Source organism: Amycolatopsis dongchuanensis (genome assembly GCF_039542405.1).
Classification (GTDB): Bacteria; Actinomycetota; Actinomycetes; order Mycobacteriales; family Pseudonocardiaceae; genus Amycolatopsis_E; species Amycolatopsis_E sacchari.
The window spans coordinates 115,344-159,899 of the sequence record NZ_BAABIB010000017.1; the positions used below are offsets into that span (position 1 = coordinate 115,344).

Here is a 44,556-nt window from a genome sequence, read left to right on the forward strand (position 1 = left end):
CGAGGGTCTGCGGTTCGCCATCCGTGAGGGTGGCCGGACCGTCGGCGCGGGCCAGGTCACCAAGATCATCAAGTGATTCCCTCCCGGCCCCGGGGCGCTTATAGCACCCCGGGGCCGGGTTGCGAAATCACGTGTGCGACACTATTCGGGTTGCTCGTCGCAGGGCGGCCGATTCTCGTTGAGGATCCGGCCGCCCTTGCGTGAGCGGCCTGGGGCCGGCTAGCCCGGCGAAGACTCAGACCAACCGGCACGACAACTCTTCCTACGGGATCAGTCTGCGTTCGGCAGGGCGACACGCCCGACCGCGTGGACCGGGCGAAAGCCAGTTGACGTGCGGAAATAGCGGCACAAGACGGTAAGGACGAGCTGCAACCATGGCGGGACAGAAGATCCGCATCAGGCTCAAGGCCTATGACCACGAGGCGATCGACGCCAGCGCGCGCAAGATCGTGGAGACGGTGACGCGCACCGGAGCCTCGGTCGTCGGACCTGTGCCGCTGCCCACCGAGAAGAACGTTTACTGCGTCATCCGCTCGCCGCACAAGTACAAGGACTCGCGCGAGCACTTCGAGATGCGCACGCACAAGCGTCTGATCGACATCCTCGACCCGACGCCGAAGACGGTCGACGCGCTCATGCGCATCGACCTGCCGGCGAGCGTCGACGTCAACATCCAGTAAGCGTTGGGCGAGCGGCGGAGATAAGAGACTCATGTCTGACAGGGAAGTGAAGGGCATCCTGGGCACCAAGCTCGGCATGACCCAGGTCTTCGGCGAGGACAACCGGATCATCCCGGTGACCGTCGTGCAGGCCGGGCCGAATGTCGTCACCCAGGTGCGCACCAAGGACAACGACGGCTACGAGGCCGTGCAGCTGGCGTTCGGCGCCATCGACCCGCGCAAGGTCAACAAGCCGCGCACCGGGCACTTCGACAAGGCCGGCGTGACCCCGCGCCGCCACCTCGTCGAGCTGCGCACGGCCGACGCCGGCAGCTACGAGGTCGGCCAGGAGATCACCGCCGAGGTGTTCTCCGCCGGTTCGCGCGTCGACGTCACCGGCACCAGCAAGGGCAAGGGCTACGCCGGTGTCATGAAGCGCCACGGCTTCAAGGGCCAGGGCGCGAGCCACGGTAACCAGGCCAAGCACCGCGCGCCGGGCTCGATCGGTGGCTGCGCCACCCCGGGCCGCGTGTTCAAGGGGCTGCGCATGGCCGGCCGGATGGGTGGCGTCCGCACCACGACGCAGGGCCTGACCGTGCACGACGTGCGCGCCGAGGACGGCCTGCTGCTCATCAAGGGTGCCGTTCCCGGCCCCAAGGGCAGCCTCGTGTTCGTCAAGACCGCCGCGAAGGGTGGTGCGACCGCATGACCGCGACGATCGAGCTGAAGACCCCCGAGGGCAGCGCTCAGGGCACCGTCGAGCTCCCCGCGGAGATCTTCGACGTGCAGGCCAACGTGCCGCTGATGCACCAGGTCGTGGTGGCCCAGCAGGCCGCCGCCCGCCAGGGCACGCACGACACCAAGACCCGCGGTGAGGTCTCCGGTGGCGGCAAGAAGCCGTACCGGCAGAAGGGCACCGGCCGCGCCCGCCAGGGTTCGACCCGTGCGCCGCAGTTCGCCGGTGGTGGCACCGTCCACGGCCCCACGCCGCGCGACTACGCCCAGCGCACCCCGAAGAAGATGAAGGCCGCCGCCCTGCGTGGCGCCCTCTCCGACCGGGCGCGCGCGGGCCAGGTGCACGTGGTGACCGAGCTGGTGACCGGCGAGAAGCCGTCCACCAAGGCGGCGCTGAAGACGCTGGCCGCGGTGACGCAGGCCAAGCGCATCCTCGTGGTGCTGCACCGCGGCGACGACGTGGCGTGGCTGTCGGCCCGCAACCTGCCGAACGTGCACCTGCTCTGGTTCGACCAGCTGAACACGTACGACGTGCTGGTCAACGACGACGTGGTGTTCACGAAGGCCGCGTACGACGCCTTCGTCGAGGGCCCCGCGAAGGGCAAGTCCGTCAAGGCGTCCGCGACGTCGAGCGAGCTGGAAGGGAGTGACCAGTGAGCAGCGTGGCGATTCCCGACCCGCGTGACATCCTGCTCGCGCCGGTGATCTCCGAGAAGTCCTACGGGCTGCTCGAGGACCACAAGTACACGTTCATCGTCCGGCCGGACGCCAACAAGACCCAGATCAAGATCGCGGTCGAGCAGGTCTTCGGCGTCAAGGTGGTCAGCGTGAACACGCTGAACCGGACCGGCAAGCGCAAGCGGACCCGCACTGGCTTTGGCAAGCGCAAGGACACCAAGCGCGCCATCGTGACGCTGTCCGCCGAGAGCAAGCCGATCGAGATCTTCGGCGGACCCGCCGCGTAAGGGACGGAAGCTGTCATGGGTATTCGTAAGTACAAGCCGACGACCCCGGGCCGTCGTGGCTCGAGCGTCTCGGACTTCGCCGAGATCACCCGGTCGACCCCGGAGAAGTCGCTGCTGCGCCCGCTGAGCAAGAGCGGTGGCCGCAACGCCTCCGGCAAGATCACCACCCGGCACAAGGGCGGCGGTCACAAGCGTGCGTACCGGCTGATCGACTTCCGGCGCAACGACAAGGACGGCATCCCGGCCAAGGTCGCGCACATCGAGTACGACCCGAACCGGTCCGCCCGCATCGCGCTACTGCACTACGTCGACGGCGAGAAGCGCTACATCATCGCCCCCGACAAGCTCCGCCAGGGCGACACGGTGGAGTCCGGCCCGCGTGCCGACATCAAGCCGGGCAACAACCTGCCGCTGCGCAACATCCCGGTCGGCACCGTGGTGCACGCGATCGAGCTCCGTCCCGGTGGCGGCGCGAAGATCGCCCGCTCCGCCGGTGCCCGCGTGCAGCTCGTCGCCAAGGACGGCCCGTACGCCCAGCTGCGGATGCCCTCGGGCGAAATCCGCAACGTGGACGTGCGCAACCGCGCCACCGTCGGCGAGGTCGGCAACTCCGAGCACCAGAACATCAACTGGGGCAAGGCGGGCCGCAACCGCTGGCGTGGCAAGCGCCCGACCGTCCGTGGTGTCGTGATGAACCCGGTCGACCACCCGCACGGTGGTGGTGAGGGCAAGACGTCCGGTGGTCGCCACCCGGTGAACCCGAACGGCAAGCCCGAGGGCCGCACGCGTCGCCGCAAGCCGTCCGACCAACTGATCGTCCGCCGCCGGCGTACCGGCAAGAAGCGCTGAGCAGGGAGGTAGAAGCACATGCCGCGCAGCCTGAAGAAGGGCCCGTTCGTGGACGACCACCTGCTCAAGAAGGTGGACGCGCTCAACGAGTCCGGTAAGAAGACGGTGATCAAGACGTGGTCCCGCCGGTCCACGATCATCCCCGACATGCTGGGGCACACGATCGCCGTGCACGACGGCCGCAAGCACGTCCCGGTGTTCGTCACCGAGGCGATGGTGGGTCACAAGCTGGGCGAGTTCGCCCCGACGCGGACCTTCAAGGGCCACATCAAGGACGACCGCAAGTCGCGCCGCCGCTGAGCGCGCACCGAGAAGAGGAACTAACGAATGAGTGCCCAGACTGACGCTACGGCCGAGGCTTTGCCGACGGCTTACGCGCGGGCTCGCTTCGTCCGGGACTCGCCGATGAAGGTGCGCCGGGTGATCGAGCTGATCAAGGGTCGCAACGCCCAGGAGGCGCTGGCGATCCTGCGGTTCGCCCCGCAGGCGGCGAGCCAGCCGGTGGCGAAGGTGCTCGCGAGCGCCATCGCCAACGCGGAGAACAACCTGGACCTGGACCCCGAGACGCTGTGGGTGAAGAACGCCTACGCCGACGAGGGCCCGACGCTCAAGCGCATCCGCCCGCGGGCCCAGGGCCGCGCGTACCGGATCCGCAAGCGGACCAGCCACATCACGGTCGAGGTCGAGTCCCGGCCTGAGAAGAAGAGCGGTAAGAAGAAGGGTGGCCGGTAGTGGGCCAGAAGATCAACCCGCACGGCTTCCGGCTCGGGATCACCACGGACTGGAAGTCCCGCTGGTACGCCGACAAGCAGTACGCGGAGTACGTGGCCGAGGACGTCAAGATCCGCAAGCTGCTGTCCACCGGCATGGAGCGCGCCGGCATCTCCAAGGTCGAGATCGAGCGCACCCGTGACCGCGTCCGCGTCGACATCCACACCGCCCGGCCCGGCATCGTCATCGGCCGCCGCGGCGCGGAGGCCGACCGGATCCGCGGCGCGCTGGAGAAGCTGACCGGCAAGCAGGTCCAGCTGAACATCCTCGAGGTCAAGAACCCCGAGGCCGACGCCCAGCTCGTCGCGCAGAGCGTCGCGGAGCAGCTGTCCAACCGCGTGGCGTTCCGCCGTGCGATGCGGAAGGCGATCCAGACCTCGATGCGCTCGCCGCAGGTCAAGGGCATCCGCGTGCAGTGCGGTGGCCGCCTCGGCGGTGCCGAGATGTCGCGCTCGGAGCACTACCGCGACGGCCGCGTGCCGCTGCACACGCTGCGTGCCGACATCGACTACGGCTTCTTCGAGGCCCGCACCACCTTCGGCCGCATCGGCGTCAAGGTGTGGATCTACAAGGGCGACATCGTCGGTGGCCTGAAGGCCAAGAACGAGCGGGACGCCGCCGCGGCCGCCGAGCGCGCGCCGCGTCGCGACCGTCCGTCCCGTCCGCGCCGCTCCGGCGCGTCGGGCACCACGCCGACCTCCACCGAGGCCGGCCGGGCCGCGGCTCAGGAGCGCAGCGGTGGCGCCAAGACTGACATGGACGTCGCGACCAGCGAGGCCCCTGCGCAGGGCAAGCCGGACGCGGCCGAGAAGACGGAGGGCTGAGGCGTGCTCGTCCCACGCAAGGTCAAGCACCGCAAGCAGCACCACCCGAAGCGCACCGGTGCCGCCAGTGGCGGCACGAAGGTGACCTTCGGCGAGTACGGCATTCAGGCGCTTGAACCCGCTTACGTGACCAACCGGCAGATCGAGTCCGCTCGTATCGCCATGACCCGGCACATCAAGCGTGGCGGCAAGATCTGGATCAACATCTTCCCGGACCGCCCGCTGACCAAGAAGCCCGCCGAAACCCGCATGGGTTCCGGTAAGGGTTCGCCGGAGTGGTGGGTCGCCAACGTCAAGCCGGGCCGCGTCATGTTCGAGATGAGCTTCCCGAACGAGGCGACCGCCCGCGAGGCGCTCCGCCGCGCGATCCACAAGCTGCCGATGAAGTGCCGAATCGTGACCCGTGAAGGTGGTGAGTTCTGATGGCGAAAGCCGGAGTCGCTCCCTCGGAGCTGCGTGAGCTCACCAACGAGGAGCTGGTGCTGCGTCTGAAGGAGGCCAAGGAGGAGCTGTTCAACCTCCGCTTCCAGATGGCCACCGGGCAGCTGGACAACAACCGTCGGCTGCGCACCGTGCGCACCGACATCGCGCGGATCTACACGATCATGCGCGAGCGGGAGCTGGGCCTGTCGGTCGCTCCCGACGGTGAGAACGAGGAAGGTGCGGCATGAGCGAGACCGAACAGCTCGCGGCGCAGCCGGTGCAGAAGCGGGACTCGGGTCGTAACTACCGCAAGGTTCGCGAGGGTTACGTCGTCTCGGACAAGATGGACAAGACCATCGTGGTCGAGCTCGAGGACCGCAAGAAGCACCCGAAGTACCCGAAGGTCGTCCGCACCACCAGCAAGGTGAAGGCGCACGACGAGGAGAACAGCGCCGGCATCGGCGACCGCGTGATTCTCATGGAGACCCGCCCGCTGTCGGCCACCAAGCGGTGGCGGCTCGTGCGGATCGTGGAGAAGGCCAAGTAAGTAGGGGTTCGCGCCCCTATCCGTTCCGCCAGGCTCGCGCGAGCGAGAACCGGCGAGACATACAGGAGTTGACGTGATCCAGCAGGAGTCGCGGCTGCGAGTCGCCGACAACACGGGTGCCAAGGAGATCCTCTGCATCCGCGTGCTCGGTGGATCGGGGCGGCGCTACGCGGGCATCGGCGACATCATCGTCGCCACCGTTAAGGACGCCATCCCGGCTGCCGGGGTGAAGAAGGGTGACGTGGTCAAGGCCGTCGTCGTCCGCACGGTGAAGGAGCGGCGTCGCCCGGACGGCTCCTACATCCGGTTCGACGAGAACGCCGCGGTGCTCATCAAGAACGACAACGAGCCGCGGGGTACCCGCATCTTCGGCCCGGTCGGCCGTGAGCTGCGCGACCGCAAGTTCATGAAGATCATCTCGCTGGCTCCGGAGGTGCTCTGACATGAAGGTCAAGAAGGGTGACACGGTCGTCGTCATCTCGGGCAAGGACAAGGGCGCCAAGGGCAAGGTCATCCAGGCCTACCCGGACCGCCAGCGCGTGCTGGTCGAGGGCGTGAACCGGATCAAGAAGCACACCCGGATCACCCAGACCCAGCGCGGCGCCCAGTCCGGCGGCATCGTCACGCAGGAAGCGCCCATCCACGTCTCGAACGTGATGGTCGTGGACTCGGACGGCAAGCCGACCCGGGTGGGCTACCGCATCGGCGAGGACGGCAAGAAGGTTCGCATCTCGCGCCGGACCGGTAAGGACATCTGATGACGACCGCAGAGAAGATCCAGCCGCGGTTGAAGACCCGCTACCGCGAGCAGATCAAGAACGAGCTCCAGCAGGAGTTCACCTACGCCAACGTGCACCAGATCCCGGGCGTGGTGAAGGTCGTCGTCAACATGGGTGTCGGCGACGCCGCGCGGGACAGCAAGCTCATCGAGGGCGCCGTCCGCGACCTGACGCTCATCACCGGGCAGAAGCCCGAGGTGCGCAGGGCGCGCAAGTCCATCGCGCAGTTCAAGCTGCGCGAGGGTCAGCCGATCGGCGCCCGCGTGACGCTGCGCGGTGACCGCATGTGGGAGTTCCTGGACCGGCTGCTGAGCATCGCGCTGCCGCGCATCCGGGACTTCCGCGGGCTTTCGCCCAAGCAGTTCGACGGCAACGGCAACTACACGTTCGGTCTCAACGAGCAGTCGATGTTCCACGAGATCGACCCCGACTCCATCGACCGCCCCCGCGGCATGGACGTCACCGTTGTCACCACCGCTACCACCGATGACGAGGGCCGCGCGCTGCTCCGCAAGCTCGGCTTCCCGTTCAAGGAGGCGTAAGCCATGGCCAAGAAGGCTCTCATCGCCAAGGCCGCGCGCAAGCCGAAGTTCAAGGTGCGCGCCTACACCCGCTGCAACCGCTGCGGCCGGCCGCACTCGGTCTTCCGCAAGTTCGGCCTGTGCCGGGTGTGCCTGCGCGAGATGGCGCACGCGGGCGAACTGCCGGGCGTGTCCAAGTCCAGCTGGTAATACCGGAATCAGGCTCCCACTTCGCCACAGGCCCTCGCGATCGTCGGGGGAACCAGGCGAGAAAGGTTGACAGGTCACCATGACGATGACCGACCCCATCGCAGACTTCTTGACTCGTCTGCGCAACGCCAACTCGGCGTACCACGACGAGGTCGTGCTGCCCCACTCGAAGCTCAAGCAGAACATCGCGGAGATCCTCAAGCGCGAGGGTTACATCGCGGGTTACCGCTCCGAGCCGGGTGAGAAGCACAAGAACCTCGTCGTCGAACTGAAGTACGGCCGCAACCGCGAGCGCAGCATCGCGGGTCTGCGCCGTGTGTCGAAGCCTGGTTTGCGGGTGTACGCCAAGTCGACCGAGCTGCCCAGCGTGCTCGGCGGCCTCGGCATCGCGATCATCTCGACGTCGGGCGGTCTCCAGACCGACCGGCAGGCCAAGCGCAACGGAGTGGGCGGGGAAGTCCTCGCCTACGTCTGGTGAGGAAGGGAGTTCAGGCATGTCGCGTATCGGAAAGCTGCCGATTCCCGTCCCGGCCGGGGTCGAGGTGACCATCGACGGCCAGACCATCTCGGTCAAGGGCCCCAAGGGCACGCTGTCGCACACCATCGCCGAGCCGATCACCGTCGAGCGCGGTGAGGACGGCGTCCTGCAGGTCAAGCGCCCCGACGACGAGCGGGAGAGCAAGGCGCTGCACGGTCTCACCCGGACCCTGGTGAACAACCTGGTGGTCGGCGTGACCGAGGGCTACGAGAAGAAGCTCGAAATCCACGGCGTCGGTTACCGCGTGCAGGCCAAGGGCAAGGACCTCGAGTTCGCCCTCGGCTACAGCCACCCGGTGCTGATCGAGGCCCCGGACGGCATCACCTTCAAGGTGGAGACCCCGACCCGGTTCTCGGTGTCCGGCATCGACAAGCAGAAGGTCGGCCAGACGGCCGCGGTGATCCGTCGCCTGCGTCGCCCTGACCCGTACAAGGGCAAGGGGCTGCGTTACGAGGGTGAGCGCATCCGTCGCAAGGTCGGAAAGACGGGTAAGTGATCATGAGCGAAACTGCTACGAAGCGGAAGCCGATCGGCAAGGACGTGTCGACCCGGCGCCGCGTCGCGAAGACGCGCCGTCACTTCCGGCTCCGCAAGAAGATCAGCGGCACCGCGCAGCGCCCGCGGATGTCGGTGAAGCGGTCCTCCCGGCACATCTACGTCCAGGTGATCGACGACCTGACGGGCCACACGCTGGCCGCGGCGTCCACCATGGAGGCGGACGTGCGCGCGCTGGAGGGCGACAAGAAGGCCAAGGCCGCCAAGGTCGGCGAGCTGGTGGCCGCCCGCGCCAAGAACGCGGGCATCTCGGGTGTCGTCTTCGACCACGGTGGCAACGGCTACCACGGTCGCATCGCGGCGCTCGCCGACGCCGCCCGCGAGGGTGGGTTGGAGTTCTAGTGATGCACAACCTCGAGAACGGAAGGAACGCCTGATGCCGGGACGTACACGGCAATTCGGCGGCGGACAGGGCGGACCGGGTGGCCAGGGCGGCAACGACCGCGGCGACCGTCGTGACCGCAGGGACCGCCGCGACGGTGGCCGTGGCGGGGCCGGCCAGGAGAAGACCCCGCACCTCGAAAAGGTCGTGACGATCAACCGCGTCGCCAAGGTCGTCAAGGGTGGTCGTCGCTTCAGCTTCACCGCTCTCGTCGTCGTCGGTGACGGTGACGGCCAGGTCGGCGTCGGCTACGGCAAGGCCAAGGAGGTGCCCGCGGCGATCGCCAAGGGTGTCGAGGAGGCGAAGAAGAACTTCTTCCGCGTGCCTCGGATCGCCGGCACCATCCCGCACCCGGTCCAGGGTGAGGACGCCGCCGGTGTGGTCCTGCTCCGCCCCGCCAGCTCCGGTACCGGTGTCATCGCCGGTGGCCCGGTGCGTGCGGTGCTGGAGTGCGCGGGTGTGCACGACGTGCTGTCGAAGTCCCTGGGCTCCGACAACGCGATCAACATCGTGCACGCGACCGTGGCGGCGCTGAAGGCCCTGCAGCGTCCGGAGGAGGTGGCGGCCCGCCGTGGCCTGCCGCTCGAGGACGTGGCGCCGGCTCGCATGCTCCGCCAGCGCGCGGGACAGGGGGTCTGACATGGCTCAGCTGAAGGTCACCCAGGTCAAGAGCAAGATCGGCACCAAGCGGAACCACCGGGACTCGCTGCGGACCCTCGGTCTGCGCAAGATCCGGCAGTCCGTGGTGCGGGAGGACACTCCTGAGGTGCGTGGCCTGATCCACACGGTCCGCCACCTCGTGAGCGTCGAGGAGGTCCAGTCATGACCGCCATCAAGATCCACCACCTCCGGCCGGCTCCTGGCGCCAAGCGCGACAAGATCCGCGTCGGCCGTGGTGAGGGCTCGAAGGGCAAGACCGCGGGCCGCGGTACCAAGGGCACCAAGGCCCGGAAGAACGTGCCCGCCGGGTTCGAGGGTGGGCAGATGCCCATCCACATGCGGCTGCCGAAGCTGCGTGGCTTCAAGAACCGGTTCCGCACGGAGTACCAGCCGGTGAACGTGGGCGACATCGCCCGCGTGTTCACCGACGGTGGCAGCGTGTCGAAGGAGGACCTGGCCGCCCGCGGTCTCGTCCGCAAGGGCAAGCTGGTGAAGGTGCTGGGCAACGGCGACGTCAGCGTCAAGCTGGACGTCACCGCCGACGCCTTCTCCAACTCGGCCAAGGAGAAGCTCGAAGCCGCGGGTGGTTCCGCCACCACGGCCTGACGCTTTCCCCCAGGAACGGCCCGCCGGATCACCGGCGGGCCGTTTCGCCGTTTTCGTGACCTCAGCCTGTCACCATCGACGGATGGCGGCTGGGGAGCTGGAACAGCCCGGCTGGGACCGGCGACGGCTGCTGGGCGCCCTGCTGTGCCTGGTCGCCTCGGTCGCGGCCTTCACCGCGCCGTTCCTCACGCTCTACTCGTCCGGGGTGCTGTCGGTCACCGGCTGGGGCGCGGAGCCCTCCTCCACCGGGGTGGCCCGCAACGGTTTCCCCCTCGCCGTCGCGGGCGCTCTGCTGGCCGTGGCGGCCCTGTTCGCCGTCGTCGCGGCTCCCCGCCCGGCTCCCGCCGTCGTGCGCTGGGCCGCCGTGCTCGCCGCCGCTGTCGCCGCGGCCTTCCTGGCCGGGGTGCTGGTCACCGCCGCCGCGCAGACCGTGCGGGCGACGCCGGGGCCGGGGTTCTGGCTCGTGCTGGCGGCGGCCGTGCTGGCACTCGCGGGGACCGTACTGGCCGCTCTGCCCGCCGAAGGTCGGGTAAAGGCCACCTGACGTGTAGCGCCACCCTGCGTGGCTGTTAGAGTCGGCAGCACGCTGCGGGACAAGTCTGTCCTGGAGCGCTCCTGGCTTGCCCAGGAGGTTGTGTTCCCGCCGGCCCCGTGCCGGCCAAGCCGATCGCCGGCGACAAGCGCCGGCGACGCCGAGGAGGTCCCCCGCGTGCTCAGCGCCTTCCGCTCGGCTCTCGCCACGCCGGACCTGCGCAAGAAGATCCTGTTCACGCTGTTGATCGTGGCCGTCTACCGGATCGGTGCGGTCACTCCGGCGCCCGGGGTCTCCTACCCGAACGTGCAGACGTGCGGTGCGCAGGCCGACTCATCGGGCATCTACTCGCTGCTGAACCTGTTCAGCGGCGGTGCGCTCCTGCAGCTGTCGATCTTCTCGACCGGCATCATGCCGTACATCACCGCGAGCATCATCATCCAGCTGCTCACGGTGGTGATCCCGCGGTTCGAGGAGCTGAAGAAGGAAGGCCAGTCCGGCCAGAACAAGCTGACGCAGTACACCCGGTACCTGACGATCGCGCTGGCGATCCTGCAGGCGACCGGTGTGGTGGCGCTCGCCGACCGCGGTCAGCTGTTCCCGAACTGCACCGAGTCGATCATCCCGGACAACAGCATCTTCTCGCTGGCGATCATCGTCATCACCATGACCGCCGGTACCGCCGTGATGATGTGGCTGGGCGAGCTGATCACCGAGCGCGGCGTCGGCAACGGCATGTCCGTGCTGATCTTCCTGAACATCGCGGCCCGCATCCCCGCCGAGGGCATGAACATCCTGAACAGCCAGGGTGGCCTCGTGTTCGCGCTGGTGTGCGTGTTCGGCCTCGTCATCATCGCGAGCGTCATCTTCGTCGAGCAGGGCCAGCGCCGGATCCCCGTGCAGTACGCCAAGCGCATGATCGGCAGGCGGATGTACGGCGGGACGTCGACCTACCTGCCGATCAAGGTCAACCAGGCCGGTGTCATCCCGGTCATCTTCGCCTCTTCGCTGCTGTACCTGCCCGACCTCATCAGCCGGCTCATCGGCAACCCCACGAGCGCGTCGGGCTGGCAGGTTTTCCTGCAGAACTACGTGGTCAACCAGGGCAGCTGGGTGCACATCCTGCTGTACTTCGCCCTGATCATCTTCTTCACGTACTTCTACATCACGATCACGTTCAACGTGGACGAGCGTGCGGAGGAGATGAAGAAGTTCGGCGGCTTCATCCCGGGCATCCGCCCGGGCAGGCCGACGGCCGAGTACCTGAGCTTCGTGCTGGGCCGGATCACCCTGCCGGGGTCGATCTACCTCGGCATCATCGCGATCCTGCCGAACTTCTTCCTGTCGATGACCCAGCAGGGGAACAACCAGAGCTTCCCGTTCGGGGGGACGGCTGTGCTGATCATGGTCGGTGTCGGTCTCGACACCGTCAAGCAGATCGAAAGCCAGCTGATGCAGCGTAACTACGAAGGGTTCTTGCGATGACTCGCCTGGTTCTTGTCGGTCCCCCAGGAGCGGGGAAGGGTACCCAGGCGACGGCGCTCTCGCAGAAGCTCTCCGTGCCGCACATCTCGACGGGTGAGCTGTTCCGCGCCCACGTCTCCGAGCGCACCCCGCTCGGCGAGGAGGCCAAGCGCTACCTGGACTCGGGCGAGCTGGTGCCGGACAAGGTGACCAACGAGATGGTGCGTGAGCGCCTCGCCGAGGCCGACACGAAGGCCGGTTTCCTGCTCGACGGTTTCCCGCGCAACACCAAGCAGGCCGAGGTGCTGGGCGAGCTGCTCGCCGAGTCGGACCAGGCGCTCGACGCGGTCATCCAGCTCGAGGTGCCCGAGGACGTCGTCGTGGCCCGGCTGCTGTCGCGCGGCCGCACGGACGACACCGAGGAGGTCATCCGGCGGCGCCAGCAGGTGTACCTGTCGGAGACGGCTCCGCTGCTGGAGTACTACGCGGACATCCTGATCAAGGTCGACGGCGTCGGCGACGTCGACGAGGTCTCGGGCCGCGTGCTCGCGGCGTTGCGCGAGCGGCAGTGAGCCGGGAAGCGGTCGGATTTTGAGGTTGCGGAAGCGCAGCTCGATCGAGCTGAAGAGCCCCGGTGAGCTGCAGGCGATGCGTGCCGCCGGGCTCGTCGTGCGGCGCTCGCTGGGGCTGCTGGCGGAGGCCGCGAAGCCGGGTGTGAGCACGGGTGAGCTCGACGAGCTGGCCGAGCAGACGATCCGGGAGGCCGGGGCGGTGCCCTCGTTCAAGGGCTACCACGGCTTCCCGGGCTCGATCTGCGCGTCGGTGAACGAGCAGATCGTCCACGGCATCCCCTCGCCGCAGACGGTGCTCGCCGATGGCGACCTCATCTCGATCGACTGCGGCGCGATCCTCGACGGCTGGCACGGCGACTCGGCCGTGACGCTGGCCATCGGCGAGGTCTCGGAGGCCGACCGCAAGCTGTCGGCGGCCACCGAGGCCGCCATGTGGGCCGGGATCAAGGCGGCCGTGGCCGGCGCGAAGCTGACCGACATCTCGTTCGCGGTGCAGAGCGCCGCCGACGCCGCCTCGGTGGCCGACGGGGTGTCCTACGGGCAGATCGTGGAGTACGGCGGGCACGGCATCGGCCGTGAGATGCACATGGACCCGTTCCTGCCCAACGTCGGCAAGCCGGGCAAGGGCCCGCGGCTGGAGGTCGGCATGGCGCTGGCCATCGAGCCCATGCTGACCGGCGGCACCAGCGAGACCGTCGAGCTGGAGGACGGCTGGACGGTCGTCACCGCCGACGGTTCGCGCGCCGCCCACTGGGAGCACACGGTCGCCATCACCGGCGACGGCCCCTGGGTGCTGACCGGCCCCGAAGAGGCCTGACCGACCGCGCCGGCGGCCTCGAGTGGCCGCCTGGTGGCGAGACGCTTAACACACCTCCCCCCGCCTCGCACGACGCGACACGGGGTGCGTACACTGTCTAGTCGGCGTACTCATCACGCCGGGTCCAGCGTGCTCGTGAAACTTTTTGCGGCTTTGGAGTCGGGGTGGCGTGTGTGCCGGCACCACCAAGGCAGGCATTCGGTGCTCAACCAATATCACGAAACGCGGAGGACATGGCTAAGAAAGACGGGGCCATCGAGGTCGAGGGTCGCGTGGTCGAGCCACTCCCCAACGCGATGTTTCGAGTCGAGTTGGAGAACGGCCACAAGGTCCTGGCGCACATCAGCGGCAAGATGCGGCAGCACTACATCCGCATCCTGCCGGAGGACCGGGTCGTCGTGGAGCTTTCGCCCTACGACTTGTCCCGTGGTCGCATCGTCTACCGCTACAAGTGATGACGGTGAGCAACGCATAAGGAAGCAGGAGACGTGAAGGTTCAGCCGAGCGTCAAGAAGATCTGCGACAAGTGCAAGGTGATCCGCCGCCACGGCCGGATCATGGTGATCTGCGAGAACCTGCGGCACAAGCAGCGTCAGGGCTGATCGCGCGCACTCCGCGCAGGGCGGATTGACAGCGAGATAACCCTCCCCGCGCCTGCGGGACCGCGGACAGCGGTTCCGCCCACCCCCGGATTCCAGGCCGGGGCCGGGACACCAGCCGCGCAAGCGGGTGGCACGACAGCGAGTCGGTCCCGGAACCGGGCGGGGAGAAACCTGGAGCGGAAGAAACCACTGAAGGAGCACCAGCCGACATGGCACGACTCGCCGGCGTAGACCTCCCCCGCGAAAAGCGGTTGGAGATCGCGCTGACCTACATCTACGGGATCGGCCGTACCCGGTCCAAGGAGCTGATCGCGGCCGCGGCCCTGAACCCGGACACCCGGGTGCGGGACCTGACCGACGACGACCTCGTCAAGCTCCGCGACTACATCGAAGAGAACTACAAGGTCGAGGGTGACCTCCGCCGCGAGGTGAACGCCGACATCCGGCGCAAGATCGAGATCGGCACCTACCAGGGTCTGCGGTGGCGCCGCGGGCTGCCGGTCCGCGGTCAGCGGACCAAGACCAACGCCCGTACCCGCAAGGGCCCGAAGAAGACGGTCGCCGGCAAGAAGAAGGCTGGCAAGAAGTGAGCGTCCAGGGCAGGAAGGTCGTGCGGATGGGCGGTCAGCGCCTGGTCCGCACGTCGTGCGTGTCGCCGAAGGCTCTCTACGCCCGTCCGATGGCCCTCCGCCAGCTGTACACCGACGCCGGTTCGCTGATCCGGCGCGGCCAGCAGGAGGCCCGCATCGCCGCCGCCGCGGCTGCCGCCGAGCAGCCCGAAAACTCGCGCTAAGAGGAGAAACACCCCCACATGCCACCGAAGTCTCGTACCGCCGGGGCCAAGAAGGTCCGGCGGAAGGAAAAGAAGAACGTCGCGCACGGTCACGCGCACATCAAGAGCACGTTCAACAACACCATCGTGTCGATCACCGACCCGACCGGCGCCGTGATCTCGTGGGCGTCGTCCGGGCACGTCGGGTTCAAGGGCTCCCGCAAGTCCACCCCGTTCGCCGCCCAGATGGCCGCCGAGAACGCCGCCCGCAAGGCCGCCGAGCACGGCATGAAGAAGGTCGACGTGTTCGTCAAGGGCCCGGGCTCCGGCCGTGAGACGGCGATCCGCTCGCTGCAGGCCGCCGGGCTCGAGGTCGGCACCATCCAGGACGTGACCCCGCAGCCCCACAACGGCTGCCGCCCGCCCAAGCGGCGCCGGGTCTGAGGAACGGGGAGGAGTAAGAACACATGGCTCGCTACACCGGCCCCGCGACTCGTATCTCGCGGCGTCTCAAGGTCGACCTCATCGGCGGCGACCAGGCTTTCGAGCGTCGCCCCTACCCGCCCGGCCAGCACGGCCGCGGCCGGGTCAAGGAGTCCGAGTACCTGCTCCAGCTGCAGGAGAAGCAGAAGGCTCGCCACACCTACGGCATCCTCGAGCGGCAGTTCAGCCGCTACTACAAGGAGGCTGCGCGCCGTCAGGGCAAGACCGGTGAGAACCTGCTGCAGATCCTCGAGTCCCGGCTGGACAACGTGATCTACCGCGCCGGCATCGCCCGCACGCGCCGTCAGGCGCGCCAGCTGGTCAGCCACGGGCACTTCCTGGTCAACGGCCAGAAGGTGAACATCCCCAGCTACCAGGTGGAGAAGTGGGACATCATCGATGTCCGGCCGAAGTCGCTGCAGATGCTGCCCTTCGTGGCCGCCAAGGAGGAGTTCGGGCAGCGCCCCGTCCCCGCCTGGCTGCAGGTCGTGCCGTCCAACCTCCGTGTCCTGGTGCACCAGCTCCCCGAGCGGGCCCAGATCGAGGTTCCGGTGCAGGAACAGCTGATCGTCGAGTTCTACTCGAAGTGATCGACGGCGGGGGCCGCATCCCGGCGGCCCCCGCTTCGCCACCCCTTTCGGCGTCATATGGCGGGCGCCGGCAGGAAAGGAAACCCAGAAAGTGCTGATTTCACAGCGACCGGCCCTCGGCGAGGAGCCGATCAACGAGACCCGGTCCCGGTTCACCATCGAGCCGCTGGAGCCGGGCTTCGGCTACACCCTCGGCAACTCGCTGCGGCGCACGCTGCTGTCGTCCATCCCGGGCGCGGCGGTCACCAGCATCCGCATCGACGGGGTGCTGCACGAGTTCACCACCGTCCCCGGGGTGAAGGAAGACGTCACCGACATCATCCTGAACCTCAAGGAGCTCGTCGTCTCCTCCGAGGAGGACGAGCCGGTCACCATGTACCTGCGCAAGCAGGGCCCTGGTGAGGTCACCGCGGCCGACATCGTGCCGCCGGCCGGTGTCACCGTGCACAACCCCGATCTGCACATCGCCTCGCTGAACGGCAAGGGCAAGCTGGAGATCGAGCTGGTCGTCGAGCGCGGCCGCGGCTACGTGCCCGCCCTGCAGAACAAGCAGGCGGGTGCGGAGATCGGCCGGATCCCGGTCGACTCGATCTACTCGCCGGTCCTCAAGGTCACCTACAAGGTCGAGGCGACCCGTGTCGAGCAGCGCACCGACTTCGACAAGCTGATCCTGGACGTGGAGACCAAGCCGTCGATCACGCCCCGGGACGCCGTCGCTTCGGCGGGCAAGACGCTGGTGGAGCTGTTCGGTCTCGCCCGCGAGCTGAACGTCGACGCGGAGGGCATCGAGATCGGCCCGTCGCCGCAGGAGGCGGACACCATCGCCGCCTACGCGATGCCGATCGAGGACCTGGACCTGACCGTCCGGTCGTACAACTGCCTCAAGCGCGAGGGCATCCACACGGTGGGCGAGCTGGTTTCGCGCAGCGAGGCCGACCTGCTGGACATCCGCAACTTCGGCGCCAAGTCGATCGACGAGGTCAAGCTGAAGCTGGTCGGTCTGGGCCTGTCCCTCAAGGACAGCCCGCCCGGGTTCGACCCGACCGCTGCCGCCGCCAGCTACGACGGTGAGGGCTGGTCCTCGCCCGAGGGTGTCGACGGCATTTCCGACGCTGGCCACGACGACGGCCAGGACTACGCAGAGACGGAGCAGCTGTAGGCGGTTGACGGCTGGTCCACTGTGGACCAGCCGCCGTCGTCAGCTGTGAAGCTGAACGAGGAGAAGCAATGCCCACCCCCACGAAGGGCCCCCGTCTCGGTGGATCGCCGGCCCACGAGCGGCTGATTCTGGCGAACCTGGCCACGTCGCTCTTCGAGCACGGCAAGATCACCACCACCGAGGCCAAGGCTCGCCGGGTCCGTCCGCTCGCCGAGAAGCTGATCACCAAGGCGAAGCGCGGCGACCTGCACAACCGGCGCCAGATCCAGCGGGTCATCCGCGACAAGGATGTGGTGCACAAGCTGATCGCCGAGATCGGCCCGTTCTTCGAGGACCGTCCGGGCGGCTACGTCCGGATCACCAAGACGATCCCGCGCAAGGGCGACAACGCCCCGATGGCGGTCATCGAACTGGTGTCGGAGAAGACGGTGACGTCGGAGGCCGAGCGCGCCCGCAAGAGCCGCTTCGCCAAGGACGAGGCCAAGACCGAGGCTCCCGCCGAGACCACGGACGCCGCCGAGGTCGCCGACCAGGACGCCGAGGCCCCGGCTTCGGCGACCAAGGAGGCCACCGCGGAGCCCGCCGAGGGCGCGGCGGAGGAGACCCCGCAGGCCGAGGCGAAGTCCGAGGAGGCTGCCGAGGAGTCCGCGGACGAGTCCAAGAAGGACGAGTCCTGACGACCGGATCCCCGCGACGCGACGAGCCCGCTTTCCCCACCGGGGAGGGCGGGCTCGTTCGTCTGCGCCTGGACGTCAGCTACGACGGCACGGACTTCTCCGGCTGGGCGCGGCAGCCAGGCCGCCGCACCGTACAGGGGCTGCTGGAAGACGCGCTGGCGAAGCAGCCGCCGGGTGCGGAGGTGCCGCGTTCGGTCGTGGTTGCCGGGCGGACGGACGCGGGGGTGCACGCCACGGGTCAGGTCGTGCACGTCGACGTCGTCCCGTTGCGCGGGCCGTCCGGGCGGCTGCCGGTGGACGAGCACGGGATCCCGGACCTGGAGCGGATGTGCCACCGCTGGAACCGGTACCTGCCGGGTGACGTCCGGGTGCTGTCCGCGCGCGTGGCGCCTGCCGGGTTCGACGCGCGCTTCTCGGCGGTGCGCAGGCACTACCGTTACCGGGTCTCAGACGCTCGTTGGGGCGTGGATCCGTTGCTGCGGCGGGACACACTGGCCTGGGGGCGTCCGCTGTCCGTGACGGCGCTGAACGAGGCGTCAGAGGCTTTGCTGGGGCTGCGGGACTTCGCGTCGTTCTGCAAGTTCCGCGAGGGCAGCACGACGATCCGGGAGCTGCAGCAGTTCGCGTGGCAGCGGCTCGACGCGCACCTCATCGAAGCCCGCGTGTCCGCGGACGCGTTCTGCCACTCGATGGTCCGCAGCCTGGTCGGTGCCCTGCTGCTGGTCGGCGACGGCCGTCGCCCCATCGGCTGGCCCGCCGAGGTGCTGCGCAGCAAGACGCGGGACAGCGCCGTCGCCCCGGCACACGGCCTCACGCTGATCGGCGTGGACTACCCGCCGGACGACGAGCTGGCGGCGCGAGCCGAGCAGACCCGCGCCCTCCGCCAGCCCACGGAAGCTTCCTAGCCCCGCTCAGTCGCCGCGGCGGACGGGGCCGAGGAGCTGCTGCTCCTTGGCCGTCGTGACGAGCCGGAGCGGCCGCCACAGGTTCGCGCCCAGCGCGACCACCTGGTCGTCCTTCAGCGTGGTCAGCTGCCGCATCATCTGCGGCGGCAGCCGCCAGATGCGTGCGGCCAGCTCGGCCTGGCCCACGGGCAGCCGCTGCATCAGCACGATGTCCGCCGCGTTCGCGATCGTCGTCGCCTGCGGGTGCAGGTACGGCAGCACGTACACGGTCGTCTGCCAGGGGGAGCGCGGCGGGAACAGGTCCTGCGGCGTCGGGCCGCCGTCCGTCACCACGAGCAGCGGCGCGTCCTCCGACGGCCGCGGCAGCTCGACGGGCGACAGGCGGCGGATCTGCGCCAGCGGCGAGGGCTGCCCGTTCGGGCCGGTGCCCGCGGCCTTCGGCAGCACCTGCCACGCGGCGGGACGCCCGGTCGCGATGACCACCCACGCACCCACCGCCATGGCCCGCAACGCCACCTGCCGGGCGAGGTACAGCCCGCCGACGAGCACGATGCGCGTCGGCACCGCCCGCAGCGCCGAGATCGTCAGGGGTTCCCCGTTGAGCCCGGAACCGACCACGATGCCGCCGCGGTCGCCGGAGGGGCTGATCGCGTCCAGCAGTTTCGGGTCCACGGTGAACTCCGGGGCCACCCCGTTGTTCCGCCCCGGATCACGCAGTCGCAGGCTCACGCCGTTCCTCCCATCGGCAGGGTCGCCGCCAGGCCCTCGATCTGCAGGCCCCGTAACGGCGTCAGCGACACGCCCACCTTGTCGGCCAAAGTGGACAGCCGGTCGTCGGCCGCGTCGAGCTCACGCGGGTTGCGCGCGCTCATCCGGACGACGCCACGCAGCCCGATCTGGCCCTCGTCGTCGGCGGGGGAGATCGACAGCGCGACGGTCGCCGACAGCGCACGCACGCTCGTCAACGCGTTGAGGCTGTTGGTGATCCGGCCCTTCGGCCAGCTCGTGATCGCGTAGCTGGCGTGCCCGATGCCGGCGGCGGTGACGCTCGTCCAGTGCTCCCGCATGCTCGTCCGCGCGTCGCTGCCGGCGACGGCGGTGAGCTCCGCGGCGGAGATCCCGGCCCGCAGCAGCTCGTCCGGGTCCAGCGGCCGCGTCGGCACGCCCTGCGACTCGAGTGCGTTGCGCACCCGGGACAGGGCACCGATCAGCGCCCGGTGCGCACCGACGACGCCGCCCCCGCGTTCCCGCACCGCCGTGGGGCAGCGACGGGGGTCGAGCCGGATGGCGACCCACGTCGTGCGCCGCGCGGCGGCGGGCAGCGGGCCCAGGACCTCCATGTAGGACGTCAGCGCGGGCGACTCGGACGGCAGCGCGGCGCTGCCCGGGTACGTGTGCCAGATGACCTGGATGGAGTCGAGCACGACGCCGCGGTCCTCCAGCGTGGACGCGAGCGCCGACAGCGGGAGGCTCGGCGCGCCACCGGCCTGGGTGATCAACGCGGGGGTGGGCTCGACGAGCAGCACGGCGGTCCAGGTGCCGTCGTGCCAGGCGAGGCCGACCTGCTGGCGTTCGTGGTCGATGCTGTGGGCCACGACGAGGTCCGGGACGACGAGCCGCAGCAGGCTGACGCGGGCGTCCTCGGGGCCGGTGACCGCCTCGTCCTGGTTGGGTTCCACGTTCGGCGGGGGCGGGGTCGCCACCCGGTCGTGTGAGCGGAACGAGTAGCGCAGCGTCAGGCCGAACCACTGCGTGAACCACTTGCCACGCCACCGGATGATCGCGACGAGCAGCGCCGCGCCGACCACCCCGACGGCGACGTACAGCATCGAGGTGTTGATCGCGAGCAGGACCAGCCCGATCGCGAGCCCCACCTCGAGCACGACGAGGTTCGCGACGGGGAACGGGCCGAGGCTCGCGTTGGCGCGCCGGGGCCGCGCGGGCGGCGCGACGGGCGCCGGAGTGGCGCCGCCGGAGGGCGGGCCCTGCCGTCCAGGGGGAGGACCGCCGGGGCCACCGCCACCGGGTCCACCGGGGCCGCCGGGGCCCCCGCCGCCGGGGCCGCCAGGTCCACCGCCGCCAGGTCCACCCGGGCCGCCGGGGCCACCACCCCCGGGGCCACCAGGCCCGCCTGGACCACCGGGGCCGCCACCGCCCGGACCACCCGGGCCGCCGGGACCGCCGGGACCGCCAGGCCCGGGGCCACCAGGCCCACCGGGTCGACCGCTACCGGGCCCGCCAGGACCCCCCGGACCGCCGGGCACAGGGCCCACAGGCCCGCCGGGCACAGGACCGCCGGGCCCGGGAGCGGGCACGCCGGGCCCACCCGGTCCGGGCACACCCGGCCCGCCCGGGCCGGTGGGGACGAGGGGCGGCTGGCCCGGCCTTCCGTGCCGGGGCGGCGGACCCGCCGGGCGCCGGGGCGGCGGCGAGCCAGGAGGCCCACCCGGTCGTGGCGGCGTGGTGACGGACATCCGCGCTTTCTCTTCCCCTCGTCGTACTGCTGCCGAAAGCGAACCCGACCCTAGCGCGGTCGGCCCAGCTCCAGTTGCCCGAAACCCGCACCAGTACGGTTCTCCTACGGTTATCCTGCGGAACCGTACCGCGACTCGGGGAGCTGTAGGTCCAGAATGCCGTCAACACCGACAACCAAATCTCAGGTCCAGGCGTACCGCTTCGTGCTGCGCCGGATGCAGTCGGCCCTGGTACGGCGTGACTCGGTCATGCTGCACGACCCGATGCGCACGCACGGGCGCGCGACGATCGTCGGGTTCATCCTCGGGCTGCTCGGCATCGTCGGGTTCGTGATCTACGGCCTGATCAGCCCGTCCCCCGCGGTCCCGGATTCGGGCATCGTGATCGGGAAGGACTCCGGCACCATCTACGTGGTTTCGGGCAACCCCAAGTCGCTGACGCCCACGTTCAACCTCGCCTCGGCGCGGCTGCTGCTGCTCGCCCAGTCCAAGGGTGCGGCGGGGCAGGTCGTGGAACCGACTGTGGTACCGGACAATTCCCTGAAGGACATCCCGCACAACCGCCGCACCGGCATCGTGGACGGGCCGCAGTTGCTGCCGACCGCGGACCAGCGCATCAGCGACGCGTGGGGCGTCTGCGACAACCTGATCATCAACACCAAGCTGCCGGAGTCGCTCCAGCTGCAGCAGGCCGGGCGGGAGACCACCGTCTTCGCGGGGGTTTCCGATCTGGGCAAGGAACTCGCGCTCGACTCGGCGGTGTACGCCAAGGCGGACAACGGGAAGTACTACCTGATCTACCGCCTGCCCAACAACCCGAACGACCCCAACGCCAACACCGTCCGCGCGCAGGTCGACCCGAACGACCCCGCGGTCGCGTCGCTGTTCCGGCTCGCCACTCCGGCCCGGCAGATGTCGATCGGCCTGCTGGGCGCGATCCCGGAGGTGCCGAGGCTCACCGCTCCCACGATTCCGGGACTGGGCACCGGGTCGAACTTCCCGCAACTGGCCGGTGAAGGTCTGCGGAACGGCAGTGTGTTCGCGGTGAACAGCGTGACCGGGGCGCGGGACGTGTACGTGCTGCTGCCGACCGGCATCCAGAAGGTCGAACCCGCGGTCGGCGACCTGATCCGCGCCGCGCAGTCCAGCAGCCGCGACATCCCCGAGGTCAGCCCCAACGAGATCAACGGCATCCACCAGATCCAGCCGGCCGACCCGGACGCGCTGCCGGTGACCACCATGCCGTCGGTGGTCCCGACCATCCTCGACCCGACGAAGTTCCCGTCGACGTGTCTGAGTTGGACGGTCGTGAACAACCAGCCGCACACGGTCGTCTCGGTCGGGGAGACGCTGCCCAAGCCCGCCGACGCCAAGCTGATCGACATCGGCAAGCCCGACCCGGACGGGCTCAAGATCGACCACTTCTACATGCCGCCGGGCCGCGCCGCGGTGGTCCAGTCCGCGACGGGGGCGGACTCGTTCGGCAAGGGCCCGATGAGCCTGGTGACCGACAACGGCCTGCGGTACGGCATCCCGGACGCCAACACGCTCAAGGCGCTGGGGCTCGACAACCCGGCTCCGCGCCCCGCGCCCGAGACGATCCTGAAGCTGCTGCCCGCGGGCACGTCCCTCAACGTCAGCGACGCACAGCGCAGTTACGACGACATCCCGGTGAGCCCCAACGCCGGCACGTTCCCGACGCAGCAGGGCGACGCGGCCGCGGGCAGCGGCCAGTCCAACGGCGGGAACTGACCGAACGCGCGACGACAACGGGCCCGGCAGCCTCACCTGGCTGCCGGGCCCGTTGTTCGTGGGGGAGGTTCAGTGCCGGTACAAGCCGGACCGGCGACCCGGGTGAGGTAGCCGCCGGGCGCCGTTCTTCGCGCGATCCGGGCCGCATGCGGACGGGCCCGGCGACCTAGCGATCGAGGCTGCTGGGCACGTTTCCGCCGGAGGACTACTACTGCGCCGGGCGGTTGCGCCGGATGGTGTGGACCACGAACAGCGTGATCAGCAGGACGAGGATCCCGCCGCCGGTGCCGGCGAGCGCCACCGCCGCGGGCGTCCAGTTCTTGTGCGCCGCGGGCGGCAGACCGGACGGCAGCTGCTCGGCCCGCGCGGGCGTGATGCCTTCCTCCGAGGGCACGATCGCGGTCAGCGCCGCCACCGGGTTCACCACGCCGAAGCCGATGTAGTTGTCCCGGCCGCCGGGCGCACCGGGGTGCTGCGCGGTCGCCTCGATGCGGTGCATCACCTGGCGCGCGTTCAGGTTCGGGTACTGCGCCCGCACCAGCGCCGCGACACCGGCGACGTACGGCGCCGCGAAGCTCGTGCCCTGGATGTCCTGCAGCTTCCCGTCTTCGACGACCTGGTTCGCCAGCGCGCTCGTGCCCTTCGACGGGTCGAGCGAGGTGATCTTCGTGCCGGGCGCGGCCACGCTCACCCACGGCCCGTTCATGCTGAACGACGCCACCCCGCCGGTCTCGTCGATCGCCGCGACCGAGAGCACGTCGTCGGCGAACCACGGCGGGCTCACGATCGACTGGGGCCGGTTCGGGTCGGGCTGGTTGTTCTGCTTGCAGCTCTCCGAGGTGTTCCCCGCGGCCGCGACGACCACGACGTCCTTCACCGTCACGGCGTAGTGGATCGCGGCCTGGAGCTCCCGCTCACCGGAGTTGATCGTGCCGTCGGCGGGACGGCAGTTGTCCACCGACATGTTGATGACGTTGACGCCGAGGTTCGCGGCCCGCACGACCGCCTGCGCCAGCGTGTGCGTGTTCCCCGCGCCCTGCCCCTGTTCACGGCTGCCGCCGCCGGTCTGCCCGCCACCACCGGAGCCCGAGGGCTGGCTGGGCTGCGAGTAGTTCTGGCTGGACTGCCGGATGGACACGATCTGCGCGTCCGGCGCGACGCCCTTGAAACCCGTGTCCGCCGGGGTGTTCGCGGCGATGATGCCGGCGACCTCGGTGCCGTGGCCGTCGCAGTCCTCGAGGCCCTGGTTGGCGGCGTTGACGTAGTCACCGCCGCCCTGCACCGGGAACCGGAAGTACGGGTGCTGCGTGACGCCCGTGTCGATGACCGCGACCTTCATGCCGCCACCGGCGCTGCCGCGGGCGGAGACCGCCAGCTTCTGGGCCTGCTCGATCTGCAGGTACTGCTGGCCCCACGGCTTTTCCCGCAGCACGATGTTGTTGTCGAGGTCGCGCGTCACGCACTCCTTCGACTTCTGGTACGGGATGTCGCTCTGCTGCCCGTTGCCGTCGTCCGGATGACCGACGCTCACCGGCGGCGGCGCCCACGGCTGCCCCGCGGTGGCCGACGACTCCTGGGCGGACGCGCTCAGCGGGCCGAAGACCCCGAGGGCCCCCGCCAGGAGCACGACCGCGGACCGGCCGGGAACCCCCAAGGTACGCACGAAATCCCTCTCAGCCGAACGAGACGTGGCGCAGCGTCGTGTACAGGTCCATCACGGCGAGCGCGAGCGGCAGCACCGTCGCGATGCAGATGGCCTCGAACACCTCGACCGTCCGCCGCAGCGGCGGCGAGAAGCGCTGGTTCGGGAAGATCACGCCGACGACGAGCGAGCCCGCCGCGACGAGCACCAGCGTCCCGAAGACCCACATCAGCCGTCCGGCCGGGCTCTGCGTGAAGATCCAGCCGATCAGGATCCCCGCGCCCGACACCATGCCGGTGGTCAGCAGGGCCACGGCCTGCGCGCCGTTGGCGTAGGACCGGGCGCGCAGCAGCAGGACCAGCGTCGCCACCACCGCGGTGATGATGCCGAAGACACCAGGGGCGGTCGCGGTGATGATCGCCGCCACCGCCGTCGCGCTGCCGCAGCCGATGAGCAGGCCGGTCATGTAGTTGTGCGCCACCGCGGTGCGCCGCTCGATGGCGGTGTAGTCCGGGTAGGAATCGTCCTCTTTGAGCTCCTCCGCCGTGCCCGGCACGTGCGGCAGCGGGAGTTTCGCCAGCCAGATCGTGGCCCTCGGCAGCACCGAGATCGCCGCCAGCGACACCGCCGCGGTCCCCGCCGCGATGCCGGGCGCCGGGTGCGCGATGAGGGTGGCGACGGTGAACGCCAGCACGCCGATGACCCCGGCGGTGGCGGCCGCGATGAACGTCGTGATGCCCGCGCCCATGACCAGGATCGCGACGGCCGCGAGGATCACCACGAGACCGCTGCCCAGCAACAGGTTGGCCCGCAGGGTCAGCCCCGGCACCGCGTAGAACCCCGCGACGAACGCGAACGGCAGCCCGCCCGCGGCGGCGATCACGACGCCCGTGCTCTCGGCCTGGTAGGCGTTGGCGATGGTGGCGCCGACCGCGAGGCACGCGATGGCGGCGACCCCGGCGGCGACCGCGGTGGCCAGCCCGTTGCCGCCGAACAGCGGGCCCGCGGTGAACAGGGCCACGGCCGCGGTGATCAGCGCTAGCCCGCCCGCGATGTGGCCGATGCGCTGCGCGGTCTCCTTCGTCCACGGCCGGAAGCTGTCCGGGTCGGCGTCGGCGATCGCGTCGACGACGTCGTCGTACAGCGGCGGGGGCGGGTTCTCGTTGCGGCGGCGCAGCTGGAGCAGCTCACCGTCCACAACGCCCAGTGACGCGAGGGTGCGGCTGGGGTCCAGCGGTGCGTCGCCGAGCTTGGCCAGCGCCCAGCCGCCGTGGCGGGCGCCGCCGTCGGGCGACGTCTCCTTCGCCATCTCCAGCAGCATCGGCAGCAGGTCGGCGACCGCGACGTCGGCAGGCAGTGCGACGTCGATCCGGGTGCGCGGTGCGACCACCGTGACCCTGCTGAATACCGTCGTGCCCGTTGCCACGTGCGTGCCCCCTAAGAAAGAGAATGGTGCGGGCTACTTATACCCGGCCGGCGCCGCTGCTCGTACCCCGCCACCCGCCGGAGAAGTCCCGGACTGTCGGTGGCCGGTCCTAGTATGGGCGCACCTGGGGTCGCCGTGGGGCGTTTTCAGCGGAAACGGGTCCGGTTCGCGCGGTATCGCCCCGCCGGAGGGCCGGGGTTCGCTAACGTGTGGGACGGCCCTGGACCTGGCAGGAAGTCCGGGCGTCGAGTTGAAGAGGGGTCCTTCGGTGAGCACGCTGCAGTTCCGGAAAACGCCGCGCATGGCGGCGCCGCGCCCACCGGGTGGAGAGGTGCACCTCGAACCGCCGCCCGAGGTGCCGCGCACGATCCCGGGCAACATCGTGCAGAAGATGATGCCCGTGGTCATGATCGTGGCCACGATGGGCATGGTCGTGCTGCTGTTCACGACCGGCGGCTCGGCGGCCCGCAACCCGCTGACCCTGATGTTCCCGCTGATGATGGTCATGTCGATGGGCGGCATGTTCGCCGGCGGCGGGAAGTCCGGCGGGGCCAAGAAGGCCGAGATGAACGAGGACCGCAAGGACTACCTGCGGTACCTCGGCCAGATGCGTGAGCGCGCCCGCGAGGCGATGGCGGAGCAGCGCGCGTCGCTGGAGTGGGTGCACCCGGATCCGCAGGCGCTGTGGTCGCTGGCCGCGAGCCGCCGCATGTGGGAGCGCCGCCAGAACGACCAGGACTTCCTGCACCTGCGCGTGGGCCGCAGCTCGCACCGGCTGGCCACCCGGCTCGTCCCGCCGCAGACCGGTCCCGTGGACGAGCTGGAGCCGATCGCGACGCTGGCGCTGCGCCGGTTCGTGCGCGCGCACTCGATCGTGCCGGACCTGCCGACGCAGATCACGTTGCGCGGGTTCGCCGCGGTGAGCCTGCAGGGCGACCGCGAGCTGACGCGCGGGCTGACGCGCGCGATGCTGGCCCAGCTGGTCACGTTCCACAGCTGTGACGACGTGCTGATCGCCGTCGCCACCGCGGGCCGGGCGAAGGCCGAGTGGGAGTGGGCGAAGTGGCTGCCGCACGTGCAGCACCCGGAGTTGTCCGACGGCATCGGCCAGATGCGGATGATGGCGGGGTCGCTCGCGCAGATCGAGCAGTGGCTGGACGCCGAGCTGCGGGACAGGCCGCGGTTCTCGCGCAACGCGACGCCGAACCCGGACCAGCCGCACGTGGTGATCGTGATCGACGACGCGGAGGTCACGCGTGAGGAGCAGATCATCCTGGAGGAGGGTCTGGTCGGGGTCACGCTGATCGACCTGTCCGACTCGCTGGGCAACCTGGCCGCCCGCCGTGGTCTGCGGCTGGTGGTGGAGGAGACGCGGGTCGGCGCGCGCAGCGCGGGTGGTGTGGAGTGGTTCGGCAAGCCGGACTTCCTGAGCGTGGTCGAGGCGGAAGCCCTGGCCCGCAAGATTTCGCCCTATCGGGTCGGTTCCGCGGCCGAAGAAGCCAGTTCGGACGAACCGCTGCTGTCGAACCCGACGTTGCTGGAGCTGCTCGGGATCCCCGGCGACCCGATGACGTTCGACGTGCAGCAGGCGTGGCGGCCGCGGCCGGTGCGCGACCGCTACCGCGTGCCCTTCGGGGTCGGCGAGTTCGGGCAGCCGGTGGAGCTGGACATCAAGGAAGCCGCGATGGAGGGCATGGGCCCGCACGGCCTGTGCATCGGGGCGACCGGTTCCGGTAAGTCGGAGTTCCTGCGCACGCTCGTCCTGGGCCTGCTGGCCACGCACTCGTCCACCACGTTGAACATGATCCTGGTGGACTTCAAGGGTGGCGCGACGTTCCTCGGTCTGGACAAGGCGCCGCACGTCGCCGCGACGATCACCAACCTGGCCGGCGACCTGACGCTGGTCGACCGCATGAAGGACGCGATCGCCGGCGAGGTCGCCCGGCGCCAGGAGGTGCTGGCGAAGGGCAACTACAAGAACGTCTGGGACTACGAGAAGGCGCGGGAGAACGGCGCCGACCTCGACCCGCTGCCGGCGTTGTTCATCTGCATCGACGAGTTCTCCGAGATGCTGACGGCGAAGCCGGACTTCATCGACATCTTCCTCCAGATCGGCCGTGTCGGCCGGTCGCTGCAGATGCACATGCTGCTGGCCTCGCAGCGCCTGGAGGAGGGCAAGCTGCGTGGTCTGGACACGTTCCTGTCCTACCGGATCGGTCTGAAGACGTTCTCCGCGGCGGAGTCCCGCGCGGCGATCGGCGTGCCGGACGCGTTCGAGCTGCCGTCGATCCCGGGTTCGGGCTACCTCAAGTACGACACGTCGACGATGGTGCGGTTCAAGGCGTCCTACGTGTCCGGTCCGTACCGGCCCGCGGGCATCAAGACGGCGGGCCCGGTGTCCACGGTGGTGCGCGCGGACAAACGCCCGCAGCTGTTCGTGCCCGACTTCGTGGAGTTGCCGCCGGAGCCGGAACCCGAGCCGGAGCCCGTCGCGGCGGCGCCGGTGAAGGAGTCCGACGAGGCCACCGAGCCCACCGAGCTGGAGGTGATCGTCGACCGGCTGGTCGGGCAGGGCCCGCCCGCGCACGAGGTGTGGCTGCCGCCGCTGGACGAGCCGAACTCGCTGGACACCCTGCTGCCCAACCTGAACCCGACCGAGGACCGCGGCCTGTCGCCGGTCGGCTTCTTCGGCAACGGGAAGCTGCAGGTGCCGATCGGGATCGTGGACCGGCCCTTCGAGCAGCGGCGTGACCCGCTGTGGGCGGACTTCTCCGGTGCGGCGGGGCACGGTGTCGTGGTGGGCGGCCCGCAGTCGGGCAAGTCGACGCTGCTGCGGACGCTGATCATGTCGCTGTCGCTGGCGAACACCCCGGAGGAGGTGCAGTTCTACTGCGTCGACCTCGGCGGTGGGACGCTCGCCGGGCTCTCCGGCCTGCCGCACGTCGGCGGGGTCGCGGTCGCGCGGCGCGAGCCGGACAAGGCCCGCCGCATCATCGCCGAGCTGAACACCCTCGCGAACGAGCGGGAAGGCCGGTTCGGGGCGATGGGCATCGACTCGATGGCCGACTTCCGCAACCGCAAGCGCCGCGGTGAGATCACCGCGGAGCAGGACCCGTTCGGTGACGCGTTCCTGATCGTGGACGGCTGGCGCGCCATCCGTGACGACTTCGAGGAGCTGGAGCCGCAGATCACCGCGCTCGCGCAGCGCGGTCTGGCGTACGGCATCCACGTGATCATCTCGGCGAACCGGTGGGCCGACATCCGCCCCGCGATCAAGGACATGCTGGGTACCCGGTTCGAGCTGCGGCTGGGTGACCCGAGCGAGTCCGACATCGACCGCCGGGTCGCGGTGAACGTGCCCGAAGGCCGCCCCGGCCGCGGGCTGACGCGGGACCGGCTGCACATGCTCACCGGGCTGCCGCGCATCGACGGCAGCAGTGACACCGAAACGCTCGCGCAGGGTGTGGCGGACGCGGTGGGCAAGATCGCCTCGGCGTGGCAGGGGCGGATCGCGCCGCAGGTGCGGCTGCTGCCCGAAACCATCACGTACGACGAGATCCTGTCGATGGACAAGCAGCGGCACACGAAGCTGGTGCCGATCGGCATCAACGAGGACGAGCTGGCGCCGGTGTACCTGGACTTCGACGCCGACCCGCACTTCCTCGCCTTCGCCGACGGCGAGTCCGGCAAGACGAACCTGCTGCGGCAGATCGCCCGCGGGATCACCGAGCGCTACACCGCCAAGGAAGCCGTCATCGTGCTGGTGGACTACCGGCGCACCATGCTCGGCTTCATCGAGGGCGCGCACCTGCTCGGGTACGCGGTGTCGTCGAACCAGCTCGAAGGGATGATCAAGGACATCCACGGGTCGATGACCCGCCGCCTGCCCGGTCCGGACGTCACGCAGGAGCAGCTGCGCAACCGGTCCTGGTGGAAGGGGCCGGAGCTGTTCGTCCTGGTCGACGACTACGACCTGGTGGCCACCCAGACCAGCAACCCGCTCAAGCCGCTGTCGGAGTTCCTGGCGCAGGCCAAGGACGTCGGCCTGCACCTGGTCGTCGTGCGGCGCACGGGTGGCGCGTCGCGGGCGTCGTACGACCCGATCATCGGCAAGCTGAAGGAGATCGCGGCGCCGGGCATCGTGATGAACGGCAGCAAGGACGAAGGCCAGCTGCTGGGCAACGTCAAGCCGGGCCCGATGCCGCCCGGCCGCGGCATCCTGGTCAGCCGCAAGGTCGGCAAGCAGCTCATGCAGGTGTCGTGGATCCAGCCGGAGTGAGCCCCGCGGCCCCGACCGCGCAGCCGCGCCCAGCGCCCGCCCCCGTGCGGCCGCTGGGCGTCGGCCGTGCCGGGGTGGCTCTCCGGTGTGGAGGTGGGCGGTGACGCTCCGGGTCGCGGTCGATTTCGGGACCTCCAGCACGTGCGTCGTGGCGGCGCTCAACGGGCGTGAGCCGCAGGTCGCCGTCATCGACGGGCATCCGTTGATGTCCTCGGCCGTCTACGCCGCGGCCGACGGCACGCTGTTCGTCGGGCAGGAGGCCGAGCGCCAGGCCGCGGTGGACCCGTCCCGCTACGAGCCCCACCCGAAGCGCCGGATCGACGAGGGCGAGCTGCTGCTCGGCGACACGGTCCTGCGGGTGACCGACGTGGTCCGGGCCGTCCTGTCCCGTGCGGTGTCCGAAGCCCGGCGCCTGGCGAGCGGTGCCGAGGTGGACCTGCTCGTGCTGACCCACCCCGCCGACTGGGGCGCGGTGCGCACGCGCCTGCTGCGGCAGGCCGCCGGCGGGCTCGCCCGCGAGGTCACCCTCGTGCCGGAACCCGTGGCGGCGGCGGTGTTCCACGCCGCGACGTTCCCGCCGCTGGAGGTCAACCGCGACCGCACGGTGGAGATGAGCAAACGGCCGGGGGAGACGCTGGCCGTGCTCGACCTGGGCGGCGGGACGGTCGACGTGAGCGTCGTCAGCCGTCCCCCGGCGAACGGCAACCGCGGCCGGTTCCAGGTGCTCGCGACCCGCGGCGATCCGAGTTTCGGCGGCGCGGACGTGGACCAGGCGCTGCTGGAACACGTCGGGAGCCTGGTGTCCTCGGCGGACCCGGCCGCCTGGCGGGAGCTCGTGGAGGGCCGCGAGCTGGTGGACCGGCGCCGCCGCCGGGTGTTGCGGCAGGACGTGCGGGGCGCCAAGGAAACGCTCTCCCGGCACGCGTACACCGACATCCCGCTGCCCCCGCCGTTCCCCGACGCGCACGTGACGCGTGAGGACCTGGAAAAGCTGATCGCCGCACCGTTGAGCCGCACGGTCGAGCTGACGTGCGCCGCGATCGAGGAGGCGGGGTTGCGGCCGAAGCAGCTCACCGCGATCTTCCTCGTCGGCGGGTCGAGCCGGATCCCGATGATCTCCCGGCTCGTGCACGAACGCACCGGGGTCGTACCGACCACTTTGGACCAACCGGAAACCGTGGTGGCCCGCGGTGCGCTGCTCGCCGTCCGGCAGGAGCAGGCACGTCCGCCCGCGCCGCGCCCGCTGGCAGAGCAGCGCACGGAACTGGTGCGGGGGCCGAACGCGCCGCGTCCCGGGTTCGCCTCGCGGCCACCGGTGCGCCCGCCCGCAGCGTTCGCCCCGCCCCGCCCGCCGGCGCCGCCGGTGTCGCCGCCGCACGGCATCCCGGCCGCGCAGGCCCCGGAAGCGCCACGCCGCAAGCGGAAGCTCCTGTGGCTCGGCGGCGGCGCGGTGGTCGTCGTCGCGGCCGTGGTGGCGGGGTTGCTGGTGTGGCTGGGCGGCGGGGACGAGCCGCCGCAGGGCAAGGTCGTCGCGCAGTACCACTACCAGTTCTCCGCACCGCAGGACTGGACGCAGACCGGTGGGCAGCCGCAGTTCCGCGAGACGCTGATCAAACCGGCCGACGCCACCACGCAGAACGACGCGATTTCGGTGCAGGAGTACGAACTCGCCTACGACGCGACGGCGGATCCCCGCCAGCTCGCGGACAACCTGCGGAAGCAGGCCGAACAGGCGGGGGATGAGTACTCCGGTTTCGACGCCGCCGCGACGTTCGGCGGGCGCCAGGTCATCTACTACCGGCAGGCGGGGAAGTTCGGCCCGATCGACTGGTACGTGCTCGCGCAGGGGCGCGTCCAGGTGAACGTCGCGTGCCAGTACGCCGGCCAGCAGGTGCACGATCGGGTGGCGGCGGCGTGCGACCAGGTCGTGCGCTCACTGCAGATCACCGGTTAGCAGCTGCGAATCCGTGCTGTTTTCCGAGGTGGGGGACGGTTTTTCGGATCGGTTGCCCGTTCGGGCATTCACTCTCGCAACTACTTCGGGGCAATCCGCGACAAGCGGGAACCGATTCTGGCAAGGTCTTCGTCGTAGGTTCGTACCCACCAAGCAGTACGGACAAACCACGAGCGAAGGGGGCACCCTCTCATGGCAGGCGGTTTCACTGGGGATCCGGCACAGTTCGCGGACGCCCACACGAAGGTGAACGAGACCAAGCTTCAGATGGACCAGAACCTGAAGCAGCTGGCGAGCAACATCGAGGCCACGCGCGCGGGCTGGGACGGTCCGGCGGCCAAGGTTTTCCAGCAGGTCATGGACGCTTTCGGGGAGAAGTCCATGAAGCTGAACGACGCGCTCGAGCACATCGCCGAGATGCTGAAGTCCTCCGGTGTCCAGTACGAGACGCAGGACCAGGACGTGCAGCAGCAGATCAGCTCGCTGCAGGCCGCCCTCGAAGGCCTGTAAGTCGTTTCCGGAAATCCACAGAACTTTTTAGACTCGGAGGGAAGAAATGCCTGACGGCGCCATGAAGGTCGATTACGCCACGATTCACCAGGCGGCGGACGACTGCAAGAAGACCGGTGGGGAGATCGAGTCGCTGTTCGACAAGCTCAAGTCGGACATCGCCCCGCTGACCGACAGCTGGACCGGTGACGCGCAGGAAGCGTGGCGCCAGCGCCAGGACGAGTGGAACCGCGCGCTCGAGGACATGAAGGGCCTGCTGGCTCGCATCGCGACCGCGCTGCCGCAGATCGCCGACGGTTACCAGTCCACGGACCAGGGCATCACCAAGATGTTCGGCGGCTGACCTTTCCGGTCTGTCCGAAAAAGGGTCCCGGTATCGCACCGGGACCCTTTTTTCGTGCTCTATTTCGGCGCGCCGACCTCGTACTGGGCTTCGTCGTTGAGCACCCGCACGGTGATCTTCTTCGGCTGCCCCGCGACGGTGGCGGAACAGTCGAACGTCGTTCCGGTGCGGACCGGCTGGTCCTCGGGGCAGCTCACGTTCGCGACGTCACGCTCGCCGAAGTCGTCGCGCAGCACGCGGGCGACACCGTCCTGAACGGACTGCCGGTCCAGCGTGGGCCCGTCGAACACCCCGAGCCCCCACGCCGCCCCCGCACCCCCGGCCACCACGAGCACGACGACCGCCCCGATGAGCCACGGCTTGCGGGAACGGCGTGTCTTCGGCTCGAAGGCGCCGAAGCCCCCGTACGTCGCCCCCGGCACCCCGTACTGCGCCGCGGGCGGTGTGGGCGGTGCGGAGGGGTAGGCCGGGGCTGGCGCGGTGGGCTGGGGTCCGGTGGCGTGGGCTTGCTGGCCGGTGAAGGGCTGGACCGGCTGTGGTCCGGTGGCGTGCGCCGGGTGCGGCCCGGAGGGCTGGGCTTGCGGGCCGGTGAGGTGCTGGACCGGCTGGGGTCCGGTGGCGTGCGCCGGGTGCGGCCCGGAGGCCTGCGCTTGCGGACCCGTGAAGGGCTGGACCGGCTGGGGGCCGGAGGTCTGCACGGGGTGCGATCCCGGGGGCTGTACCGGTTGGGCACCGGTTGCGTTTCCCGGCTGCGTCCAGGGCTGTGCCGGAGGAGGCCAACCCTGGGAAGTCCATCCTTGCCGAGGGTCCGGCTGCCCCGGCCATCCAGGGCCGCCGGGTGCTCGTCCCTGCCACGGTCCGGCGGGCTGGCCTGACGGGGGAGCGGCGAACGGTGCGCTCTGCTGCGCCGTCGCTCCGCCGGGCTGCCACCACCCTGCCTGGCGAATGGGCGGCTGTCCGGCCGGAGGCGCCGACGGCCCGGCCTGCGCGGACCCCGGCTGCCCCTGCTGAGTTCCCGACGCCACGCTGAACGTCGACTGGTGGCCTGGTGCCACGTCACCTCGCGTGAGCCCCGACCCGACGGCCGGTGCGGCTTCGGCCGCAAACTGACCCGGCGCCGCTCCGGGGGCGGAACCTTCCTCCTGCCGCACCGCGCCTTCCGGCTCCGATGCTGCCGCCCTCTGCGGCTCCGGCGTTGCCGCGCCGGGTGCCGCACTCGGCACCGACCCCGCCCGCTCCGCCGCTACCGTGCCCGGCGCTGTCCCGCCCGGCTCCGCTGCCGCGCCTGGCCGCGGCATCGCGCTCTCCGGCTCCGGCGCTACCGCGCCCGGCTCCGCTGCCCTGCCGGGCGCCGCGCCCTCCGGCGCTGTCGCGCCCCGCTCCGCACCCTCCGGCCCCGGCCCCTCCGCGCCCTCCGGCCGCGCCCCATCCCCGGGCAACCGCTCCTCCGCCATCCGCCTCACCGGCCCTGGATCTCGCCCATGCGGGCGTAGAAGTCGCTCACCGCGGTGCTGTCCGCGAGGACCGTCACATCGGCCGGGTCCGGGAGTTTCGGCAGGTCGTTCTCCGTCGGGGTGCCGTCGAGGCGGTAGTGCGTCCTCAGCTCGACCTCGTGCCCGCCGCCCGCCACGGTGCCCTCCAGCTGCAGCTCCGCCAGCTTCCCCCGCGCGTCGATCACGATCCGGGCCCGCAGGGTCTGCGCCTTCAGCTCCGCGCCGATCTGGTCCAGGATCGACTGCGGGAACACCACCACCCGGTTCTGCAGCACCGCGCCGAGCGTCACATCCGCCGTCAGCTCGACACCGCCGTCCGCCTTGCTCGTCGCCGTCTTCGCCCGACCCTGGTCGACCGAGTCGGACACCGCCCCCAGCAGCTTGCACACCCCCTGCCCGCCGGCCCAGAAGCACTCGTTCAAATCACCCGCCGTATACGGCATCGACACCCAGTGTGTGGGCGCGAGGCTCGCGTACACCGGCCCCAGCAGCATGTACTCCACGGGACTGTTCGCCGGGTGGTACATGTCCAGGTACTCGTTGGAGTCGAGGTTCGAGTGGTTCTTCGCGAGCCTCGCCGGCGGATCACCGAGCTGCACGGCGCTCACGGTGCTGTTGATCTTCTTCGTGTCGAACCGGGCGAACGTGTCGAGCACGCTCTTGCGGCTGTCGGTCCCGTCGAGCCGGTCGGCGAGCTTGTCGAGCGTCGCCGAGAACTTGGCGCTCACGTAGGCCGCGGCCTCGGCGCCGTTGGGCACCGCGGTCCCCGCCCTCGCGCCACCGCACGCGCTCACGAGCAGCGCCACCGCGGCCACGAGAGCGGCCATCTTCGTCCTCGGTGGGCAGGCGGTCACCGGCTCACAGTAGTATGGGCCAGGCTCGGGTACCCCCGCTTTCCAGAGCACCGGAGTGAGGGGGTATCTTCATATGTCGTTGTGCGCTGCGGCGCTATAAGCGCTCGGCCCGCACTCGACCCCACACGCAAGTTGACGACGAGGTAGACCCTTGCCCACGTACAGCCCCAAGCCTGGCGATGTCACCCGTGCCTGGCACGTGATCGACGCCGAGAATGTCGTGCTCGGCCGGCTCGCGACCGAGGTCGCCACGCTGCTGCGCGGCAAGCACAAGCCGACCTTTGCCCCTCATGTGGACACCGGTGACTTCGTCATCATCGTGAACGCCGAGAAGGTCGCTCTCACCGGTAACAAGCGCGAGCAGAAGTTCGCGTACCGGCACAGCGGCTACCCCGGTGGTCTGCGCAAGCGCTCGTTCGGCGAGCTGCTGGACACCCGGCCCGAGCGGCTGCTGGAGAAGGTCGTCAAGGGCATGCTGCCGAAGAACAAGCTCGGCCGCGCGCAGGCGAAGAAGCTCAAGGTCTACGCAGGCCCGGAGCACCCGCACAGCGCCCAGCAGCCGCAGCCGTACGAGATCACCAAGATCGCGCAGGTCGCCCAGTGAGTGAGGAAACGTTCGTGACCAGCACCGAGACCGAGGCCACGGACGTCGAGGCCCCCGAGGCCGTCGACGGCGTCGTGACCAGCGAGACCCCGGCCGCCCCGCGTCCGTCGCGCGCCGCCGGCGGGTCCGCCCAGACGGTCGGCCGCCGCAAGGAGGCCGTCGTCCGCGTGCGGCTCGTCCCCGGCACCGGCGAGTTCAAGCTCAACGGCCGCAGCCTCGAGGAGTACTTCCCCAACAAGGTGCACCAGCAGCTCATCCGTGAGCCCCTGGTGACCGTCGACAAGCCGGACTCGTTCGACATCTTCGGCAACCTCAAGGGTGGCGGCATCTCCGGCCAGGCCGGTGCGCTGCGCCTGGCGATCGCCCGCGCGCTCGTCGAGGTCGACGCCGACGACCGGCCCGCGCTGAAGAAGGCCGGCTTCCTGACCCGGGACGCCCGGGCCACCGAGCGCAAGAAGTACGGCCTCAAGAAGGCCCGCAAGGCTCCGCAGTACAGCAAGCGCTGATTGCCGCTGCCTCCGCGAAGGCGCCCGTCCACACCAGGATGGGCGCCTTCGTCGTTTTCCGCGCCGGCGACGTCAGGTCCCGGCCCTCGCGCAGGTCCGGTGGGGCAGAAGGCACTCCCCACGGCACTGCCCGAGCCAGGGGTTAACGTCGGAAGCGGGGGCGCTAGGTTGTCCGCGTCGCACAGAGGTTCGAGGAGAGAAAACACATGGCTCGCCTGTTCGGCACCGACGGGGTTCGTGGTCTCGCGAACGGGGACCTGACGCCGGAACTGGCGCTCTCCGTCGCGGCCAGTGCCGCCAGGGTGCTCGCCGCGCACGACCGCTCGCACCGCCCCGTCGCCGTCGTCGGCCGGGACCCGCGGGCGAGCGGCGAGATGCTGGAGGCGGCCGTCGTCGCGGGGCTCGCCTCCGCGGGCGCCGACGTGCTGCGGGTCGGCGTGCAGCCGACGCCCGCCGTGGCGCACCTCGTGGGCGCGCTGGACGCCGACCTCGGCGTGATGATCTCCGCGTCCCACAACCCCATGCCCGACAACGGGATCAAGCTGTTCGCCGCCGGCGGGCACAAGCTGCCCGACGGCATCGAGGACGAGATCGAGGCGGGCCTGTCCGGCAACGGCAGCCGCCCCACCGGCGCCGAGATCGGCCGCGTCACCGACGTGCCCGACGCGCTCGACCGCTACACCCAGCACCTGCTCGACTCCCTGCCGCACCCGCTGACCGGGCTGCGGATCGTGGTCGACTGCGCCAACGGCGCCGCCTCCTTCGCCGCGCCCGAGGTGTACCGCAAGGCCGGGGCCGAGGTCGTCGCGATCTCCGCGGAGCCCGACGGCATCAACATCAACGAGGACTGCGGCTCCACGCACATGGACAAGCTGCAGGCCGCCGTCCGCGAGCACGGCGCGGACCTCGGCATCGCGCACGACGGCGACGCCGACCGCTGCCTCGCCGTCGACGCCTCCGGTGAGCTCGTCGACGGGGACCAGATCATGGCCGTCCTCGCGCTCGCGATGGCCGAGGCGGGTGAGCTGACGCACGGCACCCTCGTCGCGACCGTGATGAGCAACCTGGGCCTGCACCTGGCGATGCGCGAACACGGCGTGCAGCTGCGCACCACCGCCGTCGGCGACCGCTACGTGCTGGAGGAGCTGCGGGCCGGCGGGTTCGCGCTGGGCGGCGAGCAGTCCGGGCACGTCGTGTTCCCCGCGCTCGCCACCACCGGGGACGGCCTGCTGACCGCGCTGCGCCTGATGAGCAGGGTCGCCGCCACCGGGAAGCCGCTCGCCGACCTGGCGTCGGTCATGCGGCGGCTGCCGCAGGTCCTGATCAACGTGCGCGTGGCGGACAAGGCGGCCGTGGTGAACTCGGACGCGGTCCGTGACGCCGTGCAGGCCGTCGAGACCGAGCTGGGTGAGCAGGGCCGCGTGCTGCTGCGGCAGTCCGGCACCGAGCAGCTGGTGCGGGTCATGGTCGAGGCGCCGACGCACGACGTCGCGCAGACCGCCGCCGACCGGCTCGCCGGCGTGGTTTCGTCAGTTTCCTAGCCACACCACGGCCCGTTCGAGGCCGTGGAACACCGGGTGTGTGCTGTATTCCACTTCGCGCACCCGGTGCCCGGGCCGCAGGACCCGCGCGAGCGCGGACAGCGCCACGTCGGCTTCGGCGAGCGCGACCCCCGCGCCGGGGCAGGTGTGCGGACCGGCGCCGAACGGCAGGCCGTCGTCGAGCCGGACGGCGACCGTCTGCCCGGCACGCACCGGGTGCCCGGCCAGCTCGACGTCTTCCGTGGCCCGCCGGTAGACCAGCCGGGCCGGGACGATTTCGTTCGCGAGCGACCGCGCGTCCTCCGGCCGGCGTTCCACAACGAGCCGCAACCCGGCCAGCGCCAGGAAGTTCCGCGAGTTCTCGAACGCCGCGTGCGCCAGCATCACCGGGGTGACGAGGCGTTCCTCCTCGGTCACGTCCGCCTCCGGTAACACCCCGGCACGCGCGAAGAACATCGCCAGCCGCAACGCCGCGGTGTCGGCGGCACCGCCCCGGCCGAACCACGCGTCGAGGTTCGCCGTCACGGCCTCGATGTCGGCGATCACCCGCGGCGGCAGGTCGACCCCCAGCACGACGGCCGTCACCGCCGCGGCGACGGGGCGCGCGAAGTCCGCGACGAGGTCGAACTCGTCGCCGAGCCCACCGGCTATGCCTTCGATCCGCGCACGCACGTCCGGCGGCAGCGGTTCGGCGCGCGCGATCATGCCGCGCACCACCTCGCGCAGCCGCGTGTGGGCGGGGCCGTCCATGAACAGCAGGTTCGCCTGCGCCGAGCCCGGGTTCGAGCTGAGTGCGGAACTTCGCAGAGCGGCCAGACAGGCGGCCCGCGTGCTCAGTACCGTGTGGTCATGTGCCATGGCGGATCCCACGGTAGAACGCGATGACGGTGCCCGAGGACGTTTTGCGCGGCTCACTGCTCGATCGGCTGTTCGCGAGGGCCGGGGACGACCGGCCGGTGTTCACGTTCCTCGACTACCGGGGCGGCGGCGAGCACAGCCTGACGTGGGCGCAGCTCGCCGAACGCGTGCGGGTGGTGGCGCACCGGCTGCGGGAGATCGCGGAGCCGGGTGACCGCGTCGCGATCGTCGCGCCGCAGGACCTCACGTATCCCGTGGCGTTCTACGGCGTGCTCGCCGCCGGGATGGTGGCGGTGCCGCTGTTCGACCCGTCGCTGCGCGCCCACCGCGGCAGGCTGCTCGGCGCGCTGGAGGACTGCGGGGCGGAGGTCTGGCTGACGTCGTCGTCCACGCTCGAGCGCGTGCGGGAGCTCGGCGAGCCGCGGCACGTGCTGGCGGTCGACGAGCTGGACGGCCCCGGCGCCGATCCGGTCCCCGTCGACCCCGAAGCGCCCGCGTACCTGCAGTACACCTCCGGCTCCACGCGGAAACCCGCCGGGGCGATCATCCCGCACCGGGCCGTGGTCGCGAGCTGCTGGCAGGCGAGCCTGGCGTACGAAGTGGACAGTGGGACGACGTGTGCGGGCTGGATCCCGTTCTTCCACGACATGGGGCTCGTCCAGCTGGTGTGCCTGCCGGTGTTCCTGGGGTCGCGGTCGGTGTTCATGGCGCCCGTGGAGTTCGTGCGGCGGCCCGAACGGTGGCTGCGGCAGCTGTCGGACTACCCCGACGTCTTCACCGCCGCGCCGAACTTCGCCTACGACCTGGCCGTCGAGGCGGCGCCCCGCGAAGGTCTGGACCTGTCGGGCGTGCGGATCGCGCTCAACGGAGCCGAAACCGTGCGCCCGCAGACGGTCGAGGAGTTCCAGAAGGCGTTCGGGCCGTACGGGTTCCGCCGCGAGGCGCACCGTCCGTCGTACGGGCTCGCCGAAGCCACGGTGTACGTGACGAGTGCGGGTCCAGAGGGGCCGACGATCACCGCGTTCGACCGCGACGCGCTCGCGGAGGGGCGGGCGGTCGAAGTGGGGCCGGACTTCCCGCAGCGGCGGGAGCTGGTGTCCGTGGGCAGGCCGGTGGGGCAGCTGGTCCGGATCGTCCACGACGGGCGCGTGCAGCCGGACGGGGTGCTCGGCGAGGTGTGGGTGCACGGTCCCCACGTCGCGGCCGGGTACTGGCGGCGCGAGAACGACGCGTTCGGCAACCACCTCGAAGGGCTCGACGGGTGGCTGCGGACGGGGGACCTCGGCGTGCTGCACCGCGGCGACCTGTACCTCACCGGGCGGCTCAAGGACCTCATCGTCATCGACGGCCGCAACCACTACCCGCAGGACATCGAGGGCACGGTGGCGCAGGCGCATCCCGCGATCCGCCGGGACCGCGTCGCCGCGTTCGCAGTCGAGGACGACCGCGGTGAAGGTGTCGCCGTCGTGGCGGAGCGGCTGCGGGACGCGGAGCCGGACGAGGCGGAGGTGGCGCGGGCGGTGCGGCGCGCGGTGGCGCAGGAGCACGACCTCGCCCTGCGTGCGTTCCACCTGGTCGGGCCCGGTGAGCTGCCGCGCACTTCCAGCGGGAAGGTGTCCAGGTCGGCGGCCAGGGCGCAGTACGGTGGTCCCCATGTCTGATCACGTCGCCGAGGTCCGCAAGCTCGTGTGCGACACCTTCCTGCTCGACCCCGAGCGCGTGCGGCCGGACACCCCGCTCGAGGAGCTGGGCATCGACTCCAAGGGGCGCATCCGGCTGCTCGCCACGCTGGAGGTCTTCTTCGAGGTCACCATCGACCTCGACGAGCGCGACCAGCTGACCGACGTCGAGTCCGTCGCGCGGATCCTGACCGAGGCACTGCGGAACAAACCAGGTGAAACGGCTGCGCGGTGACGCGGCGGGTGAGTACATTCTTTGCACGGGCAACGGCACCGCGCGCCGGGGACGTGCGTCGGAACTGCCGTAAGCACACCTGGTGAGGGGGACTCGGACATGAGCGGCGGCTACACCGCGAGCACCGACGCGATGGCCTCGGCGTCGAAGAAGATCACACAGGTGGCCGAGGACCTGCCGGACAAGAACACCGACCTCGCCAGCTCCCCCGTGACGGCGCAGGGCTTCGGCCAGGCCCACGGCGACCACGCCCAGAAGTACACCACCGGCGTGCAGACCCTGTGGCAGGCCGTGAGCGGGTACAGCAACACGCTCAACGCGTTCGGCGCCAACATCGGCTCCGGCGGCCGCAGCTACGCCGAGAACGACCACGCGCAGGGCAACGCGATCTCGAATGCGGGGACCGTCTGATGGCCAAGAAGTGGTCCGAGGTCAAGGCGCTGCTCGACGACCCGAGCGTGCCGCCCGAGCAGAAGACGATGCTGATCAGCGCGTGGCAGCAGGAGAACCAGGCGCCGCTGTTCGAGGGCATGCCGTCGTCCTCCACGAAGGAGGAGCGTGACGAGGCGGCGCGGTACGCGGAGGCGTACAACGCGACCCCGATGCTCGGGTTCCAGGGCACCGACGCGGCCTACGACGCCGCGAAGAAGGCCGGGGACCAGGCGAGCTACAACGAGCGCGAAGAGAAGAAGGCCGTCGACGAGGGCAAGACGCAGCTCGACGGCAAGCAGGCGCCCGCGCCGGGCGGCACCGGCACCAAGACGTCGGACGAGCTGTTCGACGCCGCCGAGCCCGCGCTCAAGGTGTTCCAGACCTTCGGCTCGCTGCTCGCGAAGATCCCGGACGACTGCCGGGGCAACACACGGCCACTGGACTTCAACAACGACATCAAGAAGCGCTTCGACGAGCAGCGCGGCATCAGCTTCGAGAACTTCCTCGCCGACGCCGACCACTTCAAGACCGGCGCCACCACGGTGGACCAGGCCGTCAAGGACACCGGCACCACGCTGAGCACGCTGTTCCAGACGTGGAGCGGCGCGGGCGCGGACGCGGCATCGGACCACTACAACGACCAGATCCTCCCCAAGGCGAACAAGCTCGCGCAGACCCTCGAGGACGCGCACGAGGCGACCACGACGGCGGTGCACACGGTCTTCCAGCTGTGCAAGGGCAAGGCCGACGCGGTCGTCGCGATGTACACCGACCAGGTCGGCAAGGCCGACTACGCCATGGCGCAGAAGGTCGTCGCGGTCGCGAACGGGGAGCACGCCGAGAAGGACGACCTGAAGGCGATCGCCGGCTGGATGGACCTCAACTTCGGCACCAACCTCGTCGAGACGCTCAACGACGACGGCTGCTGCGACGACGACGACATCAAGAAGCACGGCCAGGACCTGGCCAAGCAGTGGATCCAGAACCAGTTCAACCCGGACATGTGGGACCGGCTGTACAAGGGGTTCGACAAGACCTGCAAGGACACGCTGGACCTGGTGAACCAGGCCTACGACGCCCTCGACGACGTCATGGGCAAGATCAAGAACGAGTTCGAGGGCGCCAAGCAGCCCACCGGTGAGACGAAGCCGAGCGGTACCGGCGACCACAACGGGAACACCGGTGGCGGCGGGACCGGGACCGGGACCGGCGGTGGGGGAACGGGAAGCGGCGGTGGCGGGAGCACGACGCCGCCGTCCGCCACGGTGCCATCGACACCGTCGACACCGTCCACACCGGACCCGTCGGCGACCGCGGACGCGGCGAAGCAGGAAGCGCAGCAGGGGATCAACCCGTACACGGGCAAGCCGATGGAGGTCGACCCGGAGACCGGCGAGCCGTACCCGATCGACCCGAAGACGGGCGAGGCGATCAAGGACGCGGGCGACGAGCCGGAGACGCTGACCGTCGAGCAGGGCGACAAGAAGATCGAGATGTCCGAGCCGGACGCCGACGGCAAGATGGGCATCTCGGTCGACGACGGCACCGGGAAGCCGAAGGACTACCAGCTCGACTGGGGCGACGGCAAGGAAACCGGGACCGGGCAGCCGTCTTTCGGCCCGCAGGGTCCTGGTGCGACGCCGGGTCAGCCGGGGCCGGACGGCGCGTACCGGCCGGGTCCCGATGGCAAGATCCACATCGAGGACGGCAACCTCAAGATCACCGCGGAACGTCCCGAGGGGCCGGACGGCCCGACCGTCGTCACGATCGACGACGGCACCGGCGAGCCGACGAAGTACACCCTCGGCGAGGAGAAGCCTGGGGCGGAGAGCCTGGTCGGGAAGGACGACGGCTCGGTGCCGCGGCCCGTCAGCGGCGACGTGCCGCAGGGTTCGGGTGCTTCCGTCGGTGGTGGTGCTTCCGTCGGCGGTGCGCACTCGGACATCTCGATCCAGCCCGCCGCGGCTTCGGGTCCGGTGCCGGACGGCGGTTTCGGTGGTGGGCAGTCGGATGTCTCGATCCAGCCTGCGGCGGCTTCGGGGCCTGTGCCGGACGGCGCGGGTGGTTTCGAGCAGACGGTGCCCGCCACGAGCGAGCCGATCGGTGCCGGGGTCGCGGGCGTGACGAGCGGTGGTTCGCTGGGTGATGCGTCCTCGCTGGCGCCGGGGGAGCAGACCGGTGCGTCGATGCAGCAGCACGCGACGCCCGGGGTGCAGCCGATCGGGACCGAGGCGCTGGCGACGCAGCAGCAGGGCGGTGGTGCGGCTGGGTCCGGCGGGCTCGGCAGCCTGGGTTCGCTGGGCGGCATGATGGGTGGCATGGGTGCCGCCGGCGGTGGTGGCGAGGACCAGGAGCGCAGTTCCCGGGCGTACCGCATCGACGGCGGGATCTTCAACTCCGGTGGGGCGGGCGGCCGCATCAGCGGTTCGCTCGACGACGAGGGCGACCGGTCGGTCACCCAGCGGTAGGGCCGCGGGACGAGGAGGGGCGCATGGTCTCGGACGAGATCCGGCGGTTGAAGGCCAGGATGGACGGCCTGGTCCGCGAGCAGGCGGACCGGCGGGCGTTGCTGGACCGGCAGGGGCAGGAGATCCAGGCCCGGTCGCAGGAGTACATGACCAAGCAGGTGAAGGCGGCGGAGCGGTACGTCCAGCACCGCCGCGAGCTGGGCAGGCGGGAGCGCGAGGCCGGGGGCTGGGCCACGGAGAAGGCGCTGGGGGACAAGAGCACGGAGATGAAGTTCGGCCCGCAGGAGGACGACTTCGGCCCGGCGGGAACCGAGTCCTTCACCCCGCGCCAGCCACCCCCCGCCGACCCGCAGCCACGCCGAGGCCGCCACTCCCGAGACGACTTCGACGAGGACGACTTGTCCAACCGCAGCTGGCTGCGCTGACGCCCTTCGCCGGGGCGGTGGGGTTGGTGGGGCCTGGCTGGGGGCTTGGGGTGCCTGGCAGGGGCGCCTTGGGTCGCGGCCTGGCAGGGGGCGGCTTGGGGGCCGGTTGCCGTGGCGGCCCCGCCGACGCACCGCTGCGGTCGAGACGGGGAGTGCGCCTTCACCTGGGACATCCCCGGCCACCTGGCACATCTCGGCGGTTTCGCGTGCGGAATCCGCTGCCAGGTCACCGGCCGCTGCCTTGTGCAGCCACCGGTCACTCGCTCAGCGCCCGGCCGCCGTGCAGCGCCCGGGCGGTCGCTCAGCATCAGCCACTCCGGACCGCGCCCGGCCGCGCCCCTCAGCCCGCGGTCGCGCCGCGCCCGGCCATCCCCGCAGCTCCCGGCCGCGCAGCACTGCGGCGACCCCGCGGTGCCCGACCGCCTCCGCAGCGCGCCGCAGCACCCGGCCGGGCCGCCCCGCTCCGCAGTGGCCTCCGGCCGCG

The 44,556-nt window shown here is 70.4% G+C and carries 54 protein-coding genes and 1 pseudogene (1 of these 55 cut by a window edge); 48 read left to right on the forward strand and 7 right to left on the reverse strand.

Annotated elements, in window-relative coordinates:
• From tuf to truA, 35 genes are all read left to right on the forward strand, one after another.
• Window positions 1–76 carry the 3' portion of an elongation factor Tu gene (gene tuf / locus ABFX51_RS03235; protein ID WP_091505032.1) on the forward strand. Its footprint begins 1,118 nt before the window's first position, so only the last 76 of its 1,194 coding nucleotides appear in the window; its start codon lies beyond the left edge, outside the window; the stop codon is at window positions 74–76.
• Window positions 77–374: 298 nt separating this feature from the next.
• Window positions 375–680, forward strand: a complete 306-nt coding sequence (gene rpsJ, locus ABFX51_RS03240) for a 30S ribosomal protein S10 (RefSeq protein ID WP_003883485.1) — start codon at window positions 375–377, stop codon at window positions 678–680.
• Window positions 681–711: 31 nt separating this feature from the next.
• Window positions 712–1,368: a 50S ribosomal protein L3 gene (gene rplC / locus ABFX51_RS03245; protein ID WP_091505031.1), complete on the forward strand. Its 657-nt coding sequence runs from the start codon at window positions 712–714 to the stop codon at window positions 1,366–1,368.
• Window positions 1,365–2,051, forward strand: coding sequence for a 50S ribosomal protein L4 (gene rplD / locus ABFX51_RS03250; protein ID WP_091505030.1), 687 nt, complete (start codon window positions 1,365–1,367; stop codon window positions 2,049–2,051). Before rplC ends, rplD begins: the two co-directional genes overlap by 4 nt.
• Window positions 2,048–2,359: a 50S ribosomal protein L23 gene (rplW, locus tag ABFX51_RS03255; protein WP_091505029.1), complete on the forward strand. Its 312-nt coding sequence runs from the start codon at window positions 2,048–2,050 to the stop codon at window positions 2,357–2,359. The genes rplD and rplW overlap by 4 nt, the downstream gene beginning before the upstream one ends.
• A 15-nt stretch (window positions 2,360–2,374) precedes the next feature.
• Window positions 2,375–3,208: a 50S ribosomal protein L2 gene (gene rplB / locus ABFX51_RS03260; RefSeq protein WP_091505028.1), complete on the forward strand. Its 834-nt coding sequence runs from the start codon at window positions 2,375–2,377 to the stop codon at window positions 3,206–3,208.
• An 18-nt stretch (window positions 3,209–3,226) separates the two neighbouring features.
• Complete coding sequence (gene rpsS, locus ABFX51_RS03265) at window positions 3,227–3,508, forward strand: 30S ribosomal protein S19 (RefSeq protein WP_027940998.1); 282 nt, start codon at window positions 3,227–3,229, stop codon at window positions 3,506–3,508.
• A gap of 27 nt (window positions 3,509–3,535) precedes the next feature.
• Window positions 3,536–3,940, forward strand: a complete 405-nt coding sequence (rplV, locus tag ABFX51_RS03270) for a 50S ribosomal protein L22 (RefSeq protein WP_091505027.1) — start codon at window positions 3,536–3,538, stop codon at window positions 3,938–3,940.
• Window positions 3,940–4,803, forward strand: coding sequence for a 30S ribosomal protein S3 (rpsC, locus tag ABFX51_RS03275; protein WP_091505026.1), 864 nt, complete (start codon window positions 3,940–3,942; stop codon window positions 4,801–4,803). Before rplV ends, rpsC begins: the two co-directional genes overlap by 1 nt.
• Window positions 4,804–4,806: 3 nt before the next feature.
• Window positions 4,807–5,226, forward strand: coding sequence for a 50S ribosomal protein L16 (gene rplP / locus ABFX51_RS03280; protein WP_091505025.1), 420 nt, complete (start codon window positions 4,807–4,809; stop codon window positions 5,224–5,226).
• Window positions 5,226–5,474 (forward strand): 50S ribosomal protein L29, encoded by a 249-nt coding sequence (gene rpmC / locus ABFX51_RS03285; RefSeq protein WP_091505024.1) that lies wholly within the window; start codon window positions 5,226–5,228, stop codon window positions 5,472–5,474. The genes rplP and rpmC overlap by 1 nt, the downstream gene beginning before the upstream one ends.
• Window positions 5,471–5,773, forward strand: coding sequence for a 30S ribosomal protein S17 (gene rpsQ / locus ABFX51_RS03290; protein WP_091505023.1), 303 nt, complete (start codon window positions 5,471–5,473; stop codon window positions 5,771–5,773). Before rpmC ends, rpsQ begins: the two co-directional genes overlap by 4 nt.
• Window positions 5,774–5,846: 73 nt before the next feature.
• Entirely contained in the window at window positions 5,847–6,215 is a 369-nt protein-coding gene (gene rplN / locus ABFX51_RS03295; RefSeq protein WP_091505022.1) for a 50S ribosomal protein L14, read from the forward strand.
• A gap of 1 nt (window position 6,216) precedes the next feature.
• The gene (gene rplX, locus ABFX51_RS03300) at window positions 6,217–6,531 is read left to right on the forward strand and encodes a 50S ribosomal protein L24 (protein WP_091505021.1); all 315 of its coding nucleotides are present in this window, start codon (window positions 6,217–6,219) and stop codon (window positions 6,529–6,531) included.
• On the forward strand, window positions 6,531–7,094 hold the full coding sequence (gene rplE, locus ABFX51_RS03305; RefSeq protein WP_091505020.1) for a 50S ribosomal protein L5: 564 nt from the start codon (window positions 6,531–6,533) through the stop codon (window positions 7,092–7,094). Before rplX ends, rplE begins: the two co-directional genes overlap by 1 nt.
• A 3-nt stretch (window positions 7,095–7,097) precedes the next feature.
• Window positions 7,098–7,283: a type Z 30S ribosomal protein S14 gene (locus tag ABFX51_RS03310; protein ID WP_091505019.1), complete on the forward strand. Its 186-nt coding sequence runs from the start codon at window positions 7,098–7,100 to the stop codon at window positions 7,281–7,283.
• 79 nt (window positions 7,284–7,362) lie between these two features.
• Window positions 7,363–7,761, forward strand: a complete 399-nt coding sequence (rpsH, locus tag ABFX51_RS03315) for a 30S ribosomal protein S8 (RefSeq protein ID WP_091505018.1) — start codon at window positions 7,363–7,365, stop codon at window positions 7,759–7,761.
• 16 nt (window positions 7,762–7,777) lie between these two features.
• Window positions 7,778–8,317 carry a 50S ribosomal protein L6 gene (gene rplF, locus ABFX51_RS03320; protein WP_091505017.1) on the forward strand — a complete coding sequence of 180 codons (540 nt, stop codon included), beginning with the start codon at window positions 7,778–7,780 and terminating at the stop codon, window positions 8,315–8,317.
• A 2-nt stretch (window positions 8,318–8,319) separates the two neighbouring features.
• Window positions 8,320–8,718, forward strand: a complete 399-nt coding sequence (gene rplR, locus ABFX51_RS03325; protein WP_091505211.1) for a 50S ribosomal protein L18 — start codon at window positions 8,320–8,322, stop codon at window positions 8,716–8,718.
• A 34-nt stretch (window positions 8,719–8,752) separates the two neighbouring features.
• Window positions 8,753–9,397: a 30S ribosomal protein S5 gene (gene rpsE / locus ABFX51_RS03330; protein ID WP_091505016.1), complete on the forward strand. Its 645-nt coding sequence runs from the start codon at window positions 8,753–8,755 to the stop codon at window positions 9,395–9,397.
• A gap of 1 nt (window position 9,398) precedes the next feature.
• Complete coding sequence (rpmD, locus tag ABFX51_RS03335; RefSeq protein ID WP_091505015.1) at window positions 9,399–9,584, forward strand: 50S ribosomal protein L30; 186 nt, start codon at window positions 9,399–9,401, stop codon at window positions 9,582–9,584.
• Window positions 9,581–10,024: a 50S ribosomal protein L15 gene (gene rplO / locus ABFX51_RS03340; protein ID WP_091505014.1), complete on the forward strand. Its 444-nt coding sequence runs from the start codon at window positions 9,581–9,583 to the stop codon at window positions 10,022–10,024. The genes rpmD and rplO overlap by 4 nt, the downstream gene beginning before the upstream one ends.
• An 82-nt stretch (window positions 10,025–10,106) precedes the next feature.
• Window positions 10,107–10,568: a hypothetical protein gene (locus ABFX51_RS03345; RefSeq protein ID WP_091505013.1), complete on the forward strand. Its 462-nt coding sequence runs from the start codon at window positions 10,107–10,109 to the stop codon at window positions 10,566–10,568.
• Window positions 10,569–10,733: 165 nt separating this feature from the next.
• Complete coding sequence (secY, locus tag ABFX51_RS03350) at window positions 10,734–12,041, forward strand: preprotein translocase subunit SecY (RefSeq protein WP_091505012.1); 1,308 nt, start codon at window positions 10,734–10,736, stop codon at window positions 12,039–12,041.
• Window positions 12,038–12,592, forward strand: coding sequence for an adenylate kinase (locus tag ABFX51_RS03355; protein ID WP_091505011.1), 555 nt, complete (start codon window positions 12,038–12,040; stop codon window positions 12,590–12,592). The genes secY and ABFX51_RS03355 overlap by 4 nt, the downstream gene beginning before the upstream one ends.
• Window positions 12,593–12,617: 25 nt before the next feature.
• Window positions 12,618–13,409, forward strand: a complete 792-nt coding sequence (map, locus tag ABFX51_RS03360; protein WP_281245151.1) for a type I methionyl aminopeptidase — start codon at window positions 12,618–12,620, stop codon at window positions 13,407–13,409.
• A 233-nt stretch (window positions 13,410–13,642) separates the two neighbouring features.
• Window positions 13,643–13,864, forward strand: coding sequence for a translation initiation factor IF-1 (infA, locus tag ABFX51_RS03365; RefSeq protein ID WP_004558881.1), 222 nt, complete (start codon window positions 13,643–13,645; stop codon window positions 13,862–13,864).
• Window positions 13,865–13,897: 33 nt separating this feature from the next.
• On the forward strand, window positions 13,898–14,011 hold the full coding sequence (gene rpmJ / locus ABFX51_RS03370; RefSeq protein WP_004558882.1) for a 50S ribosomal protein L36: 114 nt from the start codon (window positions 13,898–13,900) through the stop codon (window positions 14,009–14,011).
• 209 nt (window positions 14,012–14,220) lie between these two features.
• Entirely contained in the window at window positions 14,221–14,601 is a 381-nt protein-coding gene (gene rpsM / locus ABFX51_RS03375; protein ID WP_091505009.1) for a 30S ribosomal protein S13, read from the forward strand.
• Entirely contained in the window at window positions 14,598–14,804 is a 207-nt protein-coding gene (locus ABFX51_RS03380; RefSeq protein ID WP_091505008.1) for a hypothetical protein, read from the forward strand. The genes rpsM and ABFX51_RS03380 overlap by 4 nt, the downstream gene beginning before the upstream one ends.
• An 18-nt stretch (window positions 14,805–14,822) precedes the next feature.
• Window positions 14,823–15,227, forward strand: coding sequence for a 30S ribosomal protein S11 (gene rpsK, locus ABFX51_RS03385; protein WP_091505007.1), 405 nt, complete (start codon window positions 14,823–14,825; stop codon window positions 15,225–15,227).
• A 23-nt stretch (window positions 15,228–15,250) separates the two neighbouring features.
• Window positions 15,251–15,856 (forward strand): 30S ribosomal protein S4, encoded by a 606-nt coding sequence (gene rpsD / locus ABFX51_RS03390; RefSeq protein ID WP_091505006.1) that lies wholly within the window; start codon window positions 15,251–15,253, stop codon window positions 15,854–15,856.
• Window positions 15,857–15,947: 91 nt separating this feature from the next.
• Window positions 15,948–17,015: a DNA-directed RNA polymerase subunit alpha gene (locus ABFX51_RS03395; protein WP_091505005.1), complete on the forward strand. Its 1,068-nt coding sequence runs from the start codon at window positions 15,948–15,950 to the stop codon at window positions 17,013–17,015.
• Window positions 17,016–17,083: 68 nt separating this feature from the next.
• Window positions 17,084–17,692, forward strand: coding sequence for a 50S ribosomal protein L17 (gene rplQ / locus ABFX51_RS03400; RefSeq protein WP_091505004.1), 609 nt, complete (start codon window positions 17,084–17,086; stop codon window positions 17,690–17,692).
• Between the two features lie 68 nt (window positions 17,693–17,760).
• The gene (gene truA, locus ABFX51_RS03405) at window positions 17,761–18,597 is read left to right on the forward strand and encodes a tRNA pseudouridine(38-40) synthase TruA (RefSeq protein WP_091505003.1); all 837 of its coding nucleotides are present in this window, start codon (window positions 17,761–17,763) and stop codon (window positions 18,595–18,597) included.
• 6 nt (window positions 18,598–18,603) lie between these two features.
• Here truA and ABFX51_RS03410 read toward each other — a convergent pair whose 3' ends face one another.
• Window positions 18,604–19,326 carry a hypothetical protein gene (locus ABFX51_RS03410; RefSeq protein WP_091505002.1) on the reverse strand — a complete coding sequence of 241 codons (723 nt, stop codon included), beginning with the start codon at window positions 19,324–19,326 and terminating at the stop codon, window positions 18,604–18,606.
• Window positions 19,323–20,495 (reverse strand): annotated as a pseudogene (eccE, locus tag ABFX51_RS03415) (type VII secretion protein EccE); the annotation flags it as partial. The pseudogene eccE and the gene ABFX51_RS03410, both read right to left, overlap by 4 nt.
• Before the next feature lie 732 nt (window positions 20,496–21,227).
• Between eccE and eccB the strand changes: the two are divergent.
• The gene (gene eccB / locus ABFX51_RS03420; RefSeq protein WP_091505000.1) at window positions 21,228–22,823 is read left to right on the forward strand and encodes a type VII secretion protein EccB; all 1,596 of its coding nucleotides are present in this window, start codon (window positions 21,228–21,230) and stop codon (window positions 22,821–22,823) included.
• A gap of 208 nt (window positions 22,824–23,031) precedes the next feature.
• On the opposite strand, the gene mycP is transcribed toward eccB, so the two are convergent.
• Both mycP and eccD read right to left on the reverse strand, forming a co-directional pair.
• Window positions 23,032–24,486, reverse strand: a complete 1,455-nt coding sequence (mycP, locus tag ABFX51_RS03425) for a type VII secretion-associated serine protease mycosin (protein WP_346052025.1) — start codon at window positions 24,484–24,486, stop codon at window positions 23,032–23,034.
• Between the two features lie 10 nt (window positions 24,487–24,496).
• The gene (gene eccD / locus ABFX51_RS03430) at window positions 24,497–25,891 is read right to left on the reverse strand and encodes a type VII secretion integral membrane protein EccD (protein ID WP_346052027.1); all 1,395 of its coding nucleotides are present in this window, start codon (window positions 25,889–25,891) and stop codon (window positions 24,497–24,499) included.
• A gap of 268 nt (window positions 25,892–26,159) precedes the next feature.
• Here eccD and eccCa point away from each other — a divergent pair, with 268 nt between their 5' ends.
• The 4 genes from eccCa to ABFX51_RS03450 all read left to right on the forward strand — a co-directional run bounded on the left by eccCa (window position 26,160) and on the right by ABFX51_RS03450 (window position 32,977).
• The gene (gene eccCa, locus ABFX51_RS03435; RefSeq protein ID WP_091504997.1) at window positions 26,160–30,170 is read left to right on the forward strand and encodes a type VII secretion protein EccCa; all 4,011 of its coding nucleotides are present in this window, start codon (window positions 26,160–26,162) and stop codon (window positions 30,168–30,170) included.
• Between the two features lie 100 nt (window positions 30,171–30,270).
• The gene (locus ABFX51_RS03440; RefSeq protein WP_346052029.1) at window positions 30,271–32,124 is read left to right on the forward strand and encodes a type VII secretion-associated protein; all 1,854 of its coding nucleotides are present in this window, start codon (window positions 30,271–30,273) and stop codon (window positions 32,122–32,124) included.
• Between the two features lie 192 nt (window positions 32,125–32,316).
• Complete coding sequence (locus tag ABFX51_RS03445) at window positions 32,317–32,634, forward strand: WXG100 family type VII secretion target (protein WP_091504995.1); 318 nt, start codon at window positions 32,317–32,319, stop codon at window positions 32,632–32,634.
• Between the two features lie 46 nt (window positions 32,635–32,680).
• Window positions 32,681–32,977: a WXG100 family type VII secretion target gene (locus ABFX51_RS03450; RefSeq protein ID WP_091504994.1), complete on the forward strand. Its 297-nt coding sequence runs from the start codon at window positions 32,681–32,683 to the stop codon at window positions 32,975–32,977.
• Between the two features lie 59 nt (window positions 32,978–33,036).
• Here the strand turns inward: ABFX51_RS03450 and ABFX51_RS03455 are convergent, their stop codons facing one another.
• Complete coding sequence (locus ABFX51_RS03455) at window positions 33,037–33,675, reverse strand: DUF4333 domain-containing protein (RefSeq protein ID WP_346052032.1); 639 nt, start codon at window positions 33,673–33,675, stop codon at window positions 33,037–33,039.
• Between the two features lie 761 nt (window positions 33,676–34,436).
• Window positions 34,437–35,297: a hypothetical protein gene (locus ABFX51_RS03460; protein ID WP_346052034.1), complete on the reverse strand. Its 861-nt coding sequence runs from the start codon at window positions 35,295–35,297 to the stop codon at window positions 34,437–34,439.
• Window positions 35,298–35,475: 178 nt separating this feature from the next.
• Here ABFX51_RS03460 and rplM point away from each other — a divergent pair, with 178 nt between their 5' ends.
• The 3 genes from rplM to glmM all read left to right on the forward strand — a co-directional run bounded on the left by rplM (window position 35,476) and on the right by glmM (window position 37,975).
• Complete coding sequence (rplM, locus tag ABFX51_RS03465; RefSeq protein ID WP_091504992.1) at window positions 35,476–35,928, forward strand: 50S ribosomal protein L13; 453 nt, start codon at window positions 35,476–35,478, stop codon at window positions 35,926–35,928.
• Between the two features lie 14 nt (window positions 35,929–35,942).
• A complete protein-coding gene (gene rpsI / locus ABFX51_RS03470) occupies window positions 35,943–36,434 on the forward strand; it encodes a 30S ribosomal protein S9 (protein ID WP_091505209.1) in 492 nt (163 codons plus the stop codon).
• A 206-nt stretch (window positions 36,435–36,640) separates the two neighbouring features.
• The gene (gene glmM / locus ABFX51_RS03475) at window positions 36,641–37,975 is read left to right on the forward strand and encodes a phosphoglucosamine mutase (protein ID WP_346052036.1); all 1,335 of its coding nucleotides are present in this window, start codon (window positions 36,641–36,643) and stop codon (window positions 37,973–37,975) included.
• Here glmM and ABFX51_RS03480 read toward each other — a convergent pair.
• Window positions 37,964–38,725 (reverse strand): cytochrome P450 family protein, encoded by a 762-nt coding sequence (locus ABFX51_RS03480; RefSeq protein WP_346052038.1) that lies wholly within the window; start codon window positions 38,723–38,725, stop codon window positions 37,964–37,966. The two genes, glmM and ABFX51_RS03480, sit on opposite strands and share 12 nt — an antisense overlap.
• A gap of 131 nt (window positions 38,726–38,856) precedes the next feature.
• Here ABFX51_RS03480 and ABFX51_RS03485 point away from each other — a divergent pair, with 131 nt between their 5' ends.
• The 5 genes from ABFX51_RS03485 (at window position 38,857) to ABFX51_RS03505 (ending at window position 44,072) form a co-directional block, all read left to right on the forward strand.
• Window positions 38,857–40,494: a fatty acyl-AMP ligase gene (locus ABFX51_RS03485; protein WP_346052040.1), complete on the forward strand. Its 1,638-nt coding sequence runs from the start codon at window positions 38,857–38,859 to the stop codon at window positions 40,492–40,494.
• A complete protein-coding gene (locus tag ABFX51_RS03490; RefSeq protein ID WP_091504988.1) occupies window positions 40,487–40,747 on the forward strand; it encodes an acyl carrier protein in 261 nt (86 codons plus the stop codon). The genes ABFX51_RS03485 and ABFX51_RS03490 overlap by 8 nt, the downstream gene beginning before the upstream one ends.
• 99 nt (window positions 40,748–40,846) lie before the next feature.
• Window positions 40,847–41,158: a hypothetical protein gene (locus ABFX51_RS03495; protein WP_091504987.1), complete on the forward strand. Its 312-nt coding sequence runs from the start codon at window positions 40,847–40,849 to the stop codon at window positions 41,156–41,158.
• Window positions 41,158–43,647: a WXG100 family type VII secretion target gene (locus ABFX51_RS03500; protein WP_346052042.1), complete on the forward strand. Its 2,490-nt coding sequence runs from the start codon at window positions 41,158–41,160 to the stop codon at window positions 43,645–43,647. The genes ABFX51_RS03495 and ABFX51_RS03500 overlap by 1 nt, the downstream gene beginning before the upstream one ends.
• 23 nt (window positions 43,648–43,670) lie before the next feature.
• Entirely contained in the window at window positions 43,671–44,072 is a 402-nt protein-coding gene (locus tag ABFX51_RS03505; RefSeq protein ID WP_091504985.1) for a hypothetical protein, read from the forward strand.
• Window positions 44,073–44,556: the final 484 nt, after the last annotated feature.

Coding starts and splice junctions, on each gene's coding strand:
- rpsJ (WP_003883485.1), top strand. CDS start 375: ATGGCGGGACAGAAGATCCGCATCAGGCTCAAGGCCTATGACCACGAG.
- rplC (WP_091505031.1), top strand. CDS start 712: ATGTCTGACAGGGAAGTGAAGGGCATCCTGGGCACCAAGCTCGGCATG.
- rplD (WP_091505030.1), top strand. CDS start 1,365: ATGACCGCGACGATCGAGCTGAAGACCCCCGAGGGCAGCGCTCAGGGC.
- rplB (WP_091505028.1), top strand. CDS start 2,375: ATGGGTATTCGTAAGTACAAGCCGACGACCCCGGGCCGTCGTGGCTCG.
- rpsS (WP_027940998.1), top strand. CDS start 3,227: ATGCCGCGCAGCCTGAAGAAGGGCCCGTTCGTGGACGACCACCTGCTC.
- rplV (WP_091505027.1), top strand. CDS start 3,536: ATGAGTGCCCAGACTGACGCTACGGCCGAGGCTTTGCCGACGGCTTAC.
- rpmC (WP_091505024.1), top strand. CDS start 5,226: ATGGCGAAAGCCGGAGTCGCTCCCTCGGAGCTGCGTGAGCTCACCAAC.
- rpsQ (WP_091505023.1), top strand. CDS start 5,471: ATGAGCGAGACCGAACAGCTCGCGGCGCAGCCGGTGCAGAAGCGGGAC.
- rplX (WP_091505021.1), top strand. CDS start 6,217: ATGAAGGTCAAGAAGGGTGACACGGTCGTCGTCATCTCGGGCAAGGAC.
- rplE (WP_091505020.1), top strand. CDS start 6,531: ATGACGACCGCAGAGAAGATCCAGCCGCGGTTGAAGACCCGCTACCGC.
- ABFX51_RS03310 (WP_091505019.1), top strand. CDS start 7,098: ATGGCCAAGAAGGCTCTCATCGCCAAGGCCGCGCGCAAGCCGAAGTTC.
- rpsH (WP_091505018.1), top strand. CDS start 7,363: ATGACGATGACCGACCCCATCGCAGACTTCTTGACTCGTCTGCGCAAC.
- rplF (WP_091505017.1), top strand. CDS start 7,778: ATGTCGCGTATCGGAAAGCTGCCGATTCCCGTCCCGGCCGGGGTCGAG.
- rplR (WP_091505211.1), top strand. CDS start 8,320: ATGAGCGAAACTGCTACGAAGCGGAAGCCGATCGGCAAGGACGTGTCG.
- rpsE (WP_091505016.1), top strand. CDS start 8,753: ATGCCGGGACGTACACGGCAATTCGGCGGCGGACAGGGCGGACCGGGT.
- rpmD (WP_091505015.1), top strand. CDS start 9,399: ATGGCTCAGCTGAAGGTCACCCAGGTCAAGAGCAAGATCGGCACCAAG.
- rplO (WP_091505014.1), top strand. CDS start 9,581: ATGACCGCCATCAAGATCCACCACCTCCGGCCGGCTCCTGGCGCCAAG.
- ABFX51_RS03345 (WP_091505013.1), top strand. CDS start 10,107: ATGGCGGCTGGGGAGCTGGAACAGCCCGGCTGGGACCGGCGACGGCTG.
- ABFX51_RS03355 (WP_091505011.1), top strand. CDS start 12,038: ATGACTCGCCTGGTTCTTGTCGGTCCCCCAGGAGCGGGGAAGGGTACC.
- infA (WP_004558881.1), top strand. CDS start 13,643: ATGGCTAAGAAAGACGGGGCCATCGAGGTCGAGGGTCGCGTGGTCGAG.
- rpsM (WP_091505009.1), top strand. CDS start 14,221: ATGGCACGACTCGCCGGCGTAGACCTCCCCCGCGAAAAGCGGTTGGAG.
- rpsK (WP_091505007.1), top strand. CDS start 14,823: ATGCCACCGAAGTCTCGTACCGCCGGGGCCAAGAAGGTCCGGCGGAAG.
- rpsD (WP_091505006.1), top strand. CDS start 15,251: ATGGCTCGCTACACCGGCCCCGCGACTCGTATCTCGCGGCGTCTCAAG.
- rplQ (WP_091505004.1), top strand. CDS start 17,084: ATGCCCACCCCCACGAAGGGCCCCCGTCTCGGTGGATCGCCGGCCCAC.
- eccB (WP_091505000.1), top strand. CDS start 21,228: ATGCCGTCAACACCGACAACCAAATCTCAGGTCCAGGCGTACCGCTTC.
- ABFX51_RS03445 (WP_091504995.1), top strand. CDS start 32,317: ATGGCAGGCGGTTTCACTGGGGATCCGGCACAGTTCGCGGACGCCCAC.
- ABFX51_RS03450 (WP_091504994.1), top strand. CDS start 32,681: ATGCCTGACGGCGCCATGAAGGTCGATTACGCCACGATTCACCAGGCG.
- ABFX51_RS03460 (WP_346052034.1), bottom strand. CDS start 35,297: ATGGCCGCTCTCGTGGCCGCGGTGGCGCTGCTCGTGAGCGCGTGCGGT.
- glmM (WP_346052036.1), top strand. CDS start 36,641: ATGGCTCGCCTGTTCGGCACCGACGGGGTTCGTGGTCTCGCGAACGGG.
- ABFX51_RS03480 (WP_346052038.1), bottom strand. CDS start 38,725: ATGGACGGCCCCGCCCACACGCGGCTGCGCGAGGTGGTGCGCGGCATG.
- ABFX51_RS03485 (WP_346052040.1), top strand. CDS start 38,857: ATGACGGTGCCCGAGGACGTTTTGCGCGGCTCACTGCTCGATCGGCTG.
- ABFX51_RS03490 (WP_091504988.1), top strand. CDS start 40,487: ATGTCTGATCACGTCGCCGAGGTCCGCAAGCTCGTGTGCGACACCTTC.
- ABFX51_RS03495 (WP_091504987.1), top strand. CDS start 40,847: ATGAGCGGCGGCTACACCGCGAGCACCGACGCGATGGCCTCGGCGTCG.
- ABFX51_RS03500 (WP_346052042.1), top strand. CDS start 41,158: ATGGCCAAGAAGTGGTCCGAGGTCAAGGCGCTGCTCGACGACCCGAGC.
- ABFX51_RS03505 (WP_091504985.1), top strand. CDS start 43,671: ATGGTCTCGGACGAGATCCGGCGGTTGAAGGCCAGGATGGACGGCCTG.